Raw genomic sequence first — 57,671 nt, 5'->3', positions numbered from 1 at the left:
CTTCAGCATTTTTCTACAAGAAGGGATTCCGGTTTGCGGACGAGGGCAAGAATGCGGAAATGCGGACTGTCATTTCCAATCCACGATACGTCTCAGATGAAATTCTTATGGGCGAGATGGAGCGCTAGCCCGTCTTATTCGTAAGAGTGCGCCTGAGGGCTGGCGAGCGTGGTGTAAAGCGCTGATGCGGCGTAGGATTCGGTTGCGAAGCCACCCCATCACCTTAAACCACGCCCGCCATGACCGATGATACGATTCTGCCATCCTCGTTTCCAGCCGTTCACGCCAAGAAAGTCACAGCTGCCTTCGATGGCGGTCGATCCACGTCTACGACACGGATAAGAGCCGGCCCGTGGCCGTCGTGCTGCGGCCCGGCAAGACGCCGGGCGGCGTCGAGGTGCGTGCCCATCTGCGCCGCCTGGTACGGCATATCCGGACGCGGTGGCACAACACGCGAATTACGTTCCGTGGCGACGGGCACTATGCCCGGCCGGAGGCAATGGCGTGGTGCGAGACCAACGGCATCGACTACATCTTCGGTCTGTCCGGTACCAAGCCGCTCGCCAGAAAAGTCGACGAGGTCGCCGACGACATCCGCACCCGACGCGCCATCGAGAACCTGCCGGTTCTGCGTGGCTATACCGAGACGCGCCACAAGGCAAAGTCCTGGGATCGCGAACGGCGCACTGTCGCCCGTATTGAGGCGACGATGCTCGGCCTCGACATCCGCTTCGTCGTCACCAGCCTCGATGTCGGCTCGGCCGAGTGGATCTACGACAGCCTGTATTGCGCGCGCGGCCAAGCCGAGAATCTGATCAAGCTGCATAAGACGCAGCTCGCCTCCGACCGCACCAGCTGCCGTTCGGCGCTCGCCAACCAGGTCCGTCTCGTGCTCCATACGGCCGCTTATTGGCTGATGCTGACCGTGCGCGACGCCATTCCCAAAGCCCGGGAATTGGCCGCTGCCGAGTTCGCGACGCTGCGTCTTCGTCTCTTGAAACTCGCTGCCCGTGTGGTCGAGACCACGAGCCGCATTCGCCTTGCGTTCGCCGCGGCCTGTCCGGAAGCCGACCTGATCCGCTGCTTGCCAGGTGCGCTGCTGCCGCTCGGTCCTTGACCGGCGGGGCGTCCGCCCCCCGTTCGCCCAACCTATACCTCAAGCGCGTTGCAAAGTACGGGTCGTCAGGCGGTGAAAAGCCGAAGGCAATCCTGTGCGCCTCGTCAGACAAGATGTTCGGCCGCATCAATCGGGCCCCAAAGCCGCACTCTCACGAATAGGACGGGCTAGCATTGTTAGGAGGTTTGTGCATGTGCACATGATGCGCGCCGACTCGAACGACGGCCAGGCGCGGAGACGTGACCATAGGAGACGTCCGTGAAATCTTGGACGGACTTCGCTGCAGGCTCTCCGATTGATCGATATCGTACAGATTCGTCGCACTCTCAGGATTGCTGGCTTCTTCAAGAATGCAGGAGCTTTGAATGAAGGATGGGGAATGCCATGGGTGTGCTGGTTTCCGCTCGATCTCGCCCACCGTTCCGATTTGGTGTCGCCCGCCATGCCCAATCGCTTTTCTTAGCTGCGGCTGAAGTTCGTGCATGGTTTCCTCGGCGCGCCCGGTTCTGCTGCTTCTTCCTCGCACGTGCGTCAGGCATTTCCTGGCATTGGACGGGGTCTTCTCGGCATAACGCATTGCAAGCTCGTCAGGCTCCAAGCTCTTCTCAGGCAATTGCAGACGCGACAACCACAAGCAGTTCTGCCCGCAGCAGCCCATTACCCTTGCCGTCCCACCAAGCCTGGTAGGTGCGATCACGGGTCGTTTCGGGGATGATCCGACGCGAGTAAAGGTGCAACAACGGCTACAGCTATCAACTAGGAAATACGAGCGTCGGCCTCCAAAGAACGGAAGCCGGATTTCCTATGGCGACTGGTTTCACCAGCCAGCGGTGGCGAGAACTGTTTCCCGGACGGACTGATGTCACATCAATCGTGGATTTTCAGGTTGCACATCCGCTCGTCGGTAACGCCGGCGATATTCTGCTCGAGCACCAACTAGGGCGAGACGGCGAACGGCCGCTAGTGAACTGGCGTCCTGCCAATGACGAAGCGAGAGCCCGTGCAGAACAACTGGGCTTCGTTCATGTGGATCCCGATGATATGGTACTTGATCCCACCCAGTCCAAACAGTGGAGATATAGGGATGGTGAATGGCAGCGCGCAACCAATTCTTCGATGTATCTCTCCAAAGCGTCGAGCGATGATGAACCTTCATCAGAGCCCGACTCGGATGGAGACTTCATGTGACGTGAGATCTCTACCAATCCATTTGAGGTGGAGCAGAGCGCAGACCAACCGACACCTGAGAGCGCAGACCAACCGACACCTGCGGCTTACGATCGAGCCTTGGACGGAGCGAAGCCCAAGCCAATTCGGCTCAAGCCGTGAGGTGCACTGTACTGGCGGCGGTTTACGAGAGCTGGTGCCTATAATAGCACAAAAGAAAACCCCGGCTTCCAGCCGGAGTTTTCGACTCCCGCCCGGGCGGGAGGAGCGGATTGCCTATGGCAGGCGCCAGCGTCATTGTGTCCTGGCCATCAGAATGGCTCGGGATCTTTCCGGGTTGCCTGGGTGAGGAGGGTTTCGTTGGCCGTTTTCTTCGTAGGCGTCTCGAGAAGTGTCGGGCCAACTCATCGAGCAACGAGACCATCCACCCGGGCTCGCCGGCATTGGATGCGAAGATCAAAAAATGGAGCAGATGTCAGGACAACTACCTTGCCTTCGTTCAACTCGCGTCAGTCAGGCTATGGCTGCGCCTTAATGAATCCGCGCCCTAACACTACTTTGGCAGATTGTTAGAATTGGGCTTTTTATTAGGATTGAACGAAGCCGCTGCCGCGGCGTGAGGGGCAAGGTGGCGTAGATCGCCTCCTGGCTGAGAGGATGTGGGTGTTGGAGCCCACCCCCTCAGACAGGAGTATGAGATGGCCGATTTGAGCCCTCTTCGCCGCCGCATGATCGAAGACATGACCGTCCGCAATCTGTCGCCGGCGACGCAACGATCCTACATCAGCGCGGTTTCGAAGTTCAGCCGCTATTTTGGCCGATCGCCTGACCGGTTAGAGCTGGAAGACGTCCGCGCCTTCCAGGTGCATCTGGTCTCGACCGGCATCTCATGGCCGGCGCTGAACCAGATCGTCTGTGCGCTACGGTTTTTCTACGGCGTCACGCTCGGCGAGGCACTGATCCCGGAGCGCATTCCCTATGCGCGAGAACCGCGCAAGCTGCCGGTCGTGCTCAGCGCCGACGAAGTGGTTCAGTTCCTCGAGGCCGTGTCCAGCCTGAAGAGCCGCGCCGCGCTCACCACGGCCTATGCGGCCGGACTCAGGGCCTCCGAAGTCGCGGGACTGCGGATCGAAGACATCGACAGCGCCCGCGGCGTCATCCAGGTGCGCCACGGCAAGGGGGCGAAGGACCGCAACGTGATGCTGTCGCCCCAGCTGCTGGGTATCCTGCGCACGTACTGGCGGCTCGCCCGGCCGCGGCTTTATCTGTTCCCTGGTCGTGACGAAGATCATCCGATCGATCAGACCGTGTTGCACGCCGCCTGTCGGTCTGCGGTGAAGGCTGCGGGCCTGACCAAGCGCGTCACGCTCCACACGCTGCGCCACAGCTTCGCGACGCATCTTCTCGAGAACGGAACCGATATCCGGATCATCCAGGTCTTGCTCGGGCACAATAATTTGTCGTCGACAGCGCGCTACACGCAGGTCGCCACCGATACGATCCGGGCGACGCAGAGCCCGCTCGATCGCCTGTCGCTGGCCGCGGCGGGATGCGGGTGATGATCCGCCCCGACAGCCGCTGCAACAGGCCCGCCATCGAGATCGCCGATATTCTGCGCCGGCATGGCGACACCTATCGCCGTGTACATGCCGGTCATCTCGGTCGGGTCGAGCGGCGCGTGATGAGCGCGATCGTGGCGTGCCGGACCGAGGCGCTCGGCGGCCACATGGAGGCTTGCGACGACTGCGGCATGACGCGGATCGCCTATAATTCCTGTCGCAACCGGCACTGTCCGAAGTGTCAGGGGCCAGCCCGAGCCGCGTGGCTCGCCGCGCGAGAAGCCGACCTGCTGCCGGTTCCCTATTTCCACATCGTCTTCACACTGCCGGCTCCGATCGCCGCGATCGCCTTTCAGAACAAGGCCATCGTTTATGCGATCCTGTTCAAAGCCGCCGCCGAGGCAATGTCGACGCTCGCCGCCAATCCACGCCGGCTCGGCGCCGGGATCGGCGTCGTCGCCGTCCTCCACACCTGGGGGCAGGCGCTGACGCACCATCCCCACGTCCACTGCGTCGTGCCGGGCGGCGGCCTCTCGCCCGATAGCGCGCACTGGATCGCCAGCCGACCAAACTTCTTCCTGGCCGTCAAACCGCTCGCCCGGCTGTTCAGACGCCTGTTCCTCGAACGTCTGACCGCCGCCTTCGACGCCGGCACCCTGAACTTCTTCGGCGATCTCGCATCCCTGGCCGAGCCTGCCGCCTTCGCAGCTCACCTCGTCGCTATGCGGCGCATCAGCTGGGTCGTCTACGCCAAACGGCCGTTCGGCGGCCCCGCGCAGGTGCTGGCCTATCTCGGCCGCTATACCCATCGCGTTGCAATCGCCAACAGCCGGCTCGTCGCCCTCGACGAGGATCACGTCGCCTTTACCTGGAAGGACTACCGCCAGAATGGCGCGACAAAGATCATGAAGCTCAAGCCCGACGAGTTCATCCGCCGCTTCCTTCTTCACACGCTGCCCGATGGCTTCCATCGCATCCGCCACTTCGGCTTCATGGCCAACGGCCATCGCGCTGCCAAACTTGCTCTTTGCCGCAAACTTCTCGATCGTGAGCGGACACCGCCAAACGATGGCGAGCCGTCGCCTGTGGATTCGGACGCTCTGACGTGGGCCAAGGCTCCCGCCTGCCCTGATTGTGGTGGCGTCATGCGCATCATCGAGCGCTTTCGACACAGCTTCAGCTGTTCCGGCGCTCCCACCCAATCGTACCGGTGCGACACATCGTGAGCCAACTTATACCGTGCACGAAGATCGTCATTCGTCATTATGATCCCATCGTCTCGATCATCGCAGACGCTGCCGAAAGAGCTGGCCCCGGTTGTTTGGACAGCGCCCCGCTGGATTTAAGTGGATTCCTGCCGGGTTATGCTGAACGCGGGGCTTTACGGTTTTGTCGTTGCGTCGGGAGGGCGTAGCCCGACCAGAGCGACGACAAAACCGTCGGCGACGGTCATGCGGCCATCACCATAGCTTGCGTGCCGAAGTAAGCCTCGTCGGGCGTGCGCCCGTCAAGGCTCGAGTGAGGGCGTCCCTGATTGTAGAAGGCCAGATACTTGGCAATTGACGCTCGCGCCTCGGACACGCTGTCGTAGGCGCGGAGATATACTTCTTCGTATTTGACCGTGCGCCAGAGCCGCTCGACAAACACGTTGTCGCGCCAGGCGCCCTTGCCGTCCATGCTGATGGCGATCTTCGCGTCCAGCAGCACATCGGTGAACTCGAGGCTGGTGAACTGGCTGCCCTGATCCGTGTTGAAAATCTCGGGCCTGCCGTGCTTCGCCAACGCCTCCTGGACCGCTTCGACGCAGAAGGCCGCCTCCATTGTGATCGAGACGCGATGGGCCAGGACCCGTCGGCTGAACACATCGACGACCGCCGCGAGATAGACGAAGCCACGCCGCATCGGAATGTAGGTGATGTCCATTGCCCACGCATGGTCGGGCCGCTCGATCTTCAATCCGCGCAACAGGTACGGGTAGATCTTGTGACCCGGAGCCGGCTTGCTCGTGTTCGGGCGACGATAGACCGCCTCGATCCCCATGCGCTTCATCAGCGTCGCGATGTGGCGGCGACCGGCGTATACGCCCTCCCGCCGCAGCAACGATCGCAGCATACGCGCTCCCGCGAAGGGATAATCGAGATGCAGCTCATCGAGCCGACGCATCAAGGCAAGGTCCTCGGCCGAAACTGGCCGAGGTTCATAGTAGACCGTGCTGCGAGCCAGCTTCAGGACCTTCGCCTGGCGCACGATAGAAAGATCATGATCGCGGTCGATCATCGCTTTGCGCTCAGCAGGCCCGCCTTGGTGAGCGCGCCGGACAAAAAATCGTTTTCCAACGCCAGCTCGCCGATCTTGGCATGTAACGCCTTCAAATCGACCGGCGTCTCGGCCGATGTCTTGTCATGCCCAAACACGCCGGCGGCGCCTTCCAGGAGCTGGTTTTTCCAGATCGTGATCTGGTTCGGATGAACATCAAACAGTTGCGCCAGCTCCGCCAGTGTCTTGTCGCCTTTGACCGCAGCCAAAGCAACCTTCGCCTTGAATGCCGGAGAATGCGTCCGGCGGCTCTTCTTCGTCATCTTCGCTCCTGATTCGCAGCAAGAATCCTCGCCGCTGTCAGGCAGAAAATCCACTCAAGCTACTGTCCGAATTTGCGGGGCCAGCTCTCTCTACCTCGCCGTCGAAGACATCGATCACACCCGCACCAAGACGAGGAGCCCACAGACCAACGGCATTGTCGAGCGCTTCCACCGCACCGTGCTCGAGGAGTTCTATCGCGTCGTGTTCCGCAAGAAGATCTATCCGAGCATCACTGCCTTGCAGAGCGATCTCGATGAGTGGATCGCTGCCTACAATGAGGTGCGCCCACATCAGGGGCGCTGGTGCTACGGCAAGACGCCGATGCAAACTTTGCGTGACGCAAGTGCTCTGTCGAGAGAAAAATTGTTGCCGGCTGCGTGGGGTCGCACATGAAACCTTTGTCGGACACCTGCCGCGACAAAGCACTCGCTGTCAGCTCAAGTCCCTTCTTTTACAAAGTTTTCCGTCTTGCAACACAGCGGCCTACATTCTCATCCGAGCGCCGATGTTCGCCACACCCCGCAATGGCAAGCTTGCTTGCGCGCCGATTGGCGATCCTCCGGACTGCGGGCTGATAACCCTCCCGAAAGGAGTGTTCTCTCCAGGCTCCATGCTTTTGTAAGATAGAGCTTGATGGGGCTCGGCGCTGCTCAGGCAGTCCGCCAAGCCGATGGAGGCATGAGCGCTGTCACCGGATGGCTCACCGCCGCAAGACGATACCTCACCGGATCCCCAGTCGAGCCATCTGCGCTGAAGCGTGCTCCGGATCGGGGAGGGGCTGCCACGGCTGGCCAGCGGCGGTGCTTAACAAGGACTTGCAGAACACAGGAGTGAGCCTGCCGCGATGGATCACGACATTGTCGTGCCCCTCGGCGGCTCGAGCGCTCTGCCAGTGCCGATTGTAGCCGCGCTGTTCGTCGGACTTGACGTGGCAAGCGGCGAATTCGCGATCGCCCAGCGTTGCCAATTGCCAGGCATTTACCGGGCGCTTGGTATGGATGTGCACCCACATCGGCCTTGGCATCGCACCGCTGCGCAGCGCCCTGGGCTGCAGCTTGATTTCGAATAGCGTCCCCGGCTCTCCCTTCAAGGCGTGCGGTGGATCCACTGACGCCAGTTCTCCCGCTTCCCGCAACTGTTCTAGGTATTCTTGCGATGGAAACGCATAGGTCTTCGTGCAATCGCTTGTGATTGCTGCCTTTCGCGCGTTCAATGAGCTTGCCTGTCCCTGAACCTCGGACCACATCCTTGTCAGCCGGACTATTTTTTCGTGCACTTCAGGCACTTGCGCAGGCGTGAGCAGGCCCCGCCGGCGAGGCTCCTCCAGCGCGGCTACACAGGCCTCAATCTCGGAGGACTGCGTCTGCATGCGCTTGATGACGACATCCAACACGTGTTCGGCGTCCTCGGGCTTCATGTGGCGAGCTTGCGAGGCGGCGCTTTGCTGAGCCGGCAGATCGAACTGCAGCAGCTGGTCCAATCGCTCAAGTAATCCCGGCAGTGCTTTCCTGGATGGCGGAGCCATCCACATCTGGAGGTTATCGGCCGCAGCGGATGACGCGCGTGCCTGCTCCGGAGTGGCGAGTTTCTTTGTACCGAGATCCGAGAGCACGATGACCTTGCCCGCCGGGGCCGTCGCCGCATCGGGCCTAGCGAGTTGCGGCGTGGCGGGGCTGGCCGTCGAACTCCCCTCTCCTGCGGCTGCTGCGGGCCTTGCTTTGCCCGTTCTGCGCGCCGGACTGCCTCCGCCCGCTGGGCCAATATTATCCGGAAGCGCAGCCCAAGCCGGCGGTTCAATCGTGGCTTGCGTCTTTGGCTGCAATGCCAGCAGCCGCATGACTTCGTTCGCCGTCACCCACGCAGCTTCCACGATCTGGTCCAGCAACGGCAACGGAAGGTCAGTTTCCGTTGCAGTCCCCCTCAGGCTGTCAAGCATGCCGCTCAGCCCCGATGCAAATTCCGAAAGTCGTTCCATGACTCCTTCCAGAACGGCGCGATGCTCCGCTTCGAGCGCCGCTCCATCGCTGTACAGAACGGCTTGGGCCGTCGAGACGAACGCCGGAAAAACATCTCCGATGAAGGCCCCGAGCAGGCGCACCCTCCCGCTCTCATCCATGAGGGCGTCGCGCACGTCTGGTTCCAACGTGCTCGCTTGCGAGTTGACTAAAAGCTCCACGAGAGCGATCCGCGATTGCAGATACATGCACTTCGTAAAGAGCGCCCAGCCCGTATGATGCCTTAGTGCGGCATCTTCGGCCGTGCGCATGGCGGGCGTGCTGCCTGGAAGGTGGGCGGTAGCGGCACAGACTGACTGCATCCGCTCACAGCGCAGCACCTTCTTTCCCCACAACTCCATGCATGCTGCATAGTGGTTCGCAACGCTTGTAAACAGGCGGCTCAGCTGTGCAGGCGAGGCGATGTCTTTGAGGCTGTCGAGCACGCCTTGTGCTTTCTTTCTGCTCTCCTCCAGCTCGTAGATAATCTGGGTCGCCACTTCATTACATTCGTCAGCCTCCCTCACAGTGTCATCGCGGAGCCGGCGAGCCCGATCGTTTGGCAGAATTCGGCGCGCCAAATCGGGTGGCAGACTGGCGTAGTACGCCAGAACTGTTGCGCCTGCTTTGACGACCTGATCCATCAGATCTTGTCTCTCCGGCAAGTTCCGGGCATGCCCGGCCGCTCGGCGGCAAGCTTCAAGTTCCTCAAGCAGGCTGCTCAATTCTCGCTTTGCTGCCTTTATCTCCTCCCTCGTTGGCGCCGCTACGTCCGAAGTTGGCGGCGGGTTCGCAAGCGTCGCCGCTCTCACATCAGGCTCAGACCGTATCCGCCCTACGACGGCATCGAAGGACTGATCGCGTTCCCCAGGGAAGAGACCAGACTCCGGGCTCGAACGGCTCAATTCCCTAATGCTTTCGGCTCCCGCGGCCTCAAGCTCTGATGGACCAGCTCGGCCAATGCCTTTCATGCTTCATCTCCGGATAATTGAGGGTGCGCAGCCTGTCTGGATAGGCCGACTGGCTGACGACTAGCTGACCAAGAGCATTCATCCGGATGCGCAAGGAAGAAGATGCGGCCTTGTGTTCGACTTCTATCGCAGCTTCCATGCTGCTGAAGTAACCGCGTCAGTTCCGGTGTCATCAGCTGAGACGCGAACAGGCCAGAGCTATGGCGGAATCTGGGTGATGACGGTGTGAGGAAGGCGGCGTATCGAGGCGGGTGACGAGCCTGCCAGAACCTCTCGAGGAGAGCGATACGCCATGACCGAGACTACCAATGTTCTTGCTTTCCGTCAGCCGTCCGCGGTTGATGATCCACTGTAAACGGTACGAGAGGCCCACGGAGCCACGGACTTGGTGCGGACGGCCTACGCACCGCGCTTGAAGCGTATAGGCATCCAGAACTGCCGGAGGGCCTCGACGGTTGCTGGAATGTTGCGCCAGGCGTTTTGGATGATGGGCTGCGTTCCCAGCGTGCGCCGGGCCGGGGGTAGCAAGGGTCGACCGGCGTCGTCGATGCAATGGACCAAGATCGGCCGCAGCATAAGGTGTTCGGTTCCATTCGGGGGGAGAAGCCGCGACCAGACGAGAAGCCGAAGCTTCATGACGGCGTAGAAGCCCATGCACCAGGGCTGCGGGTCGACTTCGCCGTCCGGTGATCGCACGAACAGCGGCTCGAAGCTCTCCGGTCTCGTCGACAGCGTCTCGCTGATAGCGTTGTGGCGCATCAGCGTGGCGGCGATTGCCGAGAACTCCTCGGTGTCGTGATTGAAGGCGTCGGGATCTACGCCGAGGAGCGGGCACACCCATTCCTCGGACGCCATCGAGACCGGCCCGGCGACGACCGCGGCCACCGCGCCATCGAGCATGGAGAGCGACGTCGCCCGCGGATGCCGAAGCGTCGGCGACCTGGCGCGCTTGCTGATCCATTGCCCGAGCCGTTCGAACGACATGGCATAGTCCGCCATCGTCGTCTTGCGTGCTTTTCGCGTTCCCCGCCCTTGCTTCGGCTTCGTCATGCCACGGCCCGCTTTTCGGCTTCGCGTGCGGCCTTCCAGTTCCAGGCCAGAAGTTCGTGAAGCTGGTTGGTCTTCGTGGCGCCGCTCACCATGCGATCGAGAACGTCGACGAGATACGCCTCGGGGTCGAGGCCATTCAATTTCGCTGTGTTAAGAAGCGAAGCGAGTATCGCCCAGGTCTCGCCCCCGCCTTCGTCACCACTGAACAACGAGTTCTTTTTTCCGATCGCAATTGGCCTGATCGATCGTTCGACCGTGTTGGTGTCCGGCTCGAGCCGCCCGTCATCCAGGAACGTCGTCAGGCCCTGCCAGCGTTCGAGCATGTAGTCGATCGCCTTGATGAGCGTCGAGCGGCGGGAGATCCCGTCCTTCACCGCGATCAGACGGGCCCTCAACGCCTCCATCAGCGGCTTCGTCTCGGCCTGTCGCGTCGCGCGGCGTTCCCCAGCATCGAGACCGCGGATCCTCTCCTCGATCGCGTAGACGGCCGCAATGCGCTCGATGACCTCCGCGGCGAAGGGTGAGTTCGTCGTCTTGTGCACCCTCACGAAGTTGCGGCGCGCGTGAACGAGACAATACGCCAGCTGGATCTGGCCCGACATCATCGCATCGCCCGCCAGCGAGGCGTAGGCGGCATAGCCGTCGACTTGCAGCACGCCTTCGAAGCCGGCTAACTGCGCCACGATCTCCTTTTTGCCGCGACCACCTGCGAACACGTAGGCGACCGCCGGCGGCGCCGGCCCCTTCCACGCCCGATCGTCCGTCGCGTGCGCCCAGAACTGGCAGATCCTCGTGCGGCCGCGTCCCGGATCGAGCACTGGCATCGGCGTCTCGTCGCAGAACAGCCGCTCGAAGCCGTGCATAGTCTTCAGTTGCAGATCGTAGAGGCCCCTGACCAGCCACGCCGCGCTCCCCATCCAGCGCGCCAGCGTCTGACGGTCGACGACGACACCCTGACCCGCCAGGATCTGCGTCTGGCGATAGAGCGTCGATTGCCAGGCATATTTGGCCGCGGCGATATGCGCGATCAGCGCCGTCGTTGCCATGCCGCCCTCGACGAGCCGCGCCGGTGCCGGGGCCTGGACAATCGGGCCCTCACAGGAGCGGCAGGCGTATTTTGGACGGATCGTGCGGAGCACGCGCAGCCACGCGGGAACCCGATCGAGCGCTTCGCTGCTCTCCTCGCCGATCCGATGCATCTGACCCGTGCAGCACGGGCACAGCGTGGACGCCGGCTCGATCACCCGCTCGACCCGAGGCAGATGCGCCGGCAGCGCGCCGATGTTGCGCTTCGCTTTGCGCCGCTCCGGCCGCGGCGCGTCCGGTTTGTCGTCATTGGCCGGGAGCTGTGAGCCGGCGGTCCGTTCCAGATCAAACGCGATCTGTTCGGCGCAGACGATCGCCGCGCGCTCCGATCGTGCGCCGAAGATCAGGCTCTTCAACGTGGCGATCTCTGCGCGCAGATCATCGTTCTCGCCTTCGAAAGCCAGCACCATCTCGGCAAGAGCCGCAGGGTCAGAGGGGAGATCTTCGGGGCGAAGCGCCATATCGCAGAGCTACACGAACGCACTCGCAATCGCCAGCAAAACAAGACGCTTCAGGCAACCTTCGTCGGCCGCTTCGTCACCTTCGGGACCACACGCGACCACTCCGCAAGACCTTCAATCAGCATCGCCAGTTGCGCCCCCGTCACCGGCATCGTACCCTCGCGAACAGGTGGCCAGGCAAAGCCCCCATTCTCCAGCCACTTCGTCGCTAGAACCATTCCCGAGCCGTCAAAAACCAGTAGCTTCAAACGATCCGATCGCTTCGATCGGAAGACATAAACGTCACCGCTGTAGGGCTTGCCGCCTAATCCCTCCGCTACCAGCGCGACAAGGCCATGAACGCCTTTACGAAAGTCAATCGGCTGCGTCGCGACGAACACACGGACCATTGGACCGAAAGAGATCATCGCGTCGATCTCACCGCCGCCAGCACGCGCTCCAGCGTCGCGGCGTCGACGCCGACGGGCACGCGCACCGTCGCGCCCGCGATCATCACCTCGATCCGCTCGGCCGGATCCGTCAGAACATGCGCCTTATCGATCGCGTTCGGCTGCGCCTCGACGGCGGCCTGGAGCCTGACTTGCACGAACTGCGGCGCTTCGCTCGACGCGAGCCGCGCCTGGCGCCGCCACACACTGAGCAGTCCCCGGTTCACCCCGTTGCGTCGAGCCACCTCGGAAATGCTCGTCTCCGGATCGGCACTCTCGGCCACGATCCGCGCCTTCTCCGCATCGCTCCAACTGCGCCGTCGCCTCTCCCCTGTGATCACCTCGATCCGCTGATAGGAGGCGGCATCATGCCCGTCTTGATGTCTGTCTTGATGCATGGAACGAGCGTCCCTCGCGTTGTCAAATCCACGCGCGAGTCTCGCTCATCCCGTCCACCTAAACGAGGTGGGGTCGTCGTACCGCTATCGATCCACTGACCGATATCGTTCGTGCCGGCGCGCGGGACCTGCTTGCCAGGGCGATCGAGATCGAGGTTGGCGCGTTTCTGGCCAGCACGGCCAATCTGACGCTGCCCGACGGTCGAGCGCGCCTGGTCCGACATGGGCACGGTCCGGTGCGCGAGATTGCGACCGGCATCGGTCCGGTGGAGGTCGCTCGTCCCAAGGTCCGCGACCGCGGAGCGAGCGGGCCAGGCGACCGCCTCCGCTTCAGTTCGGCAATCCTGCCGCTATGGGCGCGGCGGACGAAGAGCCTGGATGCCTTGATCCCGGTCCTCTATTTGCGCGGCATCTCGACCGGCGACTTCCAGGAGGCGCTCTCGGCGCTGCTCGGCAAGGATGCGCCGAACCTGTCGCCTTCGGTGATCGCCGGCCTGAAGGCCGATTGGCAGGTCGAGTACGAACGCTGGCAGAGACGCGATCTGTCGGCGCGTCGCTATGTCTACATCTGGGCCGATGGCGTGTACCTGCAGGCCCGCATGGAAGATCACAGCGAATGCATGCTGGTGCTGATTGGCACCACGCCGGAAGGCAAGAAGGAGCTGATCGGCTTCCAGGTCGGCGTGCGCGAGAGCGCGCAGAGCTGGCGCGAACTCCTGATCGACCTGCGGCAACGCGGGTTGAGCTATGGCTGATTTTGGGTGACGCGGCCTGATCAGGCGGCGTGGCTTTCAGTGTTCGGAATGACTTCGATTCCGTCGATGAACTTTACACCGGCGATGACTTTCGGCAACTGGTTCGTGCTCTTCAATCGCCGCCAGGTCTTCGATGCGGCGTCGATGAGCTTGAACACCATCAGCTTCGCAGTTTGTTGCGACAGCGATCCCTTGGTCCGCACCGTTCGGTGGCGCACCGTGGCGAAGACGCTCTCGATCGGGTTCGAGCTGCGTAGGTGGATCCAGTGCTCAGCAGGGAAGTCGAAGAAGGCGAGCAGCGCATGGCGATCCTTGATCAGGCACTCCACCGCACGTCCGTATTTGACGTGGTATTTCTCGACGAAGACGTCGATCGCGGTTTCAGCTTCGGCCCGGTGTGGGGCCAGATAGATGTTCCGCAGGTCGTTCTTCATGAGGCCCTGCACGGATTTGGCGACCTTGTCGAGTACGTTGCTCACTTTATGGCACCAGCATCGTTGGTGCCGCGTGCCGGGAAAGGCCTCGTCCAGTGCCTTCCAGAAGCCGAGGGCGCCGTCGCCGATGGCGAGTTGCGGGGCAATCCGTAACCCGCGTTGCCGCAGGTCGATCAGGAGTTCGCGCCAGCTCTGCGCGCTCTCGCGCACGCCGACCTGGAAGCCGATCAGCTCCTTCTTGCCTTCCGGCGTGGTGCCAATCAGCACCAGCATGCATTCGCTGTGATCTTCCATGCGGGCCTGCAGGTACACGCCATCGGCCCAGATGTAGACATAGCGACGCGCCGACAGATCGCGTCTCTGCCAGCGTTCGTACTCGACCTGCCAATCGGCCTTCAGGCCGGCGATCACCGAAGGCGACAGGTTCGGCGCATCCTTGCCGAGCAGCGCCGAGAGCGCCTCCTGGAAGTCGCCGGTCGAGATGCCGCGCAAATAGAGGACCGGGATCAAGGCATCCAGGCTCTTCGTCCGCCGCGCCCATAGCGGCAGGATTGCCGAACTGAAGCGGAGGCGGTCGCCTGGCCCGCTCGCTCCGCGGTCGCGGACCTTGGGACGAGCGACCTCCACCGGACCGATGCCGGTCGCAATCTCGCGCACCGGACCGTGCCCATGTCGGACCAGGCGCGCTCGACCGTCGGGCAGCGTCAGATTGGCCGTGCTGGCCAGAAACGCGCCAACCTCGATCTCGATCGCCCTGGCAAGCAGGTCCCGCGCGCCGGCTCGAACGATATCGGTCAGTGGATCATCAACCGCGGACGGCTGACGGAAAGCAAGAACATTGGTAGTCTCGGTCATGGCGTATCGCTCTCCTCGAGAGGTTCTGGCAGGCTCGTCACCCGCCTCGATACGCCGCCTTCCTCACACCGTCATCACCCAGATTCCGCCATAGCTCACGCGGGTTCCGGATTGCCCCGCAACTCGCCATCGGCGACGGCGCCCTCGGCTTCTGGAAGGCACTGGACGAGGCCTTTCCCGGCACGCGGCACCAACGATGCTGGTGCCATAAAGTGAGCAACGTACTCGACAAGGTCGCCAAATCCGTGCAGGGCCCCATGAAGAACGACCTGCGGAACATCTATCTGGCCCCACACCGGGCCGAAGCTGAAACCGCGATCGACGTCTTCGTCGAGAAATACCACGTCAAATACGGACGTGCGGTGGAGTGCCTGATCAAGGATCGCCATGCGCTGCTCGCCTTCTTCGACTTCCCTGCTGAGCACTGGATCCACCTACGCAGCTCGAACCCGATCGAGAGCGTCTTCGCCACGGTGCGCCACCGAACGGTGCGGACCAAGGGATCGCTGTCGCAACAAACTGCGAAGCTGATGGTGTTCAAGCTCATCGACGCCGCATCGAAGACCTGGCGGCGATTGAAGAGCACGAACCAGTTGCCGAAAGTCATCGCCGGTGTAAAGTTCATCGACGGAATCGAAGTCATTCCGAACACTGAAAGCCACGCCGCCTGATCAGGCCGCGTCACCCAAAATCAGCCATAGCTCAACAGGCCAGACGCCCCCTTATAGAAAACTGACAGCTATAGAAAAATGACAGTCGCGTGCACCAAGCATTCGCCTCACGTATCGTTCTTCACGGGCGATTCAACGTCTGCCCGGTTATAAATAGCTGCCGACAGAACCTTCGCTTCTATCCATTCATCTGCGCAGTTTGAAGAAGCCAAGATAGTTCACATCAATCCACACCCACCGCACACCGGCGGTCGAGACTGTCCCGATCATGGCCTAAGCTTCAATCCGCACGGGGAGAGCGGAATAGCCGTGCACGAAGTTAGATGCAATTCGCTCGGGTTCGCCGACGACCTTGATCTTCAATCCCCCATCCAAAATCTCTTCCCAGAGGACTCTCAACTGCAGTTCCGCAAGGTGTCGGCCAAGACAGCGATGGATTCCGAATCCGAACGAGAGGTGTTGCCGCACATTCTTGCGGTCGATCACGAAACTGTTGGCGTTCTCAATGACCTCTTCGTCTCTATTGCCGGAGATGTACCACATGACGACCTTGTCGCCTGTCCTGATCGGTTTTCCCCCAACGATGCTGTCTATAGCAGCAGTGCGGCGCATATGTGCGATCGGCGTCTGGTATCGAATGATCTCAGACACGGCGCTCGAGATCAACTTGGGATTGTCAGTTAGTTTCCGCAGTTCGGAGGGGTACTGGCTCATGAACAGGAGGCCGCCGGTAATCGAGTTGCGCGTGGTATCATTGCCGCCTACGATCAGTAGAATGAGGTTCCCAAGAAACTCAGTTGGCTCCATATGGCGTGTGACGGGTGAATGCGCCATCAAGGAAATCAGGTCGAGGCGTGGCTCGGCATTGATGCGCTCGTTCCAAAGCCGTGTGAAATAGTCCAGGCACTCCGACAAGATGGTGCTTCGCTTGTCCCAGCTGTCGATGGCATAGCCTGCTTTAGGAGTTGTAACAGCTGCGTCCGACCAATAGGTCAGGAGTCGCCGATCCTCAAACGGGAAGTCGAACAGCGTGGCGAGCGTTTGCGTCGTCAACTCTATGGAGACCTTGGTTACCCAATTGAAGACTTCATTACGCGGCAAGCCATCGAGAATCATCCGGACCCGAGAGCGGATCAAGGTTTCGAGCCTCGTCAGGCTTTCCGGCCCGACGATCGGACTCACCGTGTTGCGCTGCTCGGCGTGCTGGGGAGGCCCCATCTTGATGAAACTTGGGGTCCAGTGCTTATCAGGCACCTCGACAATGGTGACACCTTGCTGTGACGAAAACGCGTGGTGGTTTGTGTCGACCGCTACGATATCCCGGTATTTCGTTATTGACCAATATGGACCATGAGCGCTATTTTGACAGTAGTGAACGGGATCTTCTCTTCGCAACCGCTCGAAGCAACCCCATATGCTGTCGTCTTGAAAGCGCTTGCCCTCGCTTACATCCAGCTCGCTGAGCGGGATAATATATCCATCATCCGCTCTATGGATTTCCAATCGCCTGTTCATAACATCTCCGCAGATTTTGTTCGCGAGAGCTTACGGATCCAAACTTACGATTCACCGGTTTGAGCTGTCGTGGCGTTTGGCTGTGACAAGCTACCCGAACAGACTATCTCAAAGTGCGGCTAGCCAGCCCTACCATGTCGGGCAGTAAGGATCGCATTGACAGAGCTGGCCCCGGTTGTTTGGACAGCGCCCCGCTGGATTTAAGTGGATTCCTGCCGGGTTATGCTGAACGCGGGGCTTTACGGTTTTGTCGTTGCGTCGGGAGGGCGTAGCCCGACCAGAGCGACGACAAAACCGTCGGCGACGGTCATGCGGCCATCACCATAGCTTGCGTGCCGAAGTAAGCCTCGTCGGGCGTGCGCCCGTCAAGGCTCGAGTGAGGGCGTCCCTGATTGTAGAAGGCCAGATACTTGGCAATTGACGCTCGCGCCTCGGACACGCTGTCGTAGGCGCGGAGATATACTTCTTCGTATTTGACCGTGCGCCAGAGCCGCTCGACAAACACGTTGTCGCGCCAGGCGCCCTTGCCGTCCATGCTGATGGCGATCTTCGCGTCCAGCAGCACATCGGTGAACTCGAGGCTGGTGAACTGGCTGCCCTGATCCGTGTTGAAAATCTCGGGCCTGCCGTGCTTCGCCAACGCCTCCTGGACCGCTTCGACGCAGAAGGCCGCCTCCATTGTGATCGAGACGCGATGGGCCAGGACCCGTCGGCTGAACACATCGACGACCGCCGCGAGATAGACGAAGCCACGCCGCATCGGAATGTAGGTGATGTCCATTGCCCACGCATGGTCGGGCCGCTCGATCTTCAATCCGCGCAACAGGTACGGGTAGATCTTGTGACCCGGAGCCGGCTTGCTCGTGTTCGGGCGACGATAGACCGCCTCGATCCCCATGCGCTTCATCAGCGTCGCGATGTGGCGGCGACCGGCGTATACGCCCTCCCGCCGCAGCAACGATCGCAGCATACGCGCTCCCGCGAAGGGATAATCGAGATGCAGCTCATCGAGCCGACGCATCAAGGCAAGGTCCTCGGCCGAAACTGGCCGAGGTTCATAGTAGACCGTGCTGCGAGCCAGCTTCAGGACCTTCGCCTGGCGCACGATAGAAAGATCATGATCGCGGTCGATCATCCCTTTGCGCTCAGCAGGCCCGCCTTGGTGAGCGCGCCGGACAAAAAATCGTTTTCCAACGCCAGCTCGCCGATCTTGGCATGTAACGCCTTCAAATCGACCGGCGTCTCGGCCGATGTCTTGTCATGCCCAAACACGCCGGCGGCGCCTTCCAGGAGCTGGTTTTTCCAGATCGTGATCTGGTTCGGATGAACATCAAACAGTTGCGCCAGCTCCGCCAGTGTCTTGTCGCCTTTGACCGCAGCCAAAGCAACCTTCGCCTTGAATGCCGGAGAATGCGTCCGGCGGCTCTTCTTCGTCATCTTCGCTCCTGATTCGCAGCAAGAATCCTCGCCGCTGTCAGGCAGAAAATCCACTCAAGCTACTGTCCGAATTTGCGGGGCCAGCTCTCGATCTATCCGGTGGTCTTCTTCGACGCGCTCAGGGTCAAGATTCGCGATGAGGGGATGGTCAAGAACAAGGCAGTCTACGTCGTGCTGGGCATCACTGCATCGGGCGAGAAAGACGTGCTCGGGCTTTGGATCGAGCAAACCGAAGGCGCCAAATTCTGGCTCAAGGTCATGAACGATCTGAGGAACCGCGGCGTCGCCGACATCCTGATCGCCGTCGTCGACGGTCTGAAGGGCTTTCCCGAGGCGATCAACAGCGTCTTTCCCAAGGCGATGGTCCAGACCTGCATCGTGCATTTGATCCGCAACAGCCTATCCTTCGTGTCCTGGAAGGATCGCAAGGCGATCCTTCCCTCGATCAAGGCGATCTATCATGCCGAGAATGCCGACGCCGCTCTGCTCAGGCTCGAGGACTTCGAAGCCGAGTGGGGCAAGCGCTATCCCGCGATCGGGGCGGCCTGGCGCCGGGCGTGGGAGCACGTCATTCCGTTCTTCGCCTTCGCGCCGGAGATACGCAAAATGATCTATACCACCAACGCGGTCGAGGCGCTGAACCGTTCGCTGCGCAAGATCATCAAAACACGCGGCAGCTTCCCCAACGACGAGGCGGCGATGAAGCTGCTTTACCTCGCCATCAGAAATGCCGGCATCCATTGGCGACGACCGGTTGCATGGACGGCCGCAATGGGCCAGTTTGCCATCCAGTTCGGCGAGCGCTTTGCAGGCTCAGCGGACTGACCCCATGGGGTCAGTCCGCTGACCCCGCAAACCCCTCACAGAGACGCTCTTACACAAAACTTCTGACACTCCCTCGGCTCTTGCCGGCGCGCTCGCGGCCGAAAGCAAGGACAACAGGATCGTTAGTCCTCGGCCAGTAACCTTCATATGCTCTTCTCCCTCGATAAGTACCGCCGATTGCGGCCTCCAAGTCGTGATGCTCGCGATGCGTTTGGCTGATTCCAGACAACAAGCGCGCTCGTACAAAGCAGCCTGTCGCAACGACGCGCAAGACGTTGTAATGGCTATTCCGACATCACAACCTCGTATGTTAGGTTTGCGGAAGTGGCTTAGCTTCCCGCGCGTCGACTAGACCGGCTTGATCCAGCGTCGTCCGCTTGGAAACAGCAAACCAAACCGGTTGCGCTGGTCCGCCACAGGCCTCTCGAGCGAGAGAATGTAGTTCTCGCCTCTGCATAAGTAGACGATCTACGAACGCGCCTTTCGCCACCTCAAGCACCGGCTCGTCCATCTTGCTGTGCACGGGCTGTCTGCCTTAGATCACGCGTCCACAATGAAGTGGTGGGCGCGTCCTGGCGTGCCGATCCGAACAATCTCAGGCATCCAATAGTCGTCCGTGAAGAATGCAGATCGGCCTGAGACATAGGCAGAAGTTGTCTCGATAAAGTATTCGATTTTGCAAGAAAGCCGGGTGTTGGGCCGCGGTTTCTTGCGTTTTGGGATTTTGCTTTCGAGCGATTCGTGATTCCCTGACGGCGGGTCATCGGCATTGGGGACGGCGATGAGCAAACCGCGGGATGATCGCCAAAAGGACCTGTTGCTTCCGGCGCTCGATCAAATCATCGACATGGGCCACCCGCTGGTGCGGTTGGCGGCGCTGATCGACTGGAACTTTCTGGATGACCGCTTTGGTTCGGTGTGCCAAACCGGTCCGGGGCAGCCTGGACTGCCGACGCGGCTTGTCGCCGGCCTGTTCATCCTGAAGCACATGCACAATCTCTCGGATGAGGTGCTGTGCGCTCGCTGGATCGAGAACCCTTATTACCAATACTTCTGCGGCGAGTTGAGCTTCTGCCACCGGCTGCCGTTCGATCGATCGTCGATGACGCGCTGGCGCCAGCGGCTCGGCGAGGAGGCTCTCGTCGCGCTGATCCAGGAAAGTCTGTCGGTGGCACACAAGACTGGCGCCATCGGTCCCAAGGACCTGGAGCGAGTGGTGGTCGATACCACGGTGCAGCCCAAGGCCGTTGCGCATCCGACCGACGCGCGGCTGACGCATCGGGCCATCACCAAGCTCGTCGGGTTCGCCAAGCGCAACCGTGTGCCGCTGCGCCAGAGCTATCTGCGCCTGGCCAAACGCGCCGCCATCATGGTCGGCCGCTATACCCACGCTCATCAGTTCAAGCGCGCCCGGCGCCAACTCAAGTTCCTGCGGACGCGGCTTGGCCGGATCATCCGCGACGTCCGCCGCAAGATTGATGGCGATGCGGCGCTGGAAGCGCGCTTCGGCCCGCTGCTCGATCTGGCGCAGCGGGTGCGCAGCCAGGATCAGCATCAGCGCGGCCCGAAGATCTATGCGTTGCATGCGCCGGAGGTCGAGTGCATCGGCAAGGGCAAAGCCCGCGCGCCTTACGAGTTCGGCTGCAAGGTCAGTATCGCCACCCCCGTGACGTCCCCGAAGGGCGGACAGTTCGTGCTCCATGCCAAGGCGCTGCACGGCAATCCCTTCGACGGCCACACGCTCGGCCCCGTGGTCGCCGACATGGAGAAGCTCACCGGGGTGGAGGCTCGCCGTATCCATGTCGACAAAGGGTACCGCGGCCACAACTACCCGCACCGGTTCAGGGTCTGGATCTCGGGTCAGGTTCGCCGCGTCACGGCTTCCATCCGGCGCGAGATGAAGCGTCGCGCGGCTGTCGAACCCGTCATCGGTCACGTCAAGGCCGAGCACCGCATGGACCGCAACTATCTCAAAGGCCGCGTCGGCGACCGTATCAACGCCGTCCTCGCCGCGGCCGGCTACAACTTCGGCCTGCTCCTGCGATGGCTCGCAGAACTCTTGCGGGCCATCATCCGGGCCTTCGCCGAAACTGTCCCGGCTCAAAAGATCGCTTAAATCAGCGCTCGTCCGCGTTCTTCACGGAGGACCCAATAGCAGCCCAATCGAACACCAATGCCAGGAGGCAAACGGCAGCACCGATTTTGATCCGACGCTTCGCGCGACTTCCTTCCGGCTGGCTGTTCGCCATGCTGACTGACTCAATTCGACTCCGTCAAGAGCTGAAACTAAATGGCGCCCTCTCTGGTCTGTCAGCTTCTCGAAAGCTGCGCCTGCAACAATCTAGGCTGGCATCCGGCACTTCGAAGGGAGAGAGATATGAACGTTGATCCACGAAATGCTGTGGACACTCCCTTTGAGGTTCACAACGTGGTACAGCAGGCGCGCCGCGTCCATGGACAACAGGATGAGCTTGGCGCCGAGAGCAGCGCAACGGCACACAATTCCGAAGATCAAGCAAGCTTCGAGCAGCAGCTGAATGACTTGGATCTAGACGACCTCGATTCGGCCTACCCGACGCCGCCTTCACTCTGCTTAGCGGCAAATTCCGCGACTGCCACGTCCTCGTCTGCGCCAGGCGAGGCCGCCTCGGAACCCGGTAGCTGCCCAGCCCCATCATTTGTCAGTGCCCGCGCTCAGCTTGCAGCAACACTGACAGGTGCCAATCTTGAAGTGCTTCGCAATGAGATCGACCTTGCCGTGCAGCAGGCGGCGCGCTGGTCACCGGCGAGCGCACCTAGCATTGACCGAGACGGCGTATTTGACGACGTCGTGAGGTCGTCTTATGTCACACTGCGGCGTTTTCAGAATCAGAATAGTGACTGCAAGCCGCATACGGACGAAAACACAAGCGCCATATTGCATGTTCGCAACACGGCTCGGGATCATTCTTCCATTGGAGATCATCCAGAGCGGTATCCTATTGACCGGGCGCGCCAAGCTGGCTGGCATATGCGCGGCAAGACAACAACATCACCCTTCGTATCGTTGGTCGAAGATCCGGCGAAACTCGCCGTTTCTCGCGATCATTGGGCGAGGGCGATCGCCAACAATGCGAACGCACTGCACACCTACACTGTTCCGAAGCACAGTGTCTGGACGCCAGACGACGTGATGAGCAGCATTGCGCTCAGAATGAATGCTGAAGACTACGACAACATCGATGCGGACGTCGATTTGATGTGCTCACTTGGCAGAACGCCAACGAAAGAGACCGAGCGCCTGTTCTTGGGCGGAAACTTGGAAAGCTACCGCACCGGCAGAGAAGAAAATCCCTATAAGCGCGAGAGCAATGAGTAGATGGTCTCTCGGCCAAACCGTTGGGCTGGTTCGTTGGTTTTCAAGCACCCAAACTCCCAAAAGAAAGACCTTGAAGCGGCGTACCAACTCCGCACACGCAGAACAGCTTAAGCTTATGCGGCGACCGGCGGCCCGATCAACTCGCCGGTCGAGCGGCAGAGCGGTTCGGCCTCCGACAAGATGCACTTCCGGCGACGCGAGGATGTCGGACAATCCTCCTCCTGTGCGCGCTCGTTGGAGCATCCCGGCGCCTTGGACATTGTGAGTTCGAACGACATACGAGCTCACGGCTGGCTGGCGGCTTTGGTGGAGTTACGCCGCTGAACGCGCTGCGTCCCTCTCTGTACTCGGTCTGAAATTGGCCGCGCGGTCAAGCAACAGGTGTTTCGGCCGCGATCGCATCGGGCATTCGCTCCCCGCGATAAGCCGCGCTGTTACAAGACAGCCGATCCGTCACCTGGATGCGTTCCATCAAAACAATCGATTTTGCGGAGCGCGCCTAAGAGGCTCATAGTCGATCGCAATATAAGGAGGCCGCATTCAAGATGACGTCTGGCAATCGATTCTCTCCTCAATCCCTTGCCGAACAACTTGGCTCGAGCGATCGACAGTCTTCACCTCGAACGTTGCTTCCTGTTCATCAAGTGGACGTCCACCTCTCGCCACGGTCTCCCCGCTAAATTGACACGCATGAGGCGGATCGGATCGCCCCGCTCCTGGTGTCATGGCTTACCCCGCTTGCCAAGAGCGCCTGCCTCTTCTGCACTCAATAGCGCTTCTGCGAGACGTTTAATTGGACGGACGAATGCTCACGGCTTTGTACACAGCGAGACGGACCGCCGCGCGCAGTTCGACGGCATGGTCGAACTGTGTCGCCGTTGCCTCACAACGATTCCAAACTGAAGGCACCCCGACAAAGAGCATTCAATTGCACTTGAATCTCACCTCGCGTCAGATTGTAGGATTTCCGACAGTCTCGCGACACAGTCCGCTCGTGTGAACTCTTCCTGACGGGTACCAACAATTGCGAACGTCTCAAAAACTCAATGCTCGGCCGATTCGGTTGATCACACTACCCAACTCCTCCTTTTTAGAGCTTGCATCGTTCATCTGCTCTGTGAGGGCTGGGCGAAGCGCCGTCTTCGCAGGCAGACCTGGATCCAGCGCGCGAGAACGACGCGGGCAGTCGTTGTTTCGCCTATGCCGACGAAAGGCAGAGTTCCTGAGCCGTGCACCCGATCCGACGACATGGAGCCGGCGTCGCCGCCTCAGACAAGGCACGACAGCAATGCCGCACGTAATTTGTCCTTCATTGGCAGCACTAGCTCAGTTGGGACGGAGAACGCCTCGGAAGCGACCGAGCATTGGAACGGTTGACATCTTACTTGGATAACGCCGGCAAACGAGAGGACGTCTGTCCCGAAGGACGCGTTGATCGTTTCGTCGCATCTCGGCCTTTTACGCCCCATTGGCCGGCACATAGCGCGCGAAGTGTCTTTAGCGCGGAACACTTGCAATGCCGCGACTTGACGGCACTACGGCCAACAGCCTCGCAAGACTGACCGCGGATCAAGACGAACTGGGAAGTATTCAATGTCGGTTTCGCAAGCCTGTTCGACGACAAATACAGCTGATCTCGCCCGTGCCTTGCTTTCGCTGGGGCAGTCTCGCGCGATCACTACCGCTAGCATTCGCGCAGCGCATGCAGGCATTGCTATGTGCCGCCCACAGATGCATCAGTGCGCCGCCAGGGCTCTCAACCCCGTAAGTCATCGCAGAGCTCTTGCCAACATAACGGATATGTTGAGCTGCGCCGCCCGCCCAGGCGACCCGCCGCGAGCCGTCACATATCCGATGTCAATGGATGCGCATGCATCGGTCGCCTGCCAACAAGCTCTTGCGGGTCGTCTACGGCTTTTCGAATTCATGCCAGACCGGCAGCATCCAGTCGCCGGATCTCTTGGTCAACCCTAACACGCTCAAGTCTTGCCGAGGACGGACGAGAGGCGATGGATGCGAATTCTCCTGGTTGATCATCATGCGGACTTTGGCCGCGCTGTGAAGGCAACGCTCGTGAATTGCGGGTTCGCGGTGGACGTGACGCCCACGCTGGATGAGGCGTCAGCCGCGCTGGATTGCGCAAACTACCACCTCGTACTGCTGGAGTCCGTCTTGCCGGATGGGGATAGTTTGGACTGGTTGAAGCAGTTGCGGCGCGAAGGACGATCAATGCCGGCAATGATGATGAGCAGTCTCAATGATCTCAGCCGCCGGATCGCGACCTTCAATGCGGGAGCGGATGATTTCCTGCCCAAGCCTGTGTCGATCGACGAACTCATCGCTCGCATGCGGGCCATTTTGCGAAGGTCAACGCAAATGACGGCGCCGGTCGTGACATTCGGGAATCTGCATTTCGATCCGATCGCCAGACAAGTCTCGGTGGGTGGCCGGATCCTGAGGATTGCTCGGCGTGAGGTGTGCATTCTCGAGCATCTGCTCAATCGCGCCGGCCGCACTGTGCCGCGCGCTTCGCTGGAAGATAGCTTGTACGCGTTCGATGACGAGGTTTCGACCAATGCGCTGGAAGTCGGGATTTATCGCTTACGCGCGCATTTGAACCAGGCGGGTGCGACGCTCAGAATCAAGACCGCGCGCGGCGTCGGTTACACTCTTGAACTCGTTGGCACAGCATCGGCTGCCTAGCAGCGTCACTTAAAGGCAACAATCGCTTGAAGATCCTTAATAATGCCGCCGGCGCTACCCAGCCGCCTGCGATCACCAATCCACAACGCTCTGCCGCTCTCAATCGTCTCTGCTACCTCCTATGCGGATTTGCTTTGCTGTTTCCGCTTGCGGCCTCAGCCGAGACCAAGCGGGACGGCAAAGGAGAGATGCCACGTGCGGCACCCGGCAGCACCACGGGCACGCTCAATATTACCTCGTCACAGGGAAAGACGGTGCATTTGAGCGCACCGGCGGCGACCATTTTTGTCGCCGACCCTGCAATTGCCGATTATCAAGCTCCGTCGAGCAGTACAATTTTCGTGTTCGGCAAAAAGTCCGGGCGGACGAGCCTGTTCGCCCTCAACGAAAACGGCGAGGCTCTTGCCGAGCTGCGTATTGTCGTAACCCAACCACTCGAGGATCTACGGGCCGCGCTCAAGGCCGAGGTCGGCGACTATCCAATTCAGGTCAGCTATACCCCGCGCGGGGCGATCCTTAGCGGTATAGCGCCCAATGCCGATGTCGTTGAGGCTGCGAGGAAGGTCACTGAGCAATTTGTTGGCGCGGGCGCCCCGGTCGTCAACAAGATCCAGGTCGCCGGCTCACTGCAGGTAAATCTCAGCGTGCGCGTAGCAGAAGTCTCCCGCACCGCCGTCAAGGATCTCAACATCAACTTCACCGCCTCGGGCCCAAACGGCGCTTTCCTTGCCACCGGCAAACCGGGAGGGTCCGGCAGGGCTGGCGGCGGCGGCACGATTGGGATCGGGTTTAGCACCGGCAATATCAACCTCAGCGCTGTTCTCGACGCTCTCGCCAGTGAGCACCTCGCCTCAATCCTGGCTGAGCCGAACCTGACGGCAATGTCCGGCGAAGCCGCAAGCTTCCTCGCCGGCGGCGAGTTTCCGATCCCAGTCATGCAGGACAACAGGCAGGTTTCGGTCCAATTCCGGCAGTTCGGCGTGAGCTTGGAGTTCGTCCCGACAGTGCTCAGCAACAACCAGATCATTGTCCGTGTGAAGCCCGAAGTCAGCGAACTATCGACCGAAGGCGAAGTCAAGATCAATGGTATGGCGGTTCCTGCCCTCTCGACGCGGCGGGCGAGCACCGTGGTCGAGCTCGCCAGCGGCCAGAGCTTTGCAATCGGCGGCCTCATCAGGCGCAACTTCAACACTGATATCGGCGAGTTTCCCTGGCTCGGCGACGTACCGATCCTTGGTGCGCTTTTTCGCTCTTCATCGTTTCAAAAACGCGAAACCGAGCTAGTTATCGTTGTTACACCTTACATCGTACGGCCGGGATCAAATCCAAGCCAGATAAGTATTCCGACCAACCGCATCGCACCGCCATCAGATGCAGGCCGCATCTTGACGAACACGGTGGCACGGCCGCCTCAAGGCCGCGATGCGCCGCGCGCGAGCGCACCGGGACTGACGGGCAACGCCGGCTTTATCATCGAATGAGGATCGACATATGAACATGCGATATTTGTCCCATTCGATTGTCCTTGCCGCAATATTGGGGGGCTGCGCAAATACTGCGTCGATCCATCCCAATCCTGCCGAACAAGGAGTCCAGGTCGAACAGAAAAAGCGTGTCTTGCTTCTGCAGAGCCTCCATGCCCTCGAAAAGCTTCAGCTGCGTAATTTTATCGCCGACGCAAGTGGTGGCCGGCGGGATGCGCTCCATGTGGATGTCAGCGGCTCCCATAAGCTCATTGCGCAGGTGGCGCACGAAGCACGCGCCATGGGGGTTGTTCCCTCTAACATCCGGCTGTCCGCTTCTCCCCTCAATTTATCGGGCCGTTCCGCCGTCAGGATCGAGGCGATTACGTTTGAAGCGCATCTTCCGAACTGTCCGTCGCTTTTGATCGCAGGACCAGCAGTGGACGACAATTCGTTCGAACCGACTCTTGGTTGCTCGACCAAAAACAACCTGGGAGTGATGGTGAACGATCCGCTCGACCTGGTTGATAATCGGTCTGTCAGCACGGTAAATGGCGATCGCGCCGCCGCTCCTCTTGCTAGTCACTCTACTCTCGCAGCGCGCAACAAGGGCAACGGAGAAGATGGAGCAAGCACGACAGCGCCGGACGCAGCGGGACCAACAACACAGAATGTGCAGCCGCTCCGATAGGCGCTTTAAGCGCTTGTCGGAACCTACTGTGCAGCACCTGGCGCTCAGGCGCACGAGCGATGCTGCAAGGCGCAGAGAAGGCAATTGCGAGCCATCATTTATCCCTTCATTCTACCTTTCCGCTTGGCGATGTCAGGTTTTGGAAAGCAAACGTGAGTAGCGAAATAGCGAGAGAGCGAGCCCTGCGGACTGAACATGGACCGATTCAACACGATCAACCCAGCCGATAAGGCGTCCGCTGCGTCGGATGCCGCCGTGGAACAGCCGGATCAAAAGCATGTGGCGTTTGAGCAGCACCTGGCAGGCGTGCGAGAGGCGGGCCCTGTATATCCGCACGCGGCGCTTCATGATGTCACTGAGGAAGACGATCACCTCATCCAGGCGGCATCGGCCGCTGCTCTCAATGGAGGGCCGCCGCCGAGTGAGACCACCGTCAAAATTTATGATCGTCGGCTTCGCAAATTCGCCGAGGGGCTGAAGAAGTCCGGCAAATCAATTGCTGGGCTCGATGACGATGCCTTACTCGCTAACGCTAGGAAGCTGCTGCCAAACGACAGGGTCATCGCGCCAGCATTGTTAATGATCAGTCGGTACCGCGAGCCCGACGCCAACGCTCGCCCCCTCTCAACACATTATCGTCCTTCCAGGGAAGATGAGGGTCTTATCAGGGATGCCGCCGAGGCAGGTTTTGGTCGACAGATCGGCAGGAAAACGGCCGAGAGCTATGCGAGCGAACTGCGGAAGTTGGCGGTAGCGCTCCGACCCTTGTCCATTGCCGACCTCAGTGATGATAAACTGCTCGGACACGCGGATAGGTTGTTCCCGAAGGACAAGAGGCTCATCTCCGCCTTGAATGGCCTTCGGGACTATCGCGCCATTACCCTGCAGACCAATTTAGGCGGAGAAGGAGGCAGTTCGCGCCAGGTCATCCAGCCGTCCACCCCCTCAGCTATGCCGGCCGATGAGCAGCCGATTGGGGACGATGCAGATGAGCGCAGCTCACGGCCGCCGGGGTTCAATGCTCCGCAGGTCTGGCATGGAGTGGGGTTGGCCGTCCATTCGCCTACGGAAAGTGTCGCCCAGGACGTGCTTTTCGATGCTGCAGAAGCCGAGAGCTTCTTGCCGGCGACCATGCTTGGGCCAACGGTCAGTTCAATGGTTCACTCGCCGGTGCAAAGTGTCGATCAGGAGGCGCTTTTCGATGCCGCGGATCGTGCGAACCTTTTGTCGGCGGCGACCTCCAATGCGCCGGTACCTTGGCCAACGATGAGTCCAACCATTCCCTCGCCGGTGCAACGTGTCCCTCGGGACGCGCTTTTCCATGCCGAGGGTCGCGAGAACCTCTTTCGCGCGCTGACCTTCGATGCACTGGTGCCTGGTCCAATGATGAGTTCAATCATCCACTCGCCGGTGCAAAGTGTCCCTCAGGACGCGCTTTTCGATGCAGCGGACCGCGAGAACCTTTTGCCAACGCCGACCTTCGATGCGCTGATGCCTTGGCCAACGATGAGTCCAACCGTTCCCTCGCCAGCGCAGAGTGTTGCTCAAGAAGCGCCTTTCGATGCCCCTGCTTGGCATCCGAGCTTGCGGCAGCCCGATTTCGCCTCTGAAGACCACTCTGGACAGATGATGAACGAAGGCGCTGCGGCGCAGACCACCCTTGAGCAGACGATCGCAGCAGCCGGCGAAGCCTTTGATGCGTCTTTGAGCGTTCCCGAACATTTCTCCCACGGGACTCAGGCCGCGCCGAATATGATGCACAGGCTTCGCCGCTGGGGCCTCTTGCCGGATGCAGCACAGCGGGTAAAGGCCTACGACATTCGAGGTGAGCGCTATATGGCCGTCTTGGGACCGGGAGGGCTCAACGATGTTCAGCTCGTCCATCTGCTGTCGCCCGCTGTCGGCGATACGTTTGATGTTTCTTTCGCCGTTCCCAAGAATTTTTCCCATCGCACCCAGCCGGCCCCCGACGAGATGCTGTCCAAGTTAGGCGAGTGGGACTTCTTGCCTGTTGTGGAACATCCAATCATGAACTTTGAGATCGGCGGCGAACGCTACACGGCCATCTTGGGACCGGAAGGGCCCAAGGACGTTCAGCTCATTCATCACCCTCGGCCCGCTTTGCCGGGCGAAGCTAGGCCTGCGGCACTGAGGACTTCCTCAGATATCTACGGCGGTCTTGCGCCAGGGCTTGATTCGGCGGCTCCGTTCGAATGGAGTAGGGACGCTCCCTCGGCGCTGGCGCCGAACCTTCCTCTGCCGTCTGCCGCACCTGCATCAGGCCATCAGCCAGTCCCGCAAGTGCCTGAACTGGGAGAGTTCTTGGGCGACGGCTGGACGCACGCCTCCCAAGAGGCTTCGCCCGCCGTGATCGACATATTGCAGAATCTAGGCCTTCTGCCGAGCCGGGACGTCCCAATGACCGCTTTTTTTATCCACGGTCAGCTCTACACGGCAGAGAGCCTACCGGGAAGCCGCGTTCTTCTCTTCCATCAGCCACAATTTGGCTGAATGAGGGGCTCGTCGGCACCTCGGACAGCTGCTCAGGCGGACCTAAAACCACGTCTGATCCTCCTTCCGGAGATCTTAGAAGCACGCTTCAACGATGCCGGGCGGTGAGCAAATCCGACCTTTCCAGTGCCACCATGATCTCAAGCAGCTATCGATCAAGTAAGCATTCGGCAGCACCGCACTCTGCAGAGCAAGAGAGGCGCGGTCGAGTAGCTCAGCCATTTGGCTTTCGCCCTCACAGATCCGGGCGGGCGGATTTCCCGCACCCGGCTCTTCCCGAGGGTAACCCGCGTCATATCCGCGCCTGCGCCCAAGTGCGAGTGATGCGTGGAACGGGCAGAGGGAAGCGTGCCGTCAGGGTGTCGAACTCCGACCAGCCCATGCGCCGACTTTTCTGGCTGCGTCGTCTCAGACAACGTAGCCAGATCCGACGCACTTCGCGGTAGAAGCCGTTGAGCGCTGGATAATTGTGCGGCCTGCCATAGTAGCCGTAGTGCCCGCGCAGTGCGGCGGCGAACCGCTCGTGCTGCGTGGCCAGTGGCGCGTGCATGAGCCGCCAGGCGTCCTGGCGCAACGCCGTCAGCTTGCGCGTCAGGCGTTTCCCTTCCGTCTTGTGCTTCACGATGAACCGGCCATCTCGGGTCCGCCCGCAGTAGTGGGTGAAGCCGAGGAAGGCGAAGGTCTCTGGTCGCCGCTCGCCGCGCCGCTGACGCGAGACGGCCGCGAACCGGCCAAACTCGATCAGCCGCGTCTTGCCCTCATGAAGCATCAGGCCAAAGCTGGCCAGCCGCACCTTGAGGGCCAAGAGCATTTCCTGCGCATCTGCCTTGCTCTCGAAGCCCATGACGAAGTCGTCCGCATAGCGCACGGTCACGACGCGACCGCGGGCATGACGACGACGCCATTGGTGGGCCCAGAGATCGAGGATGTAGTGCAGGAAGATGTTGGCAAGGAGCGGGCTGATGCCTGCCCCGGCGTGCCCCTGTCCGTCTCTCGCTTCTCGCCGCTCTCAAGAACACCGGCCCGCAGCCACAGCTCGAGGAGCCGTAGGATGCGAGGATCGGCGATCCTGTGCGCCACCATCCGCAACAGCCACTCGTGGTCGACCGCGTCGAAGAAGCTGCGTATGTCGGCATCGAGCACCCAGTTCACACGCTGGCTCATGATCGCCGTATGCAAGGCATCAAGCGCCATATGAGGATTCCGCCCCGGCCGGAAGCCGTAGGAGAACCCAAGGAAGTCGGCCTCATAGACGGCGCTCAACACCTCGGCCACCGCGCTTTGGACGATCTTGTCCTCGAGCGCCGGCACACCGAGAGGCCGCTTACCGCCATCGGCTTTGGGGATGTAGACTCGCCGCACCGGCTGTGGCCGGTAGCGACCAGTGTGGACCCGTCCGCAGAGGTCGCGGATGTTATCCGTGAGCCCCTCTTCGTACTTCGCCATCGTTACCCCATCGACCCCCGCGCTGGCCTGCCGCTTTTGTCGTCGAAACGCCCGAAGCAGAGCGTCCTCGTCGATGTGGTGCAGCAAGGCCGTGAACCGGGTTTGGGCAGCCCGCTTGGCCGCCGCGTTCACCCGATCGAGGTTCGGCGGCAAGGCAACCCGGCTCTGTGTCCGGACCCTGGCCTTCTCGCGCGGGCTCCCCTCGGGCTGGCCCCTTCCCTCCATACGTCTCGTTTCCTTCGACGACTTCACAGGTACTATGGACCAGTCCGACTCCCGACCTCAGCTCGGACCGCGGCTCTGGCAGTGCCTCGCCGCTGTCCCCCACTGGAGACCAATCCAGTGGACCCGATCGGGCCTCTCATGTTCCGATGATTGCCTTCCATGCGTGATGCGGCCATCGACCCCGACGGAGCGGCATCGTCTCGCATAACGACGATGCTCATGCTGCCTTCGTGACTAGGGAACACACTCGGCCTCCGGCTGATGGCGCTGGTGGTCGAAGGCATGACCGGCGCGGCATGTGCAGTGAGATCGGCGACAACGTGAAGGCCTTCCTCAACCGCCCGCTCTAGGGCGATCGGCCCTATCTGTGGATCGGCCACGTACGTGAAGCTGCGTCAGCAGGGGCGCATCGTCTCGGTCGCGGTGACCATCGCGTCGAGTTAACAGCGACGGCCGGCGTGAGGCGCTCGGCATTGACGTCGGCCCATCCGAAGCCGAGACGTTCTGGGCCGCGCTCCTGCGCAAGCTCGTCCGCCGCGGCCTGCGGGGCTACGGGCTCGTCGTCTCCGATACTCATGAGGGATCACGGCCACGGTCGGCGAAGTTCTCAACGCCACTAGCGCTGCCGCGTCCACTTCATGCGCAATGCGCTGGCACGTGCCGGCAAGAGCGCACGGCGCCTCGTCTCCGCCTTCATCGCCACGGTGTGCGCCCAGGACGATGCCGAGGACGCGCGGGCGTAATGGCGCTGCGTCGCCGACCAGCTCCGCTCCCCTGCCAAAGCGCGGCGCCTTCCTTGCAGCGCCGGATCCGCTACTGACGGGCAATGCACGGCGGCGGGCAGGAACTCATCTTCCGTCAGACCTCCGGCTCTTGCGATTGATTTGATACGCAAGCGGCTGACCGCTGGCGTTGTCACGTGACGATCTCCTTCATCCCGCTAATCCCGAATCTTTTTCGATTCGCCTGTGCGATGTAGTGCGCGGGCCCCGTGGGTCGGTCAAAATCCCCCGGGTATGGTCACTTGAAACTCCCCCACCTGATGATCGCCGTCAGCGCCGCTGAACAGCAGTAGCCGGTCAGGCAGGACGTTTATGTTCGACCCCTTTAGCCAGCAAGGGGCCGGGGAGTTGAACGTCTTGAAGCGACATCTGCAAAGCACCGTACTTACATTACTTGATCGCAACACCAGCCAGCGCGAGATTCACCGGCTGACGGGTGTCGATCGCAAGACGATCCGGCGTTATCAGGCGCTGCGGGCCGGTGCGGAGGCAAATTCCCCCGGGGAAGTGACCACCGGCTCGGTGAGCGCGGACGGCCAAATTCCTCCACCCCGACCACCGGCTTTTGGGACATCGGAAGCGACGGTCACCAGCAGCCTGGCCCGTTCGGCTTGCGAAGCGCATCGGACGTGGATCGAAGAACAGGTCCGGCTGAAGCGGAACGCGCAGGCGATTTACCAGGACCTGGTTGATCAATTTGGCTTTCCGTCCAGCTACCAGAGTGTCAAGCGGTTTGTGCGCCGGTTGCGGCACGCTGATCCTGAGCAGTTTGATCGTCTTGAGTTCCTCCCCGGCGAGGAAGCTCAGGTCGACTATGGCGAGGGCGCGCCGACGGTTGATCCGAAGAGCGGGCGGTACCGTCGTCCCCGCCTGTTCGTGATGACGCTACGCTACTCGCGGCGCAGCTTCCGGCGGGTAGTCTGGAAGTCCAGCCAACAAGTCTGGGCGCAGCTCCACGAAGAGGCGTTCCGGTATTTTGGCGGGGTCCCCAGCTATGTCGTGCTCGACAACCTGAAGGAAGGCGTCCTCAAGCCGGATTTGTACGAGCCCCAGCTCAACCCGATTTACAGCGCGATGCTGGCTCATTACGCCGTGGTCGCCGATCCCGCGCGCGTGGCCGATCCAAATCGGAAAGGATGCGTCGAGAATGCGATTCAACATACCCAGGGCACTGCGCTGGCCGGACGGCGCTTCGAGACGCTGGAGGCGCAAAACGAGTTCTTGAGGCACTGGGAGGAGAACTGGGCTTCCAAACGCATCCACGGCAGCACGCGCCGTCAGGTCGAGGCGATGTTCCAGGAAGAGAAGCCGCACCTGCGGCCGCTGCCTGTCGCTCCCTTCCGCATCTTCACCGAAGTCGTCCGGACTGTCTGCGACGACACCACCGTACGCGTCGACAACAGCTATTACGCCGCGCGGCCCGCGCCGATCGGCAGCCAGGTCGTCGTGCGCATCTACACCACCACGATCGAGATCCGTGATCGCCACACCCGTGCGCTGCTGCGTGTTCATTCCCGGATGGCGCACCCCGGTTCTGTCGTCCTGCCGACCAGCGAACGGCCGTTCAACCCGTCGCGGCAAACCGCCGTGCTGCTGGCGAGCGCCGAGCGCATCGGACCGCAGACCAGGGCCTTGTGCCAGCAGGTGTTCGACACCGAAGGGCGCCCCGGACAGCGCGCGATGTGGGGCATTGTCGGGCTGGGCCGGAAGTATCCGGCGCGGCTGGTCGAGCAGGCCTGCGCGCACGCCATCGACAACCGCATCTACCGCTACAAGCACGTGCGTGCGACCGTCGAGCGGTTGTTCGAACAGGCGATCGAGCAGGTTGGAGTGACGCCACAGCCGGCATCGCCGCTCACCCAGGATCATCCGCTGATCCGTACCCCCGCGGAATACGGCGACCTCTTCAGCCGCGCTGTGCGGCGCGACGCCGACGACAATGGTCGGCAGGCCGAGGCTCACGACGATCACGCCACGGCAATCCGCGCTCGTGTCGCCTGCGCAACCCCGGCCAACTCCGGCGCCACGAGCGCTCCCGCTGCACCTTCTCACCTTAAACTGGAGACCTAGCCACATGATGACCATGCCGGAAATTGAGCGTTGCCTACGACAGCTGCGCCTGTCGGGTGTCCGCGACACGCTGCAGACGCGCGTGCTCCAGGCGCAGGGCGCCAACCAGCCCTTCCTCGAGACCTTCTCCCTTATCCTGCAGGATGAACTGGACCGTCGTCAGTCCCGTCTTATCGAGCGGCGATACCAGCAATCCGGGCTCGACGAAAAGCTGACGCTCGCCGAGTTCGACTGGTCCTTCAATCCCAAACTGCCACGTCAGACCTGCTTCCAGCTCCACACCCTGGCGTTCATTGCCGCTGGCGAGAACGCTCTGCTTGTTGGCAAACCTGGCACCGGGAAGTCGCACATCGCCAAGGCGATTGCCTATCAGGCGATCCTGCAAAGCCACAAGGTCCAGTATCTTGAGACCGACGACTTCTTCCACCGCTACGCCCTGAACTCTCCGGCACAACGCGAGGTCCGGCTGCGAACCATCATCGACTGCGATCTCCTCGTGCTGGACGATCTATTCCTCGCACGCGCCATCCCCGACGACGCCGGCACTTTGCTGCAGACCCTGATCCATCAGCGTTACAAACTGCGCCGCAGCGTCATCGTCACCTCCAATCGCGTCGTGCAGGATTGGGGGGCATACCTTGGGGACAACACTATGAGCACGACGATCCTCGATCGCCTTATGCATCATTGCCATCTGCTTGAGTTCGACGGACGCAGCTATCGGCTCAAAGAAGCCGCTGAAGCTCTTGCCCGGGAAACAAACTCAAACTAACAGTCCCTTGTCCTGCCTCGCGGGTGGAGGAATTTGACTGACCACACCCGGAGGAATTTGAAGTGACCCGCGGGGGCGCGGGCTTCTTCGCCATGTTTCTGAACTTGGCCACTCTAGAATCAGAAATGCCGTCAGTTGCGAGTTCCTTGCGTGCAATGAAAATTCAGATCGAAGCCCGTAGCACGAGTAAGTACGCGGCAACGGGCGGTGCTCCCGCCGCTCTTCGTAAATATGAATGTGCATCACGTCTTCGACCTCTGGACCCACGAGTGGAGAAGCAGCGGCAGCTATGCCGGCGGCAGTCTTATGGGCTTCGAAATAAAACCGAGGTCCTACGCCTTCTCGACGCCCTGCGTGAGCGAATAGCGGAGTTCGGTCTTTCGCTAAATGAGGAGAAGACCCGGATTCTGAAATTTGGACGGTACGCGGCCGAGCGCCTCTCGCGCCGGGGCAACGCCGCCCGAAGACGTTCGACTTCCTCGGGTTCACGCACATCTGCGCGGTGCACCCAACGAAATCCGCACTTCACAATGCGGATTTCACGGATCGTGAGCATCGATTTCGCGCGATCGTGAGCACTGAATTCAGACGATCGTGAGCAGCCCGCTACGGCCGATGGGAGATAGAGTCAGTGTTCTGGTTGGCCGTCAAGGGTGATGGTTTTGGCGCTGCGTTTTCGCATGCTTTCTCCGGTGAGCTGGAGGCGGTGGGCGTTGTGGACGAGGCGATCGAGAATGGCGTCGGCGACCGTGGGGTCCCCAATGGCTCCATGCCAGGTGTCCACGGGGAGCTGACTTGTGACGATGGTGGATGCGCGGCCATGGCGGTCCTCGAGGATTTCGAGCAGATCGCGGCGTTCCGCGGCGGTGAGCACCGATAGTCCCCAATCATCCAAAATCAGAAGCTGAGCGCGGCCGAGGCTTTTGAGGAGCCGGGCGTAACGTCCGTCTCCGCGCGCGAGCGCGAGCGCCTCGAACAGCCTTGGAACGCGATGATAGAGGACTGATCGGTTGTCGCGGCAGGCCTTGTGGCCGAGCGCGCAGGCTAACCAACTTTTGCCCAGGCCGGTTGCCCCGGTGACGAGCAAATTCTCGTGGCGATCGATCCAGCGACCTTCGACGAGTTTGGCGAAAACGGCGCGGTCGATGCCCCGCGGGGTGCGCAGATCGACGTCCTCGACGCAAGCAGTCTGGCGCAGTGCGGCGATCTTGAGGCGCGTGGTGAGCCGCCTGGTGTCGCGTTCGGCGGCTTCGCGGTCGACCAACAGGCCGATGCGATCTTCGAACGGCAGGGCTTCGAGATCGGGCGATCGGCGCTGCTCCTCGAAGGCCTTGGCCATTCCGGTCAGGCCAAGCTCGATCAGCCGTTCGTGGGTTGGGTGGTTAAGCATGCCGGGTCTCTCCTTGCTTCAGTGGAAGTAGTCGCGTCCGCGGATGTTGCCGTGGCGCAGGGGCTGGTGCTCGAAAGATTCGTCGAAGAACGTGCGATCGAGGCCGTTCTGGAGGATCGATCTAATCGAGGCGACGGAGCGCGCCTTGATGAGGATGCCCCTCCGGCAGGCTGCGTCGAGGCGTTCGGCGCCGTAGCTTTTGACGAGCGCCAGAATGCCAAGGCAGGTTCGAAAGCCTTGTTCTGGATGGGGGCGGGCGTCGATCACGGCCTGGAAAAACGCTGCTGTCGAAGGACCGATCCGCTCGCCGGCGGCGATCACCGCGGCGGGGGTCCATTTGCCGTAGCGGCGATGGGCGCTGGGCATGTGGTCGGCGATGGTGGTGTGTCCGCGTCGGTTGGGCGCGCGGGCATGGCTGGCGATCCGCTGGCCCTTGTGGAAGATCTCGACCGTCCGATCGTCGATACGGGCATCGACCAGCTCGCCAATCAGACGATACGGCGCGGAGTACCAATGGCCGTCGACCTCGACATGATAATCGGGAGCGAGGCGGCAGCGCTTCCAGCGTGCGAAGGCATAAGGCTGATCTGGCAGCGGGGTTAGCTTGGGTTTGTCGAGTTCGGCAAACAGTTCGGCGCGGCTTGAGCCGAAGCCACGCATTTGACGAGCATTGAGTTCGTCGACGAGTGTCTTGATGGCGGCGTTGAGCTCGGCCCGGGAAAAGAAGCGCTGATTGCGCAGCCGGGCCAGAATCCAGCGCTGGGCGATTTGCACCGCGACCTCGACCTTCGCCTTGTCTTTTGGGCGCCGCGGCCGTGCGGCGAGAATGGCCGTGCCGTAATGGCTCGCCATCTCGGCATAAGTGCGATTGAGGCCGGGATCGTAGCGGTCGGGGTTGCTGACGGCGGCTTTGAGGTTGTCGCAGACCACGAACGTCGGCGTTCCGCTCAAAAACGTGAACAAGTTGACGTGGGCCCGGATCCAGTCGGCCAAGCTCTCGCTGGGGCAGGCCTCGGCGTAGGTGTAGTTCGAAGCGCCCATCGCCGCGACGAACAGCTTCATCGGCTGCACTTCCCCGGTCAGGGGATCGACGATGTCGATGGTGTCGCCGGCGAAATCCACGAACACCTTCTCGCCGCCCAGATGAATCTGCCGCATCGAAGGTCGGACCCGCCCCTTCCAGGCCTCGTAGGTAGTGCAGAACCACGTGTACCCGAAACCGTCGGGATTAACGGCGCGATACTCCTCCCAGAGCAGGCGACGGGTTACGTTGCGCCGGCGGAGCTCTTTATCGATGTAGCTCCAGTCGGGCACCGGCCGCTGCGGGCTCTGAGACGCTGGTCGTGGGGCCGGGAAAAGCAAAAGCTCCAGGTCTTCATCGGTCATTCCCTCCGGAAGCGGCCAGCTCAACCCAGCAGAGCGGGCGCGGCTCAGGTAGCTGTGCACAACGCCGTTGCTGACGCCCACGCTCCGCGCGATGGCCCGCTCTGGCAGGCCTTGAAAATGTTTTAACCGAAGGACTTCCTTGATCCGGCGCATCGACAATCTCTGGGTAGGCATTGGACTTCCTCGTTAACCACGAGGTCATCCCTAAGCCGGTTGAGTTGTCGGCCGAAGCGCTGCAAGGCTCCGAAAGCCTTGCTCACGATCCCGCGAAATCGTTGCTCACGATCGTCTGAAATCTCTGCTCACGATCCCCTGAAATCCGCGCTCACGATCCCGCGAAACGCGCATCACAATCCGACGGGTGACAATCGACTCCCGCAATGCCAGGATGGCACGATACGACACGGCGTAACGAACCGCCGCCAGGCGTTCATCGTTGATACCGGCGCGTGGCTCCGCCGCGTGTTGCAGGGATACCTGAACTACGACACCATTCACGGGACTCTGATACGGGCTCGGGCCTTGGCCCGGTGCGATGCTTACGCGCTGGCCCGCCGAGCGACCACAGCGCGTTCTGCAGACCCTCGGCCAGGGCGACGAAGCTCTCGCCCCAGGACTGGTAGTCGCCTCACGTGTCTCGGCGATCAGCTTCGGATGTTGTCCGTGAACAAGCCTCCAAGCACTTGATTGAGAGTCTGTTTTCCGGTTGCGGCGGCATTTGAGATTGCAGGGGATTGGGGCTTCACAGCAAAAACCTGCAATTTCGATTTTGGATTTCCCTGCCGCTGCGAACCGTGATTCTGTGCTGCATCGGAGGGACCGATGCGACCAAAGAAGCACAGGACGACAGGCTCGAACGATCTGTTCCGGTCCCGGCTGGACCAGATCATCAACATGCGACACGAGCTGGTTCTGCTCGCCGGCAGGGTCGATTGGGACTGGATCGACGGCGAGATCGCGCCGCTCTACAGCGACAACGGCAGGCCGGGTATCGCGACCCGCTTCATGATCGGATTGCTGCTGCTCAAGCACATCTACGGCCTGTCCGATGAGGGGGTGTGCGAGCGCTGGGTCCACGATCCGTACTTCCAGTTCTTCACCGGCGAAGAGTTTTTCCAGCACGTTTTCCCGCATGAGCGCTCAGACCTGAGCCACTGGCGCAAGCGGCTCGGCGACAAGCTGGAGCGGTTGTTGGCCGAGAGCCTTCGGGTGGCGCACGCGAGCGGTGCGTTGCGCAGCCAGGACCTCAAGCGGGTCACGGTCGACACGACCGTCCAACCGAAGGCCATCAGCTTCCCGACCGACGCCAAGCTGCTGCATGCAGCGATCCGCGGGTTGAACCGCCTGGCGAGGAAGCACGGGGTCAGGCTCCGGCAATCCTATGTTCGCGTGGCCAAAAGCGCGGCGATGATGGCGGGCCGCTACGCTCATGCCAAACAATTCAACCGGCATCAGCGACAGCTGCGCATCCTGCGCAGCCGGCTGGGCCGGATCATCCGCGACATTCGCCGCAAGACCGAGGGCCAGGCCGCATTGGAGGGGGCATTCGCCCTGCCGCTGAGCCGAGCCACCCAGATCGGCTCGCAGCAGCAGCGCCAGCGCGGCTGGAAGTTGTATTCCTTCCATGCTCCGGAGGTCGAGTGCATCGGCAAGGGCAAGGCCGCCGCGCCCTATGAGTTCTGCGTGAAGGCCTCCATCGTCACCAACAACCAAAGAGCTCCGGGCGGCTTGTTCGTGCTCCACGCCTGCTCGCTGCCGGACAACCCCTACGACGGTCACACCCTTCGCAACGTCATCGAGCGCACCGAGAGCCTCACCGGCTGCCCGATCGAACGGGCCTATGTCGACAAGGGATATCGCGGCCACGACACACAAAATCCCCGCCGCGTCTTCATCTCGGGCCAGAAGCGCGGCGTCTTCGGCGTCATCAAGCGCGAGCTACGCCGCCGTTCCGCCATCGAGCCCATCATCGGACACATGAAGAACGAAGGTCACCTTGGCCGCTGCTATCTCAAAGGCCGCGCCGGAGATGCCGCTAACGTTCTCCTCTCGGCCGTTGGCCACAACCTCCGCCGTGTCCTGGCTTGGCTCAGAGACCTTTTGTCCCTCTTCCTGCTCTCACTCTGGCCAACGCTCAACTGTCCAGTTCAGCCCAATTCGGCTTATTAACGATCGACTCGGATCGCAGGCAGCGCGGGCGACTCGCCGCCTTGGCTGACTTCAATCGGGAGCTAGTTCAGTTTCTGCGGAGAAAAATCTCGTGTTCCGAGCCTGGCGGCCCGATACCGGCTGTTTAGTTCACGTCCCCGAGAGTAAGACTTTTATTTGGCTCAGATCCGGATGGGGCAGAAGCTTGTGCAAACCCATTCGCAACTTGAGGTCTTCCGGCGCCCACGGATCTCCCTGCTGCCAGCTCGGGGGCACATAAAGAGACAAACTTGGCAGCGGCTGGTTGCGCCGCACTTGCGGCGCATAAGGCGAGGATGTTGAGTTGAAGCCGTCCATGTTCCACCCCCTGAACGCTTAAAGCCGACTACAGAAGGTCAGCGACAGGAAACAGCGCGGGCGCGGCCTGGCGCCTACCGACCTGGGGGGGCTGGATAAAGGCACTATCCCTGCCGCTCCGCGCTGCCGTTGAGTTTAGCGGAAAGCGTGACTCGGCGCTGACCGTTCTGGATAGATAGCGCTGTCCCTGCCACGTCCCGTTAACCACAACGGCTCTGTATCCGGGCTGGCTTACTGAAAGCTGACGAGACCCGGCAAGAGCTATGGCGGAATCTGGGTGATGACGGTGTGAGGAAGGCGGCGTATCGAGGCGGGTGACGAGCCTGCCAGAACCTCTCGAGGAGAGCGATACGCCATGACCGAGACTACCAATGTTCTTGCTTTCCGTCAGCCGTCCGCGGTTGATGATCCACTGACCGATATCGTTCGTGCCGGCGCGCGGGACCTGCTTGCCAGGGCGATCGAGATCGAGGTTGGCGCGTTTCTGGCCAGCACGGCCAATCTGACGCTGCCCGACGGTCGAGCGCGCCTGGTCCGACATGGGCACGGTCCGGTGCGCGAGATTGCGACCGGCATCGGTCCGGTGGAGGTCGCTCGTCCCAAGGTCCGCGACCGCGGAGCGAGCGGGCCAGGCGACCGCCTCCGCTTCAGTTCGGCAATCCTGCCGCTATGGGCGCGGCGGACGAAGAGCCTGGATGCCTTGATCCCGGTCCTCTATTTGCGCGGCATCTCGACCGGCGACTTCCAGGAGGCGCTCTCGGCGCTGCTCGGCAAGGATGCGCCGAACCTGTCGCCTTCGGTGATCGCCGGCCTGAAGGCCGATTGGCAGGTCGAGTACGAACGCTGGCAGAGACGCGATCTGTCGGCGCGTCGCTATGTCTACATCTGGGCCGATGGCGTGTACCTGCAGGCCCGCATGGAAGATCACAGCGAATGCATGCTGGTGCTGATTGGCACCACGCCGGAAGGCAAGAAGGAGCTGATCGGCTTCCAGGTCGGCGTGCGCGAGAGCGCGCAGAGCTGGCGCGAACTCCTGATCGACCTGCGGCAACGCGGGTTACGGATTGCCCCGCAACTCGCCATCGGCGACGGCGCCCTCGGCTTCTGGAAGGCACTGGACGAGGCCTTTCCCGGCACGCGGCACCAACGATGCTGGTGCCATAAAGTGAGCAACGTACTCGACAAGGTCGCCAAATCCGTGCAGGGCACCATGAAGAACGACCTGCGGAACATCTATCTGGCCCCACACCGGGCCGAAGCTGAAACCGCGATCGACGTCTTCGTCGAGAAATACCACGTCAAATACGGACGTGCGGTGGAGTGCCTGATCAAGGATCGCCATGCGCTGCTCGCCTTCTTCGACTTCCCTGCTGAGCACTGGATCCACCTACGCAGCTCGAACCCGATCGAGAGCGTCTTCGCCACGGTGCGCCACCGAACGGTGCGGACCAAGGGATCGCTGTCGCAACAAACTGCGAAGCTGATGGTGTTCAAGCTCATCGACGCCGCATCGAAGACCTGGCGGCGATTGAAGAGCACGAACCAGTTGCCGAAAGTCATCGCCGGTGTAAAGTTCATCGACGGAATCGAAGTCATTCCGAACACTGAAAGCCACGCCGCCTGATCAGGCCGCGTCACCCAAAATCAGCCATAGCTCCCCGGCAATTCCCAAAACGAAAGCGGCCCGTGTGGGCAAGTTGCAGTCAAGCGTGAGAACGACGTTCCGGCGGCACGCTTGGTACCACGTCAGCCTGAGCATTCGCCAGCTAGCAGCTCCGGTGTCCAGCGCCCGGCCTGCCGGAGGGCCGCAGGCGGTGGCCACCAGAAGGGCCTCTTCCTTGTCGTTGAGTTCGCGCTCTGCCCGGTAGGCGGCTCTTCGCTCTGGTTCTCCGCCAGGTTGCCTTCGACAAAAACGTCGAAGGGTGGGAGACCGCCAAGTGGCCGACGCCCAGGCTTGTGGCGATCACGTCATCACTCATCCCGGCATCGGCCGCCAACCGGATCTGCGCCCCCTTGAGCGGACAGCGGTTGCCTGCCTCCGCCTAAGAAAAGAGCTGGCCCCGCAAATTCGGACAGTAGCTTGAGTGGATTTTCTGCCTGACAGCGGCGAGGATTCTTGCTGCGAATCAGGAGCGAAGATGACGAAGAAGAGCCGCCGGACGCATTCTCCGGCATTCAAGGCGAAGGTTGCTTTGGCTGCGGTCAAAGGCGACAAGACACTGGCGGAGCTGGCGCAACTGTTTGATGTTCATCCGAACCAGATCACGATCTGGAAAAACCAGCTCCTGGAAGGCGCCGCCGGCGTGTTTGGGCATGACAAGACATCGGCCGAGACGCCGGTCGATTTGAAGGCGTTACATGCCAAGATCGGCGAGCTGGCGTTGGAAAACGATTTTGTGTCCGGCGCGCTCACCAAGGCGGGCCTGCTGAGCGCAAAGCGATGATCGACCGCGATCATGATCTTTCTATCGTGCGCCAGGCGAAGGTCCTGAAGCTGGCTCGCAGCACGGTCTACTATGAACCTCGGCCAGTTTCGGCCGAGGACCTTGCCTTGATGCGTCGGCTCGATGAGCTGCATCTCGATTATCCCTTCGCGGGAGCGCGTATGCTGCGATCGTTGCTGCGGCGGGAGGGCGTATACGCCGGTCGCCGCCACATCGCGACGCTGATGAAGCGCATGGGGATCGAGGCGGTCTATCGTCGCCCGAACACGAGCAAGCCGGCTCCGGGTCACAAGATCTACCCGTACCTGTTGCGCGGATTGAAGATCGAGCGGCCCGACCATGCGTGGGCAATGGACATCACCTACATTCCGATGCGGCGTGGCTTCGTCTATCTCGCGGCGGTCGTCGATGTGTTCAGCCGACGGGTCCTGGCCCATCGCGTCTCGATCACAATGGAGGCGGCCTTCTGCGTCGAAGCGGTCCAGGAGGCGTTGGCGAAGCACGGCAGGCCCGAGATTTTCAACACGGATCAGGGCAGCCAGTTCACCAGCCTCGAGTTCACCGATGTGCTGCTGGACGCGAAGATCGCCATCAGCATGGACGGCAAGGGCGCCTGGCGCGACAACGTGTTTGTCGAGCGGCTCTGGCGCACGGTCAAATACGAAGAAGTTTATCTCCGCGCCTACGACAGCGTGTCCGAGGCGCGAGCGTCAATTGCCAAGTATCTGGCCTTCTACAATCAGGGACGCCCTCACTCGAGCCTTGACGGGCGCACGCCCGACGAGGCTTACTTCGGCACGCAAGCTATGGTGATGGCCGCATGACCGTCGCCGACGGTTTTGTCGTCGCTCTGGTCGGGCTACGCCCTCCCGACGCAACGACAAAACCGTAAAGCCCCGCGTTCAGCATAACCCGGCAGGAATCCACTTAAATCCAGCGGGGCGCTGTCCAAACAACCGGGGCCAGCTCTAAAAGCTCTATTCGACAAAAAGAGAGGTATCTATGGCAAACGAATCTTAGATAACTCGCGGCATCTTGAGTTCAGAGCAATCGTGGGATTTGGCGGGTGAGCTGAAGCCACTAAAGCGACCCACACCCTCGTCAGTGGGCGACATATGCCCTCGGCTCTGGAGGAAGTAGCTGCGATCGGGCTCTTATCGCAAGCTCAGTGAAGCGCCTGCCTTCCCGCGGGTGATGGCTGTGGCTTGAGATGATCCAATATCTTCGAGCCGGCGCTGAACGACCTCGACCAGAATTTCTCCAGAAAATCCAGGTGACACCGCAACAGCTCCGAGGAAGTTTTGGAGTCCGCGATATCCTTCAGAAAGGTGGCCTGATCGTGCAGGGAGGAAGCCGCCAAACCTAGTCCGTCCTTCAGGGCCGCAGCGAACAGGTTGCTTGTCGCTTCAATCGAGCTCTGCCATTCCCGAAAAGTAAATGGAATAGGCGATGCGGCTGTCGTAGATTTCCCAGCGCCATCGGCGGAAGCGCCAGATATCAGAGCCGGGTCGTGCCCGACATGTGGCCGCCGCTCGCGTTTCTCGTCTTCGCTTGCATTCGGTGCCATTCGAGATCTCCTAGCTTGAAGGGCTTATAACGTACTAAGTTGTTCGCCGCTCATTTCGATCATCCCCTACAAGGTACCACAATTGCCAACACGCGATACCTACCTCATTTGGTAACGTGGCAGCAAAAAAGGAGGCAGTGAACGCGATACGGCCAGAGCCCATAGGCTGTAAAGCGCGCGTCCGTGTGCTGTCGCTTTGCCCACCGGTGCCGGCCCAGAGGCTGAGAACTGGGGCGATCGGATGGAGGATGGTGCCGGCTGCGCGTAGATGGCTGGCGGCGGCAAAGTCGGTGAGCGCACGTACATGGAGCAGCAATCAACATTCAATAATTGTTTAAGATTCTCCAAGCCGCTGGAACGGGCGATCGCTTCTACCCTGGAGCTATGCGGGAAACTGGGTGATGACGGAATGAGATAGGCGGCGTATCGAGGCGGGTGTCGAGCCTGCCAGAACCTCAAGGAGAGCGATACGCCATGAACGAGCATAGCAACATTGTCCCACTGCGTCAGCCCGATGAGATCGACGATCCACTGACGAATATTTTGCGATCTGGAGCTCGGCAGCTGCTTGCGCAGGCTGTCGAGATGGAAGCCGAGGCGTTTCTCGCCGCGATGAAGGGCTTGAAGCTTCCCGATGGCCGCGACCGCCTCGTGCGACACGGCCATGGTCCAGTGCGGACGATCCAGACGGGGATCGGCGCCGTCGAAGTCGCCCGGGTAAAGATTCGCGATCGCGCGGTGACCAGCGATGGCGAGCGGATCCGCTTCACCTCGGCGATCCTGCCGTTGTGGGCACGGCGCACGAAGAGCTTGGATGCACTTTTGCCGGTTCTGTACCTGCGAGGCATCTCGACGGGCGACTTCCAGGAGGCGCTGGCGGCGCTCTTGGGCAAGGATGCGCCGAATCTTTCTCCGGCGGTGGTTTCCAGACTGACGACGGAGTGGCAGCTCGAGTACGAGCGTTGGCAGAAGCGCGATCTGTCGGCGCGCCGGTACGTATACGTGTGGGCGGACGGCGTCTTCCTGCAGGCTCGCATGGAAGACCACAGCGAATGCATGCTGGTGCTGATCGGCGCGACGCCGGAAGGCAAGAAGGAACTCATCGGCTTCCAGGTCGGCGTGCGCGAGAGCACGCAGAGCTGGCACGAACTGCTCGTCGAGGCGAAAACCCGAGGGCTGAAGATCGCCCCGGAAATCGCCGTCGGTGACGGCGCGCTCGGCTTCTGGAAGGCGCTCGACGAGGTCTTTCCCGCCACGCGACATCAGCGGTGCTGGGTGCACAAAACCGCGAATATCTTGAACAAAGTCGCAGTGTCGGTACAGGCCAGCATGAAGAAGGATCTGCGCGAGGTCTATTTGGCGTCCAACCGAGCTTCGGCCGAAGTGGCGATCGATGTCTTTGCCGAGAAATACGGAGCGAAGTACGACAAGGCGGTCGAGTGCCTGACGAAAGATCGCGACGCAATGCTTGCGTTCTACGAATTCCCCGCCGAGCATTGGGACCACTTGCGGACGACGAATCCCATCGAAAGCGTGTTCGCGACGGTCCGGCACAGAACGGTGCGCACGAAAGGTTCGTTATCGTCAACGACTGCCAAGTTGATGGTGTTCAAGCTGCTCTGCGCCGCATCAAAGACCTGGCGGCGGCTGAAAGGCACAAATCAGTTGCCGAAGGTCAGCGCAGGTGTCAGATTCGAAAACGGCATCGAGGTCATCCAAGTGCCGGAAAACCACGCCGCCTGATCGCCTCGTCACCCAAAATCCCGCATAGCTCTCTACCCTGCTTCGAAGGCTTCACTGGCAGCCTGCTCGGCCTGTTGACGGCCCTGCCCTCTGAGCCAACGAGCGCTTCTGGACGGGCCACATGAAAGCGACTTTGAATCGCGGTGGATGCCCTCGACGGCTGGAAGCCGATTCGGCCGGCTGGCGTATATGATCCATTAGAACCATCTCGGCGGCTCGCGCAACCAGGCGACCGCCAGGCACTTAACCGCCGCGGCACCGCTATACGGGATCATCCAGAGGTTCTTGCCGACCGAATGCGAAATCCATGCTTCGATACGACGAGCTAACTGCCGGCGCAAACTTGCGATGTTCGGCGAAGCTTGTCCGGTGTCAGCAAGCGGGTTGGGTTAGGTGAAGCAATAGACGTTGCAAGCACCCCGCGCGGGAAAACGGCGTTGATGGACAATGGCGGCAATACCCTTGCGTCTCGAGTTTGGCTGGAGGCTTGCTTTTTCTCTCGCACGCAGGCTTACGTCCTGTGGCTCTCGAACGTGTGCGGCGCAATGTGGCACTCGGGCCGATCTTGAGACGTATAAACGCTGTGATCGTATGAACTTGTAGCAGCGCGGCTCGAGATAGACGACCAGAGACATGCTCCAGATGGCAGCCGTCCCTAGTTGACGATCAGCACTACCGGCTTGTCAACAGAGCTGGCCCCGCAAATTCGGACAGTAGCTTGAGTGGATTTTCTGCCTGACAGCGGCGAGGATTCTTGCTGCGAATCAGGAGCGAAGATGACGAAGAAGAGCCGCCGGACGCATTCTCCGGCATTCAAGGCGAAGGTTGCTTTGGCTGCGGTCAAAGGCGACAAGACACTGGCGGAGCTGGCGCAACTGTTTGATGTTCATCCGAACCAGATCACGATCTGGAAAAACCAGCTCCTGGAAGGCGCCGCCGGCGTGTTTGGGCATGACAAGACATCGGCCGAGACGCCGGTCGATTTGAAGGCGTTACATGCCAAGATCGGCGAGCTGGCGTTGGAAAACGATTTTTTGTCCGGCGCGCTCACCAAGGCGGGCCTGCTGAGCGCAAAGCGATGATCGACCGCGGTCATGATCTTTCTATCGTGCGCCAGGCGAAGGTCCTGAAGCTGGCTCGCAGCACGGTCTACTATGAACCTCGGCCAGTTTCGGCCGAGGACCTTGCCTTGATGCGTCGGCTCGATGAGCTGCATCTCGATTATCCCTTCGCGGGAGCGCGTATGCTGCGATCGTTGCTGCGGCGGGAGGGCGTATACGCCGGTCGCCGCCACATCGCGACGCTGATGAAGCGCATGGGGATCGAGGCGGTCTATCGTCGCCCGAACACGAGCAAGCCGGCTCCGGGTCACAAGATCTACCCGTACCTGTTGCGCGGATTGAAGATCGAGCGGCCCGACCATGCGTGGGCAATGGACATCACCTACATTCCGATGCGGCGTGGCTTCGTCTATCTCGCGGCGGTCGTCGATGTGTTCAGCCGACGGGTCCTGGCCCATCGCGTCTCGATCACAATGGAGGCGGCCTTCTGCGTCGAAGCGGTCCAGGAGGCGTTGGCGAAGCACGGCAGGCCCGAGATTTTCAACACGGATCAGGGCAGCCAGTTCACCAGCCTCGAGTTCACCGATGTGCTGCTGGACGCGAAGATCGCCATCAGCATGGACGGCAAGGGCGCCTGGCGCGACAACGTGTTTGTCGAGCGGCTCTGGCGCACGGTCAAATACGAAGAAGTATATCTCCGCGCCTACGACAGCGTGTCCGAGGCGCGAGCGTCAATTGCCAAGTATCTGGCCTTCTACAATCAGGGACGCCCTCACTCGAGCCTTGACGGGCGCACGCCCGACGAGGCTTACTTCGGCACGCAAGCTATGGTGATGGCCGCATGACCGTCGCCGACGGTTTTGTCGTCGCTCTGGTCGGGCTACGCCCTCCCGACGCAACGACAAAACCGTAAAGCCCCGCGTTCAGCATAACCCGGCAGGAATCCACTTAAATCCAGCGGGGCGCTGTCCAAACAACCGGGGCCAGCTCTGGCCGCACGCGAAGCCGAAAAGCGGGCCGTGGCATGACGAAGCCGAAGCAAGGGCGGGGAACGCGAAAAGCACGCAAGACGACGATGGCGGACTATGCCATGTCGTTCGAACGGCTCGGGCAATGGATCAGCAAGCGCGCCAGGTCGCCGACGCTTCGGCATCCGCGGGCGACGTCGCTCTCCATGCTCGATGGCGCGGTGGCCGCGGTCGTCGCCGGGCCGGTCTCGATGGCGTCCGAGGAATGGGTGTGCCCGCTCCTCGGCGTAGATCCCGACGCCTTCAATCACGACACCGAGGAGTTCTCGGCAATCGCCGCCACGCTGATGCGCCACAACGCTATCAGCGAGACGCTGTCGACGAGACCGGAGAGCTTCGAGCCGCTGTTCGTGCGATCACCGGACGGCTAAGTCGACCCGCAGCCCTGGTGCATGGGCTTCTACGCCGTCATGAAGCTTCGGCTTCTCGTCTGGTCGCGGCTTCTCCCCCCGAATGGAACCGAACACCTTATGCTGCGGCCGATCTTGGTCCATTGCATCGACGACGCCGGTCGACCCTTGCTACCCCCGGCCCGGCGCACGCTGGGAACGCAGCCCATCATCCAAAACGCCTGGCGCAACATTCCAGCAACCGTCGAGGCCCTCCGGCAGTTCTGGATGCCTATACGCTTCAAGCGCGGTGCGTAGGCCGTCCGCACCAAGTCCGTGGCTCCGTGGGCCTCTCGTACCGTTTACCCTGAATCTGGCTTTTCTCATCGATGCTGAGGACAAGGGCTCGGTTCGGCGGGGACAGGTAAAGCCGACGATGTCGCGTGCCTTGTCGACGAGCCGCGGATCGCTCGACAACTTGAATGTCTGGCTACGGTGCGGTTGCAAGCCGAACGCCGACCACATTCGGCGGATCGTGGTGCGGGAAAAGCCAGTTTCCGCAGCCATCGAGCGGATCAACCATTGCGTCGCCTCGGCCGGCGTCGTACGCAGCGTGCGATCGATCACGGCGGCAACCTGATCGTCGTTGATGGTGCGAGGGCGGCCAGGGCGTGCCTCGTCAAGCAAGCCATCACAGCGATCCTTCAAAAATCGGCGGCGCGACTTGCCAACGGTGTGTTCGTGGAGGCCGAGTTCGGCAGCCACAGACTTGCTTGGCAAGCCATCCGCCCACCGCAGGATCGCGCGGCATCGCTCAGGAAAGCAACCGCGCAGCACGATGACGACGAACTTGCCTCTCCAAGTACGCCCGCTCCTGCGGACTCAGCACCAACGGCGCGATCGGCCGGCCTTTCCCACCTGCATTCGCCACAAGCGCTCTCCTCTCTCGAGATTCGAGCTATCAACCAATGCGACGAACTTGCGTTCCGGATGACTAGGGTCTGTACCTAAATAGCGCCACGTGATTCTCTTGCCTACGTGTTGATTCGGGGGCGAGAGAATGCGCGCTGGTTTGTTTTGGCTGAACGACAGGCAATGGGCGCGTATCGAACCGCATCTGCCGAGGGGACTGACGGGGCCGGATCGGGACGACGACCGACGCATCGTCAGCGGCATCATTCACATGCTGCAATCGGGTGCACGATGGCGTGATTGTCCACGTGAATACGGCCCTTACACGACGATCTACAATCGCTTCAATCGCTGGGCCAAGCGAGGACGATGGTGCGCAATCTTCGAAGCGCTGGCCAAGCCTGGCGAAGACGGCGTCGTACTGTCGCTCGACTCGACCTCGATTAAAGCTCACCGGTGTGCCTCCGGCGGAAAAGGGGGGAGCACAATCAAGCAATCGGCCGCTCGCGCGGAGGCCGCACGACAAAAATCCATGCGCTGAGCGATCCGCTCTGCCGGCCGGTCGTCCTGCATCTGACTCCAGGCCAGGATGCCGATATCGCTGCGGCTCCCGATGTCCTGGCGCTCGCGCCACCCATGAGCGTGCTCCTCGCCGACAAAGGGTATGATGGCGACAAGCTTCGCGGCGAAATCATTCGTCGTGGCGCCAAGCCCGTAATCCCCAATAAATCTAACCGTGTCGTCATCCATCGCTTCAACAAACGCGCCTACAAAGGACGAAATGTCATCGAACGCTGCTTTTGCAGGCTCAAGGACTTCCGGCGCATCGCCACGCGATATGACAAGCTCGCCCGTAATTTTTTGGCCGCTGTTCATCTCGCCGCTCTCGTCGCATATTGGCTCAATTGAGTCTGGACCCTAGACTAGCCCCGCCGCATAGAGCGCTTTTGCGACTGACTCGAAATACTGCGAAGGCACCGGGTTGCCGAGCCTTGCCTTGCCGAGCAGCTGACGCGCCAGAACATTGTCCTCCACAATGTTGAGGCGAAGCGCGCGCGCCTCACCAAGCAGCTGTGAAGCAGCTTCACCCTCGCCACGGCAGACCAACACCGGCACACCGGTCTCGCCGCGAACATAGCGCAGACCAATCAACGTTGCCGGTCCCCGCAATATCAACGTGGCCCGGCTGATGCCGAGTGGAGCCTCGTTTGCCGACTCTTGCCGCAGCCGCCGGTGCTCGCGCTTCACCTGCGGATTGCCTTGCTGTTCCTTGTTCTCCCGCTTGGCCTCCGTTTCCGTCATGCGCATGTCCTGCATAAACAACCAACGCTGGATTAGAAGGTCAGCCAATCCGCCGACCAGAAAAGCTCCAGCGGCAATGCCAATCAGCAGTTTAACCTCGGTGAAGACGAAACCAAAACAGCCCATGCCGCAGACTGGCAGGTACACCAGCGCTTTCCAGCTCGCGGTCACGGTTAAAAAGAAGATCGCACCAAGCAAAACCACTTTAGCCAGGGTCTTGCCAAGCTCGATGGCCGAACGTTTCGAGACGATACGCTTCAAGCCTTTGATGGGATCGAGTTTCTCGAGCTTCGGCTTGAGCGGCTCCGAAGCAAACATAAAGCCGCCATTGGCCAGGACATTGGCCAGAAGAGCTGCTGTCACGGCAGCGGCGAGCAACGGAGCGACAGTGGCAATCGAAAGTTCTAGCAAGCCGCTGAGCGCTTGTGGCACCGCGCTTGTGAACGGCTGCTCCTGCAGTTTATCGACCAGCCGGACCGTCTCCTGCCACTTGTCCTCAATGGCACCCGCTCGCCACCACAGACAGCCGAAACCGGCACAGGCGCTGACGCCGCTCACTAGATCGGAGCTGCGCGCGCTCTGCCCCTTCTTGCGCGCATCGCGCAGCTTCTTGGGCGTCGGAGGAAGCTTTTTCTCCTCACTCGTAGAGCTCATTTCAACAGCTTCCTCAGATGATCGAGCATGTCGTTCGAGGTCAGGATTTCAGAACCGGCATATTCGAGCAGATAGACGGTGTAGCTGACCATAATGACCCCGAATGCAACATTCTTGATCATCGGGGAGAGATCGTTCATCTTGAGCTGAGATGCAAAACGGCCGAGCATCATGACCGAGATATCCACCAGCAACAGCAGGGCCAGAACCGGCCCGGCGACCAACAAGGTCGTCATCATGATACGATCGAGAAGGGCAAGACACTCCATTGCCCCTTGCACTGTCAAGGCAGGCAAAAACTGATAGACAGGCCACACTAGGTAGCTGCCATAAAGGCCGCTCACCATGGTCTGCAGCCCGCCGACCAGAACGAAGATCGTAACCGCCGTAACACCGAGAAAGAGCCCGGTTCCAGTCGCTTGGCTGTGCGTCGCGGGATCCTCCCCCGCAACTTGGCTTGAAATTCCTCGTTGGGTATCGATGATGTCGCCGACTGCCTGTATGCTCCATAGTGGAATACTGAGCAGGATGCCGAGCATCAGACCGACGAACACCTCCTTCACGCCAAGCATGGTAACGCTAACCAAGCGCGTGTTCGGGTCCAAGGCCTGCAGACCGAGCTTGATCTGAGCAAGGCAAGGCAGGCCAATCGCAATCGTCAGGCTTCCCCGAATGAGGCCGCTGATACGCGGCCGGGTGAAGACAGGAAGCACCAGCATGATGCCTAGGGCGCGGGCCGCACTCAGGCCGGTTGCGGCGACGAATTCGATCGAGCCCTGAACGAGAACTTGCGCCTCTGCGGGTGACAGGCCAGCCATCCAAGCTCTGCTAGTATCTTGCGGTGAGTGCCGGAAACTCGCTGAAGATGCGCTCGGCCTGGTCGATCAGCGGGGCGCTGAGAACCGGGGAAAAACCGGCGAGCACGGCGACGACAACCAGAAGCTTGACCGTCAGTGGCAGGGTTTGGTCCTGGAGCTGAGTTGCCGCCTGGATAAGGCCAATGATCAGTCCGGAGATCAGAGCTGCGAGCAACGGCGGCAGAACCCAGATCATGAAGAGCACGAGCGATTGACTGAGGTGCGTAAGGATGCTGGCTTCGTTCATGGTCAACCTCCTGGCGTGGTGTAGCTTAGTACTAGCCCGTGCATGAGACGTGACCAGCCGTCGATAGTGACGAACAGAAAGAGCTTGAAGGGGACAGATATCACTGTGGGGGATACCATCGACATACCCATGGCCATCAAAATCGTGGTGACAATCAGATCGATCGTGATGAAGGGAAGATAGAGAAGAAAACCGATTTCGAAGCCCCGCTTGAGTTCGGAAATCAAGAACGACGGCACAAGAATTGAGAAATCATCTGCCGTTACGCTGCCGCGCATCTCCTCCGACCAGACATGTTCGGTGGATGACAGGAAGAAGCGGCGCTGCTCTTCATTGGTGAATTTCTTCAGATGAACACGCAGCGGCTCCTGTCCCTCCTTGGCGGCCATCACCCAGTCATCGAAACTCTGGTAGCGAAGTTGCGGATCGGTAAGGCGGTTATAGGTCTGCTCGAAGACTGGAGCGCTGATGAAGACGGTCAGGATGAGTGCCGCTCCGTAAAGGACGATGTTCGGCGGTATCGATTGAGTTCCTAGCGCATTGCGCACGAGGAAGAGAACAACCGAGACCTTGATAAAGGCTGTAGTTGTGACGACAGCAAAGGCCAGGAGGCCAAGGCCGACCGTTATCGCAAGAAGCGCCAGGATGCTGGGTTGAATTTCAGTCATTAAGCGCCAACCTGCCGCGTAACCTGACGGCGAGCTCCTCGCCGATCCGCACGATGTCGCCTCGGCCGATACGTTGGCCGTTCGCAACGATATCGACCGGCCCGTCAAGATGCCGGCCAAGTTCGAACACGTGGCCTTCGTTGATGGTTCGCAAGGTTCCCAACGGCATCGGCCAGCGGCCACATTCGAATACGAGTGTGATCTCGATGCTGTCGATATCCGCCTCTGACGGGGGCTGCTGTTGCATCTGGTTTTGGGGCATCACATCTTCACTTTTTAGAGGGTGGGATCGCAAGCGGAATGGTCCTCGCAGCACCAGCCTGTCGCCGCCAATCTCTGCAGGGGCCCACAATCGGTCTGCAACGAGAACAATTTGGCCTCGCGCGAGTGGAATTGTGTCCGGGAGCAGCGCATCGCCTTGCTCTGCTTGGCGAAGAACGCCGATCGCGACGCGGAGCGAGCCGATATGGCCTGCAACGATGACCGGGAGTTCGGAAAGCAGCCTGGCCGCCTGTCGCGGTAATCGGCCGAGCAGCTCGCCGAGGACGGTGAAAGCCGGAGGCACCGGACCGTCGAACGGAGAGAATAGAAGCAGCCGAGCCTTGCTGGCGAGCTCACCATAGGCGACGTCAAATTCAAGATAAGGCTGCGTACTCCGCGCTTCCTCGGTGCGAACAAGCTGCAGATTCCGCTGCGTCATTCTTTCCAGCGCAGCAAGCAAGGGTTCAAGCGCAAGTTCCAGGACCAGCGAACGCGCCGGCTCAGAAGGTAAGGTAAGCCCATTCTGCACGGTCCGAACCAGCGCTTCCGCAAGCTTACCCGGCAAGGACAGGATCAAGGTTTCACCTTCTACTTCGAAGACGCAGTCGAGCATCGGTGCCGCAGCCGGCTCCGCCTGCCAGACGGTCCGGCTCACGCGCACAGATAGCGGCTTCTCGCCGAGGAGGCCTTGTAGAGGCGCACGCAACGCTGTGATCTCGTTAAGCCACGAGGCCACTGCGTGCGACAGGATCAGCGACGGCATGAAGGCTGCGCGCTCAGCCGGCCGGTCCGAGGCCGGTGCGGCTTCCGCGCCGCAGGCCCCGAGCTCGCGCGTGAGAGGATCTGCAATCATGCTGGCTCACCTCCCGTCTGCCCTGACGGGCCGCGCCGGTAGCGGAGCAAGACTTCATCATCAGCTTCGATTTCGGCGGCGGCTTCGAAATGAGCACTCGTGGTGCGCCGAACGTCTTGATCAATCTCACGCCATTTCTGGCTCGCCGCTGAACGCCTGGCCCAAACGGCCCTCGCCTCAAGAACCGCAGTCTCAGCTTGCGCCTGAGCAGCACGGGCATTTTCAAGAACCTGCTGCGCCGCTGCAATCTCGTCTGTGAGCCGGCCGATGATGAGATGATAGCGCCGCTGCAGCTCGCAAACAGACATCGCATCGGCTGCTAGCATCTCCCGATAGAGCTCTGCCTCGAGCTTTGCCCGGCGCTCTTCGGCATGTGTAAGATGCTCGAAAGCTCGTTGGACAGCTTGGATCGCAAGGTGGCGCTTGGCTTCCATGTTAGACAATTCACGAATGGCGCTTCGCTCCCGCATGTCCTTTACGAGCCGCAGCTTCGAGGCGTGAACGGGACTTAGGCGGTCAGACGCGATATCCATGCGATCGTCTCCTCAAAGCTGCACGCCTCACCCTGCCCCTGGCGCAGAAAGGCCCGCAGTTGCTCGATCGAGGCGATCGCCCGATCGGTCAGCGGATCAGAGCCTTGTTTGTATTCACCGACCTTGATCAGGAACTCGGCCTCAGCGTACCGTGACAGCAGATCACGGAAAAAGGATGCCGCCTTGCGATGCGGCACGGACACGATCGCATCCATGACGCGGCTGCGGCTCGACAACACGTCGATCGCCGGAAAATGCTCCCGGGAGGCCAACGCGCGGGAGAGAATAATGTGGCCATCGAGGATGCCGCGTGATTCTTCCGCTATCGGATCACCCGTGCCGTCACCTTCGACAAGCACAGTATAGAAGGCCGTAATGGAGCCATGCTCGCCCATGCCGGCGCGCTCCAACAAGCCCGGCAACAGTGCAAAAACGGATGGCGGAAATCCGCGCCGGGTCGGCGGTTCTCCTGCGGCAAGTCCGATTTCACGCATGGCGCGGCTAAAGCGCGTCAAAGAATCCATCATCAGAACGACGCGAAGGCCCTGATCACGAAAATATTCGGCTAGCGCTGTCGCCATGTGGGCGCATTGGGCCCGCTCCATCGCCGAACGGTCGGAAGTCTCCACCACAACGACGGAACGGTGAAGGGCTTCGCCAAGATGACGTTCGATGAATTCACGCACCTCTCGACCGCGCTCGCCGATCAGCGCAACGATAGTGACGTCGGCCGCTGCGCCTCTTACGATTTGCGACATCAGCGTCGACTTGCCGCAACCGGCATCACCATAAATTCCGATCCGCTGACCTTCTCCGCATGTGAGAAGACCATCCAGGACACGGACGCCGAGCGGGAACGGCTGTTCAATCGCGCGCCGTTTCATCGGATTAGGCGCCCTGCCGCGCAGCGGTCTGGCTTCGCCGGCTTTTATAGGGCCCTTGCCGTCGAGCGGCCGGCCAAAACTGTCGATCACGCGGCCGAGCAAATCGGGGCCGGCAGCCACTTCCTGCATTCGCCCGGTCGTCACCACCTCTGCGCGATTGGACAGCCCCACCATGTCCCCGATGGGCGTGAGTAACACCCCATCCGGCAACAGACCGATTACCTCGGCCTCGAGCGACCATCCGCTGCGAGGATCCTGCAATAAGCACAGTTCTCCGACCCTGGCCTCCGGCAAGACGGCGTGCAGCAGCGTGCCCACGGCCCGCGTGATCCGGCCGCGGACAGCGCGTGTATCGATGTGCTTGGCGGAAGATCTTAAGGATGAGAGTGCGGCCTTTACGGTTCCTTCTGCGGCCGCGGCATGATGGGTCGGTCGTTGCACGGTCACGATTCAGCTTCCTCCGTCAAGCCAAAGCCGAGGCGCAGCGCGCGCAGCTGCGCGGCAAGCCCAAGATCGACGTTGCCGAACTCGCTCCATAAAACACATTGGTCCGCGCTCAGCGCCGGATCCGCCTCAATCCTGACCTTCGGCCGGCCCTCAAGTCCGTCATAATCCTTGAACTCACTGGCTAGCAGGTCGGCTTTCAGTGGGGATACGTGAAGGCAGACCTCCGTGTTTTTATATCTTTGCTCGATGGCATGACGAACGCACTGGACCAGCATCTTGCCCGAATCAAATGCGCCAAGCAGATCGCGAACGATCTCAAAGACCAGTTGCGGCAATTCCCGCTCCAGAACCGCCTTGCGTTGGGCCAGTTCACAAGTCGCCTGCGCAATCAGCCGGGCCATTTCCTCTGCGCCAGCCTTTGCACCCTCGGCGCGGCCCTGCGCACGTTCCCGCTCATAAGCCAGGCGTGCCCACCCTCGAACCCGCTGCAGATGCCGCTCGGCAGCGGCCAGCGCCTGTATGGCATCGTGCCAGATCTCAAGCTGCGCAGCTGGGATCAGCGGTCCAAGAGCCCGAATCTTCGGGGCCGCGGGTGGTGCGAGGGCATCGGCCGTCATGCCCCAGCATCCTCAGTGCGCAAATGAGCCATGACGAGGGAAAGCAGCGGGCCTGCTGCGCTACGGTGCTCGGCAGTTGAGCTCTCGGCGGCCGTCCCAGCGGGCAAGCGTAGAAGCACGCGGATACGAGCAAGCGATGAAGTCTCTTCGAGCCAAGCGCCGAGACAAGCATGCCCGTCATATTCGATCTGTCGGGACAATTGCTCTGGATCGGCGATCGGGGCCGTTGCGACGGCGCAGGATAAATGCCGGACTGCGAAAGCATGCGCCTCGGCACCGATCAACTCCACCAACACAGGCAGATCGTGCCTGGAGAACAGCTTGAGGATGGAGCGTGCATGCCAAATGCCGCCCGCGAGCAGCGCAGCCCGCCGCGGATCATGCCCCAGGAGAGCATCTTCGCTCCAGTCGCCGCAGCTCACCTCCCCCTTGCTGCCCAAAAGCAGTTCGGCGAGCCTTGGCTGTAGCCTGGCACTCTGCTGTAGCCGAGCCAAAGTGGAAGGTGAAAGCAGCGGGTCAAGAAGCCCGGCGAAACGACCGGGATCGGCCGAGGCAGCAAGCTCGCGCAGCCGATCGGCTGCGAGCGTGAACGAGCGATTGGTTTTTGTGGCTGTGGTTGACATTGATGGCGGCATGAGCGTCCAGACTATGACGCATCA

The 57,671-nt window shown here is 61.0% G+C and carries 44 protein-coding genes and 8 pseudogenes (2 of these 52 cut by a window edge); 26 read left to right on the top strand and 26 right to left on the bottom strand.

What is annotated here, in order from left to right:
* Window positions 1-128, top strand: partial view of a GNAT family N-acetyltransferase gene (locus tag ABIF91_RS22565; protein WP_014498653.1) — the end only. It extends 412 nt beyond the left edge of the window; only the last 128 of its 540 coding nucleotides appear in the window; the start codon falls outside the window, past its left edge; its stop codon occupies window positions 126-128.
* 191 nt (window positions 129-319) lie between these two features.
* A pseudogene (locus tag ABIF91_RS22560) lies at window positions 320-1,117 on the top strand (IS1380-like element ISBdi2 family transposase); the annotation flags it as partial.
* A 151-nt stretch (window positions 1,118-1,268) separates the two neighbouring features.
* On the opposite strand, the gene ABIF91_RS22555 reads toward ABIF91_RS22560, so the two are convergent.
* Window positions 1,269-1,814 (bottom strand): hypothetical protein, encoded by a 546-nt coding sequence (locus ABIF91_RS22555; protein ID WP_035719904.1) that lies wholly within the window; start codon window positions 1,812-1,814, stop codon window positions 1,269-1,271.
* Window positions 1,815-1,921: 107 nt separating this feature from the next.
* Between ABIF91_RS22555 and ABIF91_RS22550 the strand changes: the two genes are divergently transcribed.
* The 3 genes from ABIF91_RS22550 (at window position 1,922) to ABIF91_RS22540 (ending at window position 5,069) form a co-directional block, all read left to right on the top strand.
* Window positions 1,922-2,305, top strand: a complete 384-nt coding sequence (locus tag ABIF91_RS22550; protein WP_011084664.1) for a hypothetical protein — start codon at window positions 1,922-1,924, stop codon at window positions 2,303-2,305.
* A gap of 677 nt (window positions 2,306-2,982) precedes the next feature.
* Window positions 2,983-3,843 carry a tyrosine-type recombinase/integrase gene (locus ABIF91_RS22545; RefSeq protein WP_035695117.1) on the top strand — a complete coding sequence of 287 codons (861 nt, stop codon included), beginning with the start codon at window positions 2,983-2,985 and terminating at the stop codon, window positions 3,841-3,843.
* A complete protein-coding gene (locus ABIF91_RS22540; RefSeq protein WP_424579164.1) occupies window positions 3,843-5,069 on the top strand; it encodes an IS91 family transposase in 1,227 nt (408 codons plus the stop codon). Before ABIF91_RS22545 ends, ABIF91_RS22540 begins: the two co-directional genes overlap by 1 nt.
* Before the next feature lie 223 nt (window positions 5,070-5,292).
* Here ABIF91_RS22540 and ABIF91_RS22535 read toward each other — a convergent pair.
* Window positions 5,293-6,422 (bottom strand): IS3-like element ISRj2 family transposase gene (locus ABIF91_RS22535; RefSeq protein ID WP_129557670.1). Its coding sequence is split into 2 segments (ribosomal slippage): window positions 5,293-6,170 and window positions 6,170-6,422, totalling 1,131 coding nucleotides; the frame shifts between segments, so codons are not numbered across the junction.
* An 88-nt stretch (window positions 6,423-6,510) separates the two neighbouring features.
* On the opposite strand from ABIF91_RS22535, the pseudogene ABIF91_RS22530 reads away from it, so the two are divergent.
* A pseudogene (locus ABIF91_RS22530) lies at window positions 6,511-6,816 on the top strand (integrase core domain-containing protein); the annotation flags it as partial.
* 328 nt (window positions 6,817-7,144) lie between these two features.
* On the opposite strand, the gene ABIF91_RS22525 reads toward ABIF91_RS22530, so the two are convergent.
* The 5 genes from ABIF91_RS22525 to tnpA all read right to left on the bottom strand — a co-directional run bounded on the left by ABIF91_RS22525 (window position 7,145) and on the right by tnpA (window position 12,811).
* Window positions 7,145-9,388, bottom strand: a complete 2,244-nt coding sequence (locus ABIF91_RS22525) for a hypothetical protein (RefSeq protein ID WP_035680466.1) — start codon at window positions 9,386-9,388, stop codon at window positions 7,145-7,147.
* Between the two features lie 399 nt (window positions 9,389-9,787).
* Window positions 9,788-10,438, bottom strand: a complete 651-nt coding sequence (locus ABIF91_RS22520; RefSeq protein WP_063712394.1) for a UPF0149 family protein — start codon at window positions 10,436-10,438, stop codon at window positions 9,788-9,790.
* Window positions 10,435-11,985 carry an IS66 family transposase gene (tnpC, locus tag ABIF91_RS22515; protein ID WP_035681142.1) on the bottom strand — a complete coding sequence of 517 codons (1,551 nt, stop codon included), beginning with the start codon at window positions 11,983-11,985 and terminating at the stop codon, window positions 10,435-10,437. The genes ABIF91_RS22520 and tnpC overlap by 4 nt, the downstream gene beginning before the upstream one ends.
* 50 nt (window positions 11,986-12,035) lie before the next feature.
* Complete coding sequence (tnpB, locus tag ABIF91_RS22510) at window positions 12,036-12,392, bottom strand: IS66 family insertion sequence element accessory protein TnpB (protein WP_018273742.1); 357 nt, start codon at window positions 12,390-12,392, stop codon at window positions 12,036-12,038.
* The gene (tnpA, locus tag ABIF91_RS22505) at window positions 12,389-12,811 is read right to left on the bottom strand and encodes an IS66-like element accessory protein TnpA (RefSeq protein ID WP_424578819.1); all 423 of its coding nucleotides are present in this window, start codon (window positions 12,809-12,811) and stop codon (window positions 12,389-12,391) included. Before tnpA ends, tnpB begins: the two co-directional genes overlap by 4 nt.
* Window positions 12,812-12,897: 86 nt before the next feature.
* Between tnpA and ABIF91_RS22500 the strand changes: the two are divergent.
* Window positions 12,898-13,557: pseudogene (locus ABIF91_RS22500) on the top strand (transposase); the annotation flags it as partial.
* 29 nt (window positions 13,558-13,586) lie between these two features.
* On the opposite strand, the gene ABIF91_RS22495 reads toward ABIF91_RS22500, so the two are convergent.
* Window positions 13,587-14,855 (bottom strand): IS256 family transposase, encoded by a 1,269-nt coding sequence (locus ABIF91_RS22495; protein WP_038379337.1) that lies wholly within the window; start codon window positions 14,853-14,855, stop codon window positions 13,587-13,589.
* 98 nt (window positions 14,856-14,953) lie between these two features.
* Between ABIF91_RS22495 and ABIF91_RS22490 the strand changes: the two are divergent.
* Window positions 14,954-15,526, top strand: a pseudogene (locus tag ABIF91_RS22490) (transposase); the annotation flags it as partial.
* A gap of 273 nt (window positions 15,527-15,799) precedes the next feature.
* Here ABIF91_RS22490 and ABIF91_RS22485 read toward each other — a convergent pair.
* Window positions 15,800-17,041, bottom strand: a complete 1,242-nt coding sequence (locus ABIF91_RS22485; protein ID WP_011084659.1) for a cytochrome P450 — start codon at window positions 17,039-17,041, stop codon at window positions 15,800-15,802.
* Window positions 17,042-17,348: 307 nt separating this feature from the next.
* Window positions 17,349-18,478 (bottom strand): IS3-like element ISRj2 family transposase gene (locus tag ABIF91_RS22480; RefSeq protein WP_424578689.1). Its coding sequence is split into 2 segments (ribosomal slippage): window positions 17,349-18,226 and window positions 18,226-18,478, totalling 1,131 coding nucleotides; the frame shifts between segments, so codons are not numbered across the junction.
* 90 nt (window positions 18,479-18,568) lie between these two features.
* Between ABIF91_RS22480 and ABIF91_RS22475 the strand changes: the two are divergent.
* From ABIF91_RS22475 to ABIF91_RS22445, 7 genes and pseudogenes are all read left to right on the top strand, one after another.
* Window positions 18,569-19,303 (top strand): annotated as a pseudogene (locus tag ABIF91_RS22475) (IS256 family transposase); the annotation flags it as partial.
* 781 nt (window positions 19,304-20,084) lie between these two features.
* Entirely contained in the window at window positions 20,085-21,419 is a 1,335-nt protein-coding gene (locus ABIF91_RS22470) for an IS5 family transposase (protein ID WP_424578682.1), read from the top strand.
* 261 nt (window positions 21,420-21,680) lie between these two features.
* Window positions 21,681-22,661 (top strand): hypothetical protein, encoded by a 981-nt coding sequence (locus ABIF91_RS22465; RefSeq protein WP_028153525.1) that lies wholly within the window; start codon window positions 21,681-21,683, stop codon window positions 22,659-22,661.
* A gap of 2,013 nt (window positions 22,662-24,674) precedes the next feature.
* Entirely contained in the window at window positions 24,675-25,364 is a 690-nt protein-coding gene (locus tag ABIF91_RS22460) for a response regulator (RefSeq protein WP_011084649.1), read from the top strand.
* A 26-nt stretch (window positions 25,365-25,390) separates the two neighbouring features.
* The gene (locus ABIF91_RS22455) at window positions 25,391-26,845 is read left to right on the top strand and encodes a type II and III secretion system protein family protein (protein ID WP_028181206.1); all 1,455 of its coding nucleotides are present in this window, start codon (window positions 25,391-25,393) and stop codon (window positions 26,843-26,845) included.
* A 10-nt stretch (window positions 26,846-26,855) separates the two neighbouring features.
* Window positions 26,856-27,518, top strand: coding sequence for a CpaD family pilus assembly lipoprotein (locus ABIF91_RS22450; RefSeq protein WP_011084647.1), 663 nt, complete (start codon window positions 26,856-26,858; stop codon window positions 27,516-27,518).
* 195 nt (window positions 27,519-27,713) lie between these two features.
* Window positions 27,714-30,029, top strand: a complete 2,316-nt coding sequence (locus ABIF91_RS22445; RefSeq protein ID WP_424579398.1) for a hypothetical protein — start codon at window positions 27,714-27,716, stop codon at window positions 30,027-30,029.
* A 292-nt stretch (window positions 30,030-30,321) separates the two neighbouring features.
* Here the strand turns inward: ABIF91_RS22445 and ltrA are convergent.
* Window positions 30,322-31,475, bottom strand: a pseudogene (ltrA, locus tag ABIF91_RS22440) (group II intron reverse transcriptase/maturase).
* 524 nt (window positions 31,476-31,999) lie between these two features.
* On the opposite strand from ltrA, the pseudogene ABIF91_RS22435 reads away from it, so the two are divergent.
* From ABIF91_RS22435 to istB (ABIF91_RS22425), 3 genes and pseudogenes are all read left to right on the top strand, one after another.
* Window positions 32,000-32,440: pseudogene (locus tag ABIF91_RS22435) on the top strand (transposase); the annotation flags it as partial.
* Window positions 32,441-32,794: 354 nt separating this feature from the next.
* Window positions 32,795-34,552 (top strand): IS21-like element IS1631 family transposase, encoded by a 1,758-nt coding sequence (gene istA, locus ABIF91_RS22430; protein ID WP_100214066.1) that lies wholly within the window; start codon window positions 32,795-32,797, stop codon window positions 34,550-34,552.
* A gap of 4 nt (window positions 34,553-34,556) precedes the next feature.
* Window positions 34,557-35,324 (top strand): IS21-like element IS1631 family helper ATPase IstB, encoded by a 768-nt coding sequence (gene istB / locus ABIF91_RS22425; RefSeq protein WP_038952109.1) that lies wholly within the window; start codon window positions 34,557-34,559, stop codon window positions 35,322-35,324.
* A gap of 628 nt (window positions 35,325-35,952) precedes the next feature.
* On the opposite strand, the gene istB (ABIF91_RS22420) is transcribed toward istB (ABIF91_RS22425), so the two are convergent.
* Together istB (ABIF91_RS22420) and istA (ABIF91_RS22415) are read right to left on the bottom strand one after the other, a co-directional pair.
* Entirely contained in the window at window positions 35,953-36,714 is a 762-nt protein-coding gene (istB, locus tag ABIF91_RS22420; RefSeq protein WP_011090937.1) for an IS21-like element ISFK1 family helper ATPase IstB, read from the bottom strand.
* 18 nt (window positions 36,715-36,732) lie between these two features.
* The gene (gene istA / locus ABIF91_RS22415; protein ID WP_060907903.1) at window positions 36,733-38,274 is read right to left on the bottom strand and encodes an IS21-like element ISFK1 family transposase; all 1,542 of its coding nucleotides are present in this window, start codon (window positions 38,272-38,274) and stop codon (window positions 36,733-36,735) included.
* Window positions 38,275-38,922: 648 nt separating this feature from the next.
* Between istA (ABIF91_RS22415) and ABIF91_RS22410 the strand changes: the two genes are divergently transcribed.
* Window positions 38,923-40,269 (top strand): IS5-like element ISBj2_B family transposase, encoded by a 1,347-nt coding sequence (locus ABIF91_RS22410; RefSeq protein WP_208088662.1) that lies wholly within the window; start codon window positions 38,923-38,925, stop codon window positions 40,267-40,269.
* 129 nt (window positions 40,270-40,398) lie between these two features.
* Here the strand turns inward: ABIF91_RS22410 and ABIF91_RS22405 are convergent, their stop codons facing one another.
* A complete protein-coding gene (locus ABIF91_RS22405; RefSeq protein WP_011084638.1) occupies window positions 40,399-40,605 on the bottom strand; it encodes a hypothetical protein in 207 nt (68 codons plus the stop codon).
* Window positions 40,606-40,960: 355 nt separating this feature from the next.
* Here ABIF91_RS22405 and ABIF91_RS22400 point away from each other — a divergent pair, with 355 nt between their 5' ends.
* Window positions 40,961-42,229, top strand: coding sequence for an IS256 family transposase (locus ABIF91_RS22400; RefSeq protein ID WP_253579856.1), 1,269 nt, complete (start codon window positions 40,961-40,963; stop codon window positions 42,227-42,229).
* 514 nt (window positions 42,230-42,743) lie between these two features.
* Window positions 42,744-43,873, top strand: a protein-coding gene (locus tag ABIF91_RS22395) for an IS3-like element ISRj2 family transposase (RefSeq protein WP_424578686.1) whose coding sequence is annotated in 2 segments (ribosomal slippage) — window positions 42,744-43,002 and window positions 43,002-43,873 — 1,131 coding nt in all. Because the reading frame shifts where the segments join, the coding sequence is not laid out codon by codon here.
* 341 nt (window positions 43,874-44,214) lie between these two features.
* Here ABIF91_RS22395 and ABIF91_RS22390 read toward each other — a convergent pair.
* Window positions 44,215-44,616 (bottom strand): hypothetical protein, encoded by a 402-nt coding sequence (locus tag ABIF91_RS22390; protein WP_011084637.1) that lies wholly within the window; start codon window positions 44,614-44,616, stop codon window positions 44,215-44,217.
* A 474-nt stretch (window positions 44,617-45,090) separates the two neighbouring features.
* Here ABIF91_RS22390 and ABIF91_RS22385 point away from each other — a divergent pair, with 474 nt between their 5' ends.
* The 4 genes from ABIF91_RS22385 (at window position 45,091) to ABIF91_RS22370 (ending at window position 49,095) form a co-directional block, all read left to right on the top strand.
* Window positions 45,091-46,359, top strand: a complete 1,269-nt coding sequence (locus ABIF91_RS22385; RefSeq protein WP_014497957.1) for an IS256 family transposase — start codon at window positions 45,091-45,093, stop codon at window positions 46,357-46,359.
* A 776-nt stretch (window positions 46,360-47,135) separates the two neighbouring features.
* A protein-coding gene (locus tag ABIF91_RS22380; RefSeq protein ID WP_086023025.1) for an IS3-like element ISRj2 family transposase occupies window positions 47,136-48,265 on the top strand; the annotation gives its coding sequence in 2 pieces (ribosomal slippage) (window positions 47,136-47,388 and window positions 47,388-48,265; 1,131 coding nt in all).
* 179 nt (window positions 48,266-48,444) lie between these two features.
* On the top strand, window positions 48,445-48,819 hold the full coding sequence (locus ABIF91_RS22375; RefSeq protein ID WP_424579397.1) for a UPF0149 family protein: 375 nt from the start codon (window positions 48,445-48,447) through the stop codon (window positions 48,817-48,819).
* A 21-nt stretch (window positions 48,820-48,840) separates the two neighbouring features.
* Window positions 48,841-49,095, top strand: a complete 255-nt coding sequence (locus ABIF91_RS22370; protein WP_424579209.1) for a hypothetical protein — start codon at window positions 48,841-48,843, stop codon at window positions 49,093-49,095.
* A gap of 19 nt (window positions 49,096-49,114) precedes the next feature.
* Here the strand turns inward: ABIF91_RS22370 and ABIF91_RS22365 are convergent.
* Window positions 49,115-49,708: pseudogene (locus ABIF91_RS22365) on the bottom strand (helix-turn-helix domain-containing protein); the annotation flags it as partial.
* Between the two features lie 129 nt (window positions 49,709-49,837).
* Here ABIF91_RS22365 and ABIF91_RS22360 point away from each other — a divergent pair.
* Window positions 49,838-50,598, top strand: a protein-coding gene (locus tag ABIF91_RS22360; RefSeq protein WP_110115998.1) for an IS5 family transposase whose coding sequence is annotated in 2 segments (ribosomal slippage) — window positions 49,838-50,177 and window positions 50,177-50,598 — 762 coding nt in all. Because the reading frame shifts where the segments join, the coding sequence is not laid out codon by codon here.
* A 9-nt stretch (window positions 50,599-50,607) separates the two neighbouring features.
* On the opposite strand, the gene ABIF91_RS22355 is transcribed toward ABIF91_RS22360, so the two are convergent.
* The 10 genes in view from ABIF91_RS22355 to sctJ are tightly spaced (at most 11 nt apart) and all read right to left on the bottom strand, a layout consistent with a single transcriptional unit that may run on beyond the window.
* Window positions 50,608-51,645, bottom strand: a complete 1,038-nt coding sequence (locus ABIF91_RS22355; protein ID WP_011084630.1) for an EscU/YscU/HrcU family type III secretion system export apparatus switch protein — start codon at window positions 51,643-51,645, stop codon at window positions 50,608-50,610.
* Complete coding sequence (gene sctT / locus ABIF91_RS22350) at window positions 51,642-52,463, bottom strand: type III secretion system export apparatus subunit SctT (RefSeq protein WP_011084629.1); 822 nt, start codon at window positions 52,461-52,463, stop codon at window positions 51,642-51,644. The genes ABIF91_RS22355 and sctT overlap by 4 nt, the downstream gene beginning before the upstream one ends.
* Window positions 52,464-52,473: 10 nt before the next feature.
* Window positions 52,474-52,749: an EscS/YscS/HrcS family type III secretion system export apparatus protein gene (locus tag ABIF91_RS22345; RefSeq protein WP_011084628.1), complete on the bottom strand. Its 276-nt coding sequence runs from the start codon at window positions 52,747-52,749 to the stop codon at window positions 52,474-52,476.
* A gap of 2 nt (window positions 52,750-52,751) precedes the next feature.
* Entirely contained in the window at window positions 52,752-53,417 is a 666-nt protein-coding gene (gene sctR, locus ABIF91_RS22340) for a type III secretion system export apparatus subunit SctR (protein ID WP_011084627.1), read from the bottom strand.
* Window positions 53,410-54,531, bottom strand: a complete 1,122-nt coding sequence (sctQ, locus tag ABIF91_RS22335; protein ID WP_011084626.1) for a type III secretion system cytoplasmic ring protein SctQ — start codon at window positions 54,529-54,531, stop codon at window positions 53,410-53,412. Before sctQ ends, sctR begins: the two co-directional genes overlap by 8 nt.
* A complete protein-coding gene (locus ABIF91_RS22330) occupies window positions 54,528-55,064 on the bottom strand; it encodes a hypothetical protein (protein ID WP_011084625.1) in 537 nt (178 codons plus the stop codon). Before ABIF91_RS22330 ends, sctQ begins: the two co-directional genes overlap by 4 nt.
* The gene (sctN, locus tag ABIF91_RS22325; protein WP_011084624.1) at window positions 55,040-56,395 is read right to left on the bottom strand and encodes a type III secretion system ATPase SctN; all 1,356 of its coding nucleotides are present in this window, start codon (window positions 56,393-56,395) and stop codon (window positions 55,040-55,042) included. Before sctN ends, ABIF91_RS22330 begins: the two co-directional genes overlap by 25 nt.
* Window positions 56,392-57,012 carry a type III secretion system stator protein SctL gene (gene sctL / locus ABIF91_RS22320; protein WP_028181536.1) on the bottom strand — a complete coding sequence of 207 codons (621 nt, stop codon included), beginning with the start codon at window positions 57,010-57,012 and terminating at the stop codon, window positions 56,392-56,394. The genes sctN and sctL overlap by 4 nt, the downstream gene beginning before the upstream one ends.
* Window positions 57,009-57,647 carry a nodulation protein gene (locus tag ABIF91_RS22315; protein WP_011084622.1) on the bottom strand — a complete coding sequence of 213 codons (639 nt, stop codon included), beginning with the start codon at window positions 57,645-57,647 and terminating at the stop codon, window positions 57,009-57,011. Before ABIF91_RS22315 ends, sctL begins: the two co-directional genes overlap by 4 nt.
* Window positions 57,648-57,658: 11 nt before the next feature.
* A protein-coding gene (gene sctJ / locus ABIF91_RS22310) for a type III secretion system inner membrane ring lipoprotein SctJ (RefSeq protein ID WP_011084621.1) crosses the window boundary here: on the bottom strand, window positions 57,659-57,671 show its 3' end. 851 nt of this gene lie beyond the right edge of the window; 13 of the gene's 864 nt are visible here — the last part of the coding sequence; its start codon lies off the right edge, out of view; it ends in the stop codon at window positions 57,659-57,661.

Origin of the sequence: Bradyrhizobium sp. USDA 241, assembly GCF_049739505.1 — a bacterium.
In the GTDB taxonomy this organism is placed as follows: domain Bacteria; phylum Pseudomonadota; class Alphaproteobacteria; order Rhizobiales; family Xanthobacteraceae; genus Bradyrhizobium; species Bradyrhizobium liaoningense.
The sequence above is the reverse complement of the archived record's forward strand: the minus strand, read 5'-3'. Positions and strand labels throughout refer to the sequence as shown.

Coding starts and splice junctions, on each gene's coding strand:
- ABIF91_RS22550 (WP_011084664.1), top strand. CDS start 1,922: ATGGCGACTGGTTTCACCAGCCAGCGGTGGCGAGAACTGTTTCCCGGA.
- ABIF91_RS22545 (WP_035695117.1), top strand. CDS start 2,983: ATGGCCGATTTGAGCCCTCTTCGCCGCCGCATGATCGAAGACATGACC.
- ABIF91_RS22540 (WP_424579164.1), top strand. CDS start 3,843: ATGATCCGCCCCGACAGCCGCTGCAACAGGCCCGCCATCGAGATCGCC.
- ABIF91_RS22525 (WP_035680466.1), bottom strand. CDS start 9,388: ATGAAAGGCATTGGCCGAGCTGGTCCATCAGAGCTTGAGGCCGCGGGA.
- ABIF91_RS22520 (WP_063712394.1), bottom strand. CDS start 10,438: ATGACGAAGCCGAAGCAAGGGCGGGGAACGCGAAAAGCACGCAAGACG.
- tnpC (WP_035681142.1), bottom strand. CDS start 11,985: ATGGCGCTTCGCCCCGAAGATCTCCCCTCTGACCCTGCGGCTCTTGCC.
- tnpB (WP_018273742.1), bottom strand. CDS start 12,392: ATGATCTCTTTCGGTCCAATGGTCCGTGTGTTCGTCGCGACGCAGCCG.
- tnpA (WP_424578819.1), bottom strand. CDS start 12,811: ATGCATCAAGACAGACATCAAGACGGGCATGATGCCGCCTCCTATCAG.
- ABIF91_RS22495 (WP_038379337.1), bottom strand. CDS start 14,855: ATGACCGAGACTACCAATGTTCTTGCTTTCCGTCAGCCGTCCGCGGTT.
- ABIF91_RS22485 (WP_011084659.1), bottom strand. CDS start 17,041: ATGAACAGGCGATTGGAAATCCATAGAGCGGATGATGGATATATTATC.
- ABIF91_RS22470 (WP_424578682.1), top strand. CDS start 20,085: ATGAGCAAACCGCGGGATGATCGCCAAAAGGACCTGTTGCTTCCGGCG.
- ABIF91_RS22465 (WP_028153525.1), top strand. CDS start 21,681: ATGAACGTTGATCCACGAAATGCTGTGGACACTCCCTTTGAGGTTCAC.
- ABIF91_RS22460 (WP_011084649.1), top strand. CDS start 24,675: ATGCGAATTCTCCTGGTTGATCATCATGCGGACTTTGGCCGCGCTGTG.
- ABIF91_RS22450 (WP_011084647.1), top strand. CDS start 26,856: ATGAACATGCGATATTTGTCCCATTCGATTGTCCTTGCCGCAATATTG.
- ABIF91_RS22445 (WP_424579398.1), top strand. CDS start 27,714: ATGGACCGATTCAACACGATCAACCCAGCCGATAAGGCGTCCGCTGCG.
- istA (WP_100214066.1), top strand. CDS start 32,795: ATGTTCGACCCCTTTAGCCAGCAAGGGGCCGGGGAGTTGAACGTCTTG.
- istB (WP_038952109.1), top strand. CDS start 34,557: ATGATGACCATGCCGGAAATTGAGCGTTGCCTACGACAGCTGCGCCTG.
- istB (WP_011090937.1), bottom strand. CDS start 36,714: ATGCTTAACCACCCAACCCACGAACGGCTGATCGAGCTTGGCCTGACC.
- istA (WP_060907903.1), bottom strand. CDS start 38,274: ATGCCTACCCAGAGATTGTCGATGCGCCGGATCAAGGAAGTCCTTCGG.
- ABIF91_RS22410 (WP_208088662.1), top strand. CDS start 38,923: ATGCGACCAAAGAAGCACAGGACGACAGGCTCGAACGATCTGTTCCGG.
- ABIF91_RS22405 (WP_011084638.1), bottom strand. CDS start 40,605: ATGGACGGCTTCAACTCAACATCCTCGCCTTATGCGCCGCAAGTGCGG.
- ABIF91_RS22400 (WP_253579856.1), top strand. CDS start 40,961: ATGACCGAGACTACCAATGTTCTTGCTTTCCGTCAGCCGTCCGCGGTT.
- ABIF91_RS22390 (WP_011084637.1), bottom strand. CDS start 44,616: ATGGCACCGAATGCAAGCGAAGACGAGAAACGCGAGCGGCGGCCACAT.
- ABIF91_RS22385 (WP_014497957.1), top strand. CDS start 45,091: ATGAACGAGCATAGCAACATTGTCCCACTGCGTCAGCCCGATGAGATC.
- ABIF91_RS22375 (WP_424579397.1), top strand. CDS start 48,445: ATGACGAAGCCGAAGCAAGGGCGGGGAACGCGAAAAGCACGCAAGACG.
- ABIF91_RS22370 (WP_424579209.1), top strand. CDS start 48,841: ATGGGCTTCTACGCCGTCATGAAGCTTCGGCTTCTCGTCTGGTCGCGG.
- ABIF91_RS22355 (WP_011084630.1), bottom strand. CDS start 51,645: ATGAGCTCTACGAGTGAGGAGAAAAAGCTTCCTCCGACGCCCAAGAAG.
- sctT (WP_011084629.1), bottom strand. CDS start 52,463: ATGGCTGGCCTGTCACCCGCAGAGGCGCAAGTTCTCGTTCAGGGCTCG.
- ABIF91_RS22345 (WP_011084628.1), bottom strand. CDS start 52,749: ATGAACGAAGCCAGCATCCTTACGCACCTCAGTCAATCGCTCGTGCTC.
- sctR (WP_011084627.1), bottom strand. CDS start 53,417: ATGACTGAAATTCAACCCAGCATCCTGGCGCTTCTTGCGATAACGGTC.
- sctQ (WP_011084626.1), bottom strand. CDS start 54,531: ATGATTGCAGATCCTCTCACGCGCGAGCTCGGGGCCTGCGGCGCGGAA.
- ABIF91_RS22330 (WP_011084625.1), bottom strand. CDS start 55,064: ATGGATATCGCGTCTGACCGCCTAAGTCCCGTTCACGCCTCGAAGCTG.
- sctL (WP_028181536.1), bottom strand. CDS start 57,012: ATGACGGCCGATGCCCTCGCACCACCCGCGGCCCCGAAGATTCGGGCT.
- ABIF91_RS22315 (WP_011084622.1), bottom strand. CDS start 57,647: ATGCCGCCATCAATGTCAACCACAGCCACAAAAACCAATCGCTCGTTC.